At 61.0% G+C, this 56,055-nt stretch carries 53 protein-coding genes and 1 pseudogene (2 of these 54 running past the window's edge); 18 read left to right on the top strand and 36 right to left on the bottom strand.

Annotated elements, in window-relative coordinates; translation table 11 throughout:
• Together QU606_RS06310 and QU606_RS06305 are read right to left on the bottom strand one after the other, a co-directional pair.
• On the bottom strand, window positions 1–847 hold the 5' end (the start) of the coding sequence (locus QU606_RS06310) for a bifunctional diguanylate cyclase/phosphodiesterase (RefSeq protein WP_024074382.1). It extends 923 nt beyond the left edge of the window; 847 of the gene's 1,770 nt are visible here — the first part of the coding sequence; it begins with the start codon at window positions 845–847; its stop codon lies beyond the left edge, outside the window.
• 118 nt (window positions 848–965) lie between these two features.
• Window positions 966–3,047, bottom strand: a complete 2,082-nt coding sequence (locus QU606_RS06305) for a carboxy terminal-processing peptidase (RefSeq protein WP_172831342.1) — start codon at window positions 3,045–3,047, stop codon at window positions 966–968.
• Window positions 3,048–3,185: 138 nt separating this feature from the next.
• On the opposite strand from QU606_RS06305, the gene QU606_RS06300 reads away from it, so the two are divergent.
• The gene (locus QU606_RS06300) at window positions 3,186–4,148 is read left to right on the top strand and encodes a zinc-binding dehydrogenase (RefSeq protein WP_069075612.1); all 963 of its coding nucleotides are present in this window, start codon (window positions 3,186–3,188) and stop codon (window positions 4,146–4,148) included.
• 143 nt (window positions 4,149–4,291) lie between these two features.
• Here the strand turns inward: QU606_RS06300 and QU606_RS06295 are convergent, their stop codons facing one another.
• From QU606_RS06295 to QU606_RS06270, 6 genes are all read right to left on the bottom strand, one after another.
• Window positions 4,292–4,945 (bottom strand): HAD family phosphatase, encoded by a 654-nt coding sequence (locus tag QU606_RS06295; protein ID WP_069075613.1) that lies wholly within the window; start codon window positions 4,943–4,945, stop codon window positions 4,292–4,294.
• A gap of 31 nt (window positions 4,946–4,976) precedes the next feature.
• Window positions 4,977–5,966: an ABC transporter ATP-binding protein gene (locus QU606_RS06290; RefSeq protein ID WP_024074386.1), complete on the bottom strand. Its 990-nt coding sequence runs from the start codon at window positions 5,964–5,966 to the stop codon at window positions 4,977–4,979.
• Entirely contained in the window at window positions 5,963–6,763 is an 801-nt protein-coding gene (locus QU606_RS06285) for an ABC transporter permease (RefSeq protein WP_024074387.1), read from the bottom strand. The genes QU606_RS06290 and QU606_RS06285 overlap by 4 nt, the downstream gene beginning before the upstream one ends.
• Complete coding sequence (locus tag QU606_RS06280) at window positions 6,750–7,595, bottom strand: ABC transporter permease subunit (protein ID WP_024074388.1); 846 nt, start codon at window positions 7,593–7,595, stop codon at window positions 6,750–6,752. The genes QU606_RS06285 and QU606_RS06280 overlap by 14 nt, the downstream gene beginning before the upstream one ends.
• A complete protein-coding gene (locus tag QU606_RS06275; RefSeq protein WP_041160881.1) occupies window positions 7,592–8,398 on the bottom strand; it encodes an alkaline phosphatase family protein in 807 nt (268 codons plus the stop codon). Before QU606_RS06275 ends, QU606_RS06280 begins: the two co-directional genes overlap by 4 nt.
• 189 nt (window positions 8,399–8,587) lie before the next feature.
• On the bottom strand, window positions 8,588–9,664 hold the full coding sequence (locus QU606_RS06270; protein WP_024074390.1) for an ABC transporter substrate-binding protein: 1,077 nt from the start codon (window positions 9,662–9,664) through the stop codon (window positions 8,588–8,590).
• Between the two features lie 352 nt (window positions 9,665–10,016).
• On the opposite strand from QU606_RS06270, the gene QU606_RS06265 reads away from it, so the two are divergent.
• On the top strand, window positions 10,017–10,730 hold the full coding sequence (locus QU606_RS06265) for a UTRA domain-containing protein (RefSeq protein ID WP_041160882.1): 714 nt from the start codon (window positions 10,017–10,019) through the stop codon (window positions 10,728–10,730).
• 107 nt (window positions 10,731–10,837) lie between these two features.
• On the opposite strand, the gene QU606_RS06260 is transcribed toward QU606_RS06265, so the two are convergent.
• From QU606_RS06260 to QU606_RS06225, 8 genes are read right to left on the bottom strand one after another with little or no spacing between them, the layout of a single operon-like run.
• Window positions 10,838–11,761 carry a metal ABC transporter solute-binding protein, Zn/Mn family gene (locus QU606_RS06260; protein ID WP_069075614.1) on the bottom strand — a complete coding sequence of 308 codons (924 nt, stop codon included), beginning with the start codon at window positions 11,759–11,761 and terminating at the stop codon, window positions 10,838–10,840.
• Window positions 11,761–12,660: a metal ABC transporter permease gene (locus QU606_RS06255; protein WP_024074393.1), complete on the bottom strand. Its 900-nt coding sequence runs from the start codon at window positions 12,658–12,660 to the stop codon at window positions 11,761–11,763. The genes QU606_RS06260 and QU606_RS06255 overlap by 1 nt, the downstream gene beginning before the upstream one ends.
• The gene (locus QU606_RS06250) at window positions 12,657–13,403 is read right to left on the bottom strand and encodes a metal ABC transporter ATP-binding protein (protein WP_168233586.1); all 747 of its coding nucleotides are present in this window, start codon (window positions 13,401–13,403) and stop codon (window positions 12,657–12,659) included. Before QU606_RS06250 ends, QU606_RS06255 begins: the two co-directional genes overlap by 4 nt.
• The gene (locus tag QU606_RS06245; protein WP_150056052.1) at window positions 13,400–14,320 is read right to left on the bottom strand and encodes a metal ABC transporter substrate-binding protein; all 921 of its coding nucleotides are present in this window, start codon (window positions 14,318–14,320) and stop codon (window positions 13,400–13,402) included. Before QU606_RS06245 ends, QU606_RS06250 begins: the two co-directional genes overlap by 4 nt.
• A gap of 19 nt (window positions 14,321–14,339) precedes the next feature.
• Window positions 14,340–14,900 (bottom strand): DUF6162 family protein, encoded by a 561-nt coding sequence (locus QU606_RS06240; RefSeq protein WP_024074396.1) that lies wholly within the window; start codon window positions 14,898–14,900, stop codon window positions 14,340–14,342.
• Window positions 14,897–15,226 (bottom strand): hypothetical protein, encoded by a 330-nt coding sequence (locus tag QU606_RS06235; RefSeq protein ID WP_370531090.1) that lies wholly within the window; start codon window positions 15,224–15,226, stop codon window positions 14,897–14,899. Before QU606_RS06235 ends, QU606_RS06240 begins: the two co-directional genes overlap by 4 nt.
• Window positions 15,223–15,762 (bottom strand): hypothetical protein, encoded by a 540-nt coding sequence (locus QU606_RS06230; RefSeq protein WP_024074398.1) that lies wholly within the window; start codon window positions 15,760–15,762, stop codon window positions 15,223–15,225. Before QU606_RS06230 ends, QU606_RS06235 begins: the two co-directional genes overlap by 4 nt.
• Entirely contained in the window at window positions 15,759–16,961 is a 1,203-nt protein-coding gene (locus QU606_RS06225) for a PepSY domain-containing protein (protein WP_024074399.1), read from the bottom strand. The genes QU606_RS06230 and QU606_RS06225 overlap by 4 nt, the downstream gene beginning before the upstream one ends.
• A 210-nt stretch (window positions 16,962–17,171) precedes the next feature.
• On the opposite strand from QU606_RS06225, the pseudogene QU606_RS06220 reads away from it, so the two are divergent.
• Window positions 17,172–17,276 (top strand): annotated as a pseudogene (locus tag QU606_RS06220) (3-isopropylmalate dehydratase small subunit); the annotation flags it as partial.
• Window positions 17,277–17,844: 568 nt separating this feature from the next.
• Here QU606_RS06220 and QU606_RS06215 read toward each other — a convergent pair.
• Window positions 17,845–18,303, bottom strand: a complete 459-nt coding sequence (locus QU606_RS06215) for a VOC family protein (RefSeq protein WP_024074401.1) — start codon at window positions 18,301–18,303, stop codon at window positions 17,845–17,847.
• Window positions 18,304–18,540: 237 nt separating this feature from the next.
• Window positions 18,541–18,990 (bottom strand): redox-sensitive transcriptional activator SoxR, encoded by a 450-nt coding sequence (gene soxR, locus QU606_RS06210; protein ID WP_024074402.1) that lies wholly within the window; start codon window positions 18,988–18,990, stop codon window positions 18,541–18,543.
• Between the two features lie 100 nt (window positions 18,991–19,090).
• On the opposite strand from soxR, the gene QU606_RS06205 reads away from it, so the two are divergent.
• A complete protein-coding gene (locus tag QU606_RS06205) occupies window positions 19,091–19,456 on the top strand; it encodes an antibiotic biosynthesis monooxygenase (RefSeq protein ID WP_041160883.1) in 366 nt (121 codons plus the stop codon).
• Here QU606_RS06205 and QU606_RS06200 read toward each other — a convergent pair.
• The 4 genes from QU606_RS06200 to msuE all read right to left on the bottom strand — a co-directional run bounded on the left by QU606_RS06200 (window position 19,445) and on the right by msuE (window position 23,607).
• Window positions 19,445–20,548, bottom strand: coding sequence for a sigma-54-dependent Fis family transcriptional regulator (locus QU606_RS06200; RefSeq protein WP_024074404.1), 1,104 nt, complete (start codon window positions 20,546–20,548; stop codon window positions 19,445–19,447). The two genes, QU606_RS06205 and QU606_RS06200, sit on opposite strands and share 12 nt — an antisense overlap.
• An 11-nt stretch (window positions 20,549–20,559) precedes the next feature.
• Complete coding sequence (locus tag QU606_RS06195) at window positions 20,560–21,747, bottom strand: acyl-CoA dehydrogenase family protein (RefSeq protein WP_102624995.1); 1,188 nt, start codon at window positions 21,745–21,747, stop codon at window positions 20,560–20,562.
• A 147-nt stretch (window positions 21,748–21,894) separates the two neighbouring features.
• A complete protein-coding gene (ssuD, locus tag QU606_RS06190; protein WP_024074406.1) occupies window positions 21,895–23,034 on the bottom strand; it encodes an FMNH2-dependent alkanesulfonate monooxygenase in 1,140 nt (379 codons plus the stop codon).
• Between the two features lie 9 nt (window positions 23,035–23,043).
• The gene (gene msuE / locus QU606_RS06185; protein ID WP_304998234.1) at window positions 23,044–23,607 is read right to left on the bottom strand and encodes an FMN reductase; all 564 of its coding nucleotides are present in this window, start codon (window positions 23,605–23,607) and stop codon (window positions 23,044–23,046) included.
• 396 nt (window positions 23,608–24,003) lie between these two features.
• Between msuE and QU606_RS06180 the strand changes: the two genes are divergently transcribed.
• The 3 genes from QU606_RS06180 to QU606_RS06170 all read left to right on the top strand — a co-directional run bounded on the left by QU606_RS06180 (window position 24,004) and on the right by QU606_RS06170 (window position 27,525).
• Window positions 24,004–24,273 carry a hypothetical protein gene (locus QU606_RS06180; protein WP_024074408.1) on the top strand — a complete coding sequence of 90 codons (270 nt, stop codon included), beginning with the start codon at window positions 24,004–24,006 and terminating at the stop codon, window positions 24,271–24,273.
• Between the two features lie 233 nt (window positions 24,274–24,506).
• On the top strand, window positions 24,507–25,667 hold the full coding sequence (locus tag QU606_RS06175; RefSeq protein ID WP_024074409.1) for a cysteine desulfurase family protein: 1,161 nt from the start codon (window positions 24,507–24,509) through the stop codon (window positions 25,665–25,667).
• A 49-nt stretch (window positions 25,668–25,716) separates the two neighbouring features.
• Window positions 25,717–27,525: an aminopeptidase P family protein gene (locus QU606_RS06170; RefSeq protein WP_102624998.1), complete on the top strand. Its 1,809-nt coding sequence runs from the start codon at window positions 25,717–25,719 to the stop codon at window positions 27,523–27,525.
• Window positions 27,526–27,633: 108 nt separating this feature from the next.
• On the opposite strand, the gene QU606_RS06165 is transcribed toward QU606_RS06170, so the two are convergent.
• From QU606_RS06165 to rhtA, 4 genes are all read right to left on the bottom strand, one after another.
• Window positions 27,634–28,224: a 2-hydroxychromene-2-carboxylate isomerase gene (locus QU606_RS06165; RefSeq protein WP_102624999.1), complete on the bottom strand. Its 591-nt coding sequence runs from the start codon at window positions 28,222–28,224 to the stop codon at window positions 27,634–27,636.
• Window positions 28,225–28,261: 37 nt separating this feature from the next.
• Complete coding sequence (locus QU606_RS06160) at window positions 28,262–28,993, bottom strand: SDR family oxidoreductase (protein ID WP_024074412.1); 732 nt, start codon at window positions 28,991–28,993, stop codon at window positions 28,262–28,264.
• 106 nt (window positions 28,994–29,099) lie between these two features.
• Window positions 29,100–29,381, bottom strand: a complete 282-nt coding sequence (locus QU606_RS06155; protein WP_024074413.1) for a hypothetical protein — start codon at window positions 29,379–29,381, stop codon at window positions 29,100–29,102.
• Window positions 29,382–29,547: 166 nt separating this feature from the next.
• Window positions 29,548–30,435, bottom strand: a complete 888-nt coding sequence (gene rhtA / locus QU606_RS06150; protein WP_304998233.1) for a threonine/homoserine exporter RhtA — start codon at window positions 30,433–30,435, stop codon at window positions 29,548–29,550.
• A 514-nt stretch (window positions 30,436–30,949) separates the two neighbouring features.
• Here rhtA and QU606_RS06145 point away from each other — a divergent pair.
• On the top strand, window positions 30,950–32,830 hold the full coding sequence (locus QU606_RS06145) for a methyl-accepting chemotaxis protein (RefSeq protein ID WP_024072661.1): 1,881 nt from the start codon (window positions 30,950–30,952) through the stop codon (window positions 32,828–32,830).
• A 39-nt stretch (window positions 32,831–32,869) separates the two neighbouring features.
• Here QU606_RS06145 and QU606_RS06140 read toward each other — a convergent pair whose 3' ends face one another.
• The 5 genes from QU606_RS06140 to QU606_RS06120 all read right to left on the bottom strand — a co-directional run bounded on the left by QU606_RS06140 (window position 32,870) and on the right by QU606_RS06120 (window position 39,482).
• Window positions 32,870–33,328, bottom strand: coding sequence for an SRPBCC family protein (locus QU606_RS06140; protein ID WP_304998232.1), 459 nt, complete (start codon window positions 33,326–33,328; stop codon window positions 32,870–32,872).
• 19 nt (window positions 33,329–33,347) lie between these two features.
• Window positions 33,348–36,719, bottom strand: coding sequence for an amino acid adenylation domain-containing protein (locus QU606_RS06135; RefSeq protein WP_304998231.1), 3,372 nt, complete (start codon window positions 36,717–36,719; stop codon window positions 33,348–33,350).
• The gene (locus QU606_RS06130) at window positions 36,716–37,663 is read right to left on the bottom strand and encodes a diiron oxygenase (protein ID WP_024072664.1); all 948 of its coding nucleotides are present in this window, start codon (window positions 37,661–37,663) and stop codon (window positions 36,716–36,718) included. Before QU606_RS06130 ends, QU606_RS06135 begins: the two co-directional genes overlap by 4 nt.
• Window positions 37,660–38,418: a DUF3050 domain-containing protein gene (locus QU606_RS06125; protein WP_304998230.1), complete on the bottom strand. Its 759-nt coding sequence runs from the start codon at window positions 38,416–38,418 to the stop codon at window positions 37,660–37,662. The genes QU606_RS06130 and QU606_RS06125 overlap by 4 nt, the downstream gene beginning before the upstream one ends.
• Window positions 38,419–38,783: 365 nt before the next feature.
• The gene (locus tag QU606_RS06120) at window positions 38,784–39,482 is read right to left on the bottom strand and encodes a GntR family transcriptional regulator (protein WP_024072666.1); all 699 of its coding nucleotides are present in this window, start codon (window positions 39,480–39,482) and stop codon (window positions 38,784–38,786) included.
• A gap of 321 nt (window positions 39,483–39,803) precedes the next feature.
• On the opposite strand from QU606_RS06120, the gene QU606_RS06115 reads away from it, so the two are divergent.
• The 8 genes from QU606_RS06115 (at window position 39,804) to QU606_RS06080 (ending at window position 48,636) form a co-directional block, all read left to right on the top strand.
• Window positions 39,804–40,697, top strand: a complete 894-nt coding sequence (locus QU606_RS06115) for a TauD/TfdA family dioxygenase (protein ID WP_069074977.1) — start codon at window positions 39,804–39,806, stop codon at window positions 40,695–40,697.
• A 14-nt stretch (window positions 40,698–40,711) separates the two neighbouring features.
• Window positions 40,712–41,737 (top strand): ABC transporter substrate-binding protein, encoded by a 1,026-nt coding sequence (locus tag QU606_RS06110; RefSeq protein ID WP_041160807.1) that lies wholly within the window; start codon window positions 40,712–40,714, stop codon window positions 41,735–41,737.
• Between the two features lies 1 nt (window position 41,738).
• On the top strand, window positions 41,739–42,590 hold the full coding sequence (locus tag QU606_RS06105; RefSeq protein ID WP_304998229.1) for an ABC transporter ATP-binding protein: 852 nt from the start codon (window positions 41,739–41,741) through the stop codon (window positions 42,588–42,590).
• Window positions 42,591–42,602: 12 nt separating this feature from the next.
• A complete protein-coding gene (locus QU606_RS06100; protein WP_304998228.1) occupies window positions 42,603–43,451 on the top strand; it encodes an ABC transporter permease in 849 nt (282 codons plus the stop codon).
• Between the two features lie 59 nt (window positions 43,452–43,510).
• Entirely contained in the window at window positions 43,511–44,431 is a 921-nt protein-coding gene (locus QU606_RS06095) for a LysR family transcriptional regulator (RefSeq protein ID WP_069074975.1), read from the top strand.
• Between the two features lie 153 nt (window positions 44,432–44,584).
• Complete coding sequence (locus QU606_RS06090) at window positions 44,585–46,120, top strand: MFS transporter (protein ID WP_304998227.1); 1,536 nt, start codon at window positions 44,585–44,587, stop codon at window positions 46,118–46,120.
• 15 nt (window positions 46,121–46,135) lie between these two features.
• Complete coding sequence (locus tag QU606_RS06085; RefSeq protein WP_304998226.1) at window positions 46,136–47,194, top strand: HlyD family secretion protein; 1,059 nt, start codon at window positions 46,136–46,138, stop codon at window positions 47,192–47,194.
• Window positions 47,191–48,636 carry an efflux transporter outer membrane subunit gene (locus QU606_RS06080; RefSeq protein ID WP_304998225.1) on the top strand — a complete coding sequence of 482 codons (1,446 nt, stop codon included), beginning with the start codon at window positions 47,191–47,193 and terminating at the stop codon, window positions 48,634–48,636. The genes QU606_RS06085 and QU606_RS06080 overlap by 4 nt, the downstream gene beginning before the upstream one ends.
• Before the next feature lie 185 nt (window positions 48,637–48,821).
• Here the strand turns inward: QU606_RS06080 and QU606_RS06075 are convergent, their stop codons facing one another.
• From QU606_RS06075 to QU606_RS06055, 5 genes are all read right to left on the bottom strand, one after another.
• Complete coding sequence (locus tag QU606_RS06075; protein ID WP_304998224.1) at window positions 48,822–49,493, bottom strand: PP2C family serine/threonine-protein phosphatase; 672 nt, start codon at window positions 49,491–49,493, stop codon at window positions 48,822–48,824.
• On the bottom strand, window positions 49,490–50,176 hold the full coding sequence (locus tag QU606_RS06070) for a hypothetical protein (protein ID WP_069077359.1): 687 nt from the start codon (window positions 50,174–50,176) through the stop codon (window positions 49,490–49,492). Before QU606_RS06070 ends, QU606_RS06075 begins: the two co-directional genes overlap by 4 nt.
• 14 nt (window positions 50,177–50,190) lie before the next feature.
• The gene (locus QU606_RS06065) at window positions 50,191–50,880 is read right to left on the bottom strand and encodes a hypothetical protein (protein ID WP_304998223.1); all 690 of its coding nucleotides are present in this window, start codon (window positions 50,878–50,880) and stop codon (window positions 50,191–50,193) included.
• A gap of 70 nt (window positions 50,881–50,950) precedes the next feature.
• The gene (locus tag QU606_RS06060) at window positions 50,951–51,655 is read right to left on the bottom strand and encodes a DUF3142 domain-containing protein (RefSeq protein ID WP_304998222.1); all 705 of its coding nucleotides are present in this window, start codon (window positions 51,653–51,655) and stop codon (window positions 50,951–50,953) included.
• Complete coding sequence (locus QU606_RS06055; protein ID WP_304998221.1) at window positions 51,652–53,814, bottom strand: outer membrane assembly lipoprotein YfiO; 2,163 nt, start codon at window positions 53,812–53,814, stop codon at window positions 51,652–51,654. Before QU606_RS06055 ends, QU606_RS06060 begins: the two co-directional genes overlap by 4 nt.
• A 199-nt stretch (window positions 53,815–54,013) precedes the next feature.
• On the opposite strand from QU606_RS06055, the gene QU606_RS06050 reads away from it, so the two are divergent.
• Both QU606_RS06050 and QU606_RS06045 read left to right on the top strand, forming a co-directional pair.
• On the top strand, window positions 54,014–54,745 hold the full coding sequence (locus QU606_RS06050; RefSeq protein WP_223817822.1) for an efflux RND transporter periplasmic adaptor subunit: 732 nt from the start codon (window positions 54,014–54,016) through the stop codon (window positions 54,743–54,745).
• A protein-coding gene (locus tag QU606_RS06045; RefSeq protein ID WP_102625067.1) for an efflux RND transporter periplasmic adaptor subunit crosses the window boundary here: on the top strand, window positions 54,742–56,055 show its 5' portion. It continues 6 nt past the right edge of the window; only the first 1,314 of its 1,320 coding nucleotides appear in the window; it begins with the start codon at window positions 54,742–54,744; the stop codon falls past the right edge of the window. The genes QU606_RS06050 and QU606_RS06045 overlap by 4 nt, the downstream gene beginning before the upstream one ends.

The following is a 56,055-nucleotide window of genomic DNA, read 5'->3' as shown; positions in this document are numbered from 1 at the left end:
CGGTGTCCTGATCCACCGCCGGTTGTTCGTTGAGCAGCGCGCTGAGGTCGCTGGCTTCCTCGCTGAGGGCAATATTGGCGTTGTCGGGCTTGGGCAGCATCAGGCGTGCTTCTTGCGGCGGGTGTTCCTGCGGGCGGCAAAGCAGGTACCCCTGGACCAGGTCGACCCCCATCTCGGTCAGCACCGCCAGTTCCTCGGGCAGTTCGATGCCCTCGGCGATCACCTGGGCGCGAGAGGCCCGGGCGATTTGCAGGATGGAGCCGACAAACTCACGTTTGAGCGCGTCCTGATGAATACCATCGATGAAGTGCCGGTCGATTTTCACGTAATCCGGGCGTAACTCCGACCACAGCCGCAGGCTGGAATACCCGGCGCCCAGGTCATCAAGGGCGATGGCGAAGCCCATGTCACGGTAATGATGCAGGGCGGTTTGCAGCACGTCGAAATCGTCGGTGGGTGTCTGCTCGGTGAGTTCGATCACCACCTGGCTCGGTGGAATGCCGAAGTCGCGCAGCAGTTGCAGGGTGCGTCCTGGTTGGTGCGCCGTTTCCATCAGGGATTCCGGCGAGATATTGAGAAACAGCTTGCCCGGCAGCTTCTGGTCGCTGAAGCGGCGGCAGGCGCTCTCGCGGCAGGCCATTTCCAGTTCACTGAGGCGCCCTGCGTGGCTGGCCACGGCGAACAAGGCGACAGGGGAGTGCAGCGGGCTGTTGGACGGGCCACGACTGAGGGCTTCGTAGCCGAGGATGCGCCGTTCTGACAGGCAGATGATCGGTTGGAACAGGCTGTGCAAACTGCCTTGAGCCAGGATAGAGCCCAATGCATTCAGCTGTTCGGTCATGGTCATGGCGATCTCGATCGAAAAAAAAGGACCGCAGGCATTAAGCCTACGGTCCTTCATTTCACGACAGAATGATGTCTATATGATGACACTCTGCTGAGCGATCACATTAAATCGCCATCATTTACTGCTTGGCCACCTGCTTGCTGACTTTCAGGTAGTCCAGCAGGATCCGGCCTGTCTCGGCCAGGTAGGCGTCGTCTTCCGGCTTGGTTTTATCCGCCTCGGTCGGCAGCGCATCTTCATCTTCTTTCTTCAGCTCCTTGAGTGGCTCTTCGCCCTTGGCCTTGCGGCGGACGTTTTCCAGTACCAGTTGCTGATTCTCGATGTCGCTGTGCTGCTTGCGGCGATCCACTTCGTTGAGGCTGACGGTTTTCTCTTCCATCAACTTCTTGGCCAAAGCCAGTTTGTCGCGGATAAACACGAACTCGGCATCCTTGGCGGAGCGGATGTCATGGTCGGCCTTCAACTGCGCCAGGAACGGTTTGAACGGGTCTGACGCGGGCTTGATCGCGGGACGGATGGTGTCCCACGGCATGGCCTCAGGCAGTGCGCTCTCGCCGATTTCCTTGGTGTCGATGATCGATGGGAAGTCGATGTCCGGCAGTACGCCCTGATGCTGGGTGCTCTGCCCGGAAACCCGGTAGAACTTGGCCAGGGTCAGTTTCAGCTCGCCATGGTTGAGCGGCTGGATGGTCTGCACGGTGCCTTTACCGAAGGTCTGGCCGCCGATGATCAACGCGCGGTGATAGTCCTGCATGGCGCCAGCGAAAATCTCCGAAGCCGAGGCCGAGAGGCGGTTGACCAGCAACGCCATCGGGCCTTTGTAGAAGGCGCCCGGGTTCTCGTCTTCGAGCACGTCGACACGGCCGTCAGCATTGCGTACCAACACGGTCGGGCCCTTGTCGATAAACAGGCTGGTCAGCTCGGTGGCTTCCTGCAGGGAACCGCCGCCGTTGTTGCGCAGGTCGATGACCACGCCGTCGACTTTTTCCTTCTGCAGCTCGGTAAGGATTTTCTTCACGTCGCGGGTGGTGGACTTGTAGTCCGGGTCGCCGGCACGGAAGGCCTTAAAGTCCAGGTAGAAGGCCGGGATTTCAATCACGCCCAGCTTGTAGTCCTTGCCATCCTGCTTGAGGTTGAGGACTTTCTTCTGCACGGCCTGGTCTTCGAGCTTCACCGCTTCGCGGGTGATGGACACGATCTTGCTGGTCTGGTCGTTCGGCGCATTGGTGTGTGGAATCACTTCCAGGCGCACCACGCTGCCTTTCGGCCCACGGATCAGCTTGACCACTTCGTCCAGGCGCCAGCCGACCACATCGACCATCTCTTTGTCGGCCTGGGCCACACCGATGATCTTGTCGGCCGGAGCCACTTGCTTGGTCTTGTCTGCCGGACCCGCCGGCACCAGGCGCACGATCTTGACCTGGTCATTGTCGCTTTGCAGGACGGCACCGATGCCTTCCAGCGACAGACTCATATTGATATCGAAGTTTTCCGCGTTATCTGGCGACAGATAATTGGTGTGCGGGTCGTAGGACATCGCAAAGGTATTGATGTAGGCCTGGAAGATATCTTCGGCACGGGTCTGGTCCAGGCGCGCCAACTGGTTCTTGTAGCGCTTGGTCAACAGTTCCTGGATGGCCTTGGGGTCTTTGCCGGCGATCTTCAGGCGCAGCACTTCGTCCTTGACGCGTTTGCGCCACAGGTCGTCGAGCGCGGCAGTACTGGTCAGCCAAGGGGCGTCCTTGCGATCCACCAGAAGGGATTCCTTCTCGGTGAAGTCGAGCTTGTCGACGCCTTTGTTCAGCTCCGCCAAGGCGAAGTCCAGACGCGCTTTGACGCGGTCCAGGTAGCGCTTGTAGATGGTGAAGCCGGGTTGCAGGTCGCCGCTCTTGAGGAAGTCGTCGAACTGGGTCTTCCACTTGTCGAACTCAGCGATATCGCTGGCCAGGAAGTAGCTGCGCGACGGATCCAGCAGCTTGAGGTAGCTGTCATAGATGATCACCGAGCGCGCGTCGTCCAGCGGCGGCTTGCTGTAGTGATGGCGCTTGAGCAACTCGACGACGTTAAGGCTGGCAATCACCTCATCGCGATCAGGCTGAAGATTGTCCCAGCTATTGGCTGCGAACGTATTGGTCGACATCGACGAGAGGCCGAGACCAATGAAAAGAGCGAGGGCGGTGCTGGGGAACAAATGCTTCATGCTGATTCGACGCGGGGGCAATTGATAACGCATATTAGGCCGTCTTTGAAGTCGCCGGTTCCATATGGGCCGGTCGCATAATGCAAAAAGCCCGACGCTACAGCTACGGGCTCAGTCCAGACTCACTATGGAGGCACTGTGAAAGCATTGCAAGGCGTTGAAGGTCATGTGGAGTGGGTTGAGGCGCCAAGTCCTACGTGCGATGTAGGCCAAGTTCGCATTCGCGTGGCGGCTGCGGGGCTCAATCGCGCCGATTTATTGCAGCGGGCGGGGCTCTATCCGCCGCCGCCGGGCGTCAGCCATGTGCTGGGCCTGGAGTGTTCCGGGGTGATCAGCGAAGTCGGGGCCGGCTCGTCCTGGCAAGTGGGCGACCGGGTCTGCGCGCTGCTGGCCGGTGGCGGCATGGCGGAAGAAGTGGTGGTGGATGCTCGCCATGTACTGCCCGTGCCGGAAGGCCTGTCGCTGGCCGAAGCGGCGGCGTTGCCTGAGGTGTACAGCACGGCGTGGCTCAATCTGTTCCAGCTGGCAGGGCTCAAGCCCGGTGAAAAAGTGTTGCTGCACGCGGGCGCCAGCGGCGTGGGTTCGGCGGCGATCCAGCTGTGCAAGGCGTTTGGCAGCCCGTGCTGGGTCAGCGTCGGTTCGGCGCAGCGCCTGGCCTACTGTGAAGACCTCGGGGCCCAGGGCGGTGTGGTGCGCACCGATGGTATCGAAGGGTTGCGCGATTTCGGGCCGTTCGATGTGATCCTCGACCCGGTCGGCGGCAGCTACGCGGCGTTGGACCTCAAGCTGCTGGCCCTGGACGGGCGCTGGGTGTTGATCGGCCTGATGGGGGGCCGCGAGGCGCAGCTGGACCTGGCACAGGTGCTGGGCAAGCGTATTCAGTTGTTGGGCTCGACCCTGCGCAGCCGTGATGATCAGTTCAAGGCTGACCTGTTCAGTGATCTGAGTCAGCAGGTGTGGCCGCTGTTCGCCGAAGGGCGCTTGAGCCCGCAGTTGGCCAAGACGTTTCCGATCAAGGATGCCGAGGCGGCGTTTGCCGAGTTGGCGACCAACCAGATTGCCGGGAAGTTGGTGTTGGTGATTGACGAAAGCCTGACCTGATCCGGGATTGAAATAGGGTCAATGTGGGAGGGCGCTCGCTCCCGATGGCGGTGTGCCAGATGAAGAATTCTTCACTGACCCACCGCCATCGGGAGCAAGTCGAATCGTCGCACCGCCCCTCCCACATTTGGATTTCGGTCGAATCAGACCCAGTGGTGGATCGGCCAGCCGGCCTTCTCGGCGTGCTCGCGCAGCACCGGATCCGGGTTCACCACCTGCGGGTGATCGACTTTCAGCAGCAACGGCAGATCATTGCGCGAATCCGAATAAAAGTACGCCCCTTCCAGGGTTTCTCCTTCCCGTTCCAACCAATCCAGCAAACGCGTGATCTTGCCTTCGCGGTAGGTCAGCACACCGACGGTACGGCCGCTGTACGCGCCATGGCCGACGTCCAGATCGATCCCGAGCACCTCATCGATACCGATACGCGCCGCAATGGGCGTGACCAGGTGGGTGCCCGATGCGGAGATCACCAGGACTCGGTCGCCGTTCGCCCGGTGGCGGGCGATGGTTTTGGTGGCGTCGCTGTAGATCAGCGGCTCGATCACATCTTCGACCCACGGTTCGACCAGATGCTCGATTTCCTCCGGCGTGCGGCCAATCATCGGCTCCAGGCTGAAGTCCATGAAGTCTTCCATGGCCAGCTCGCCCCGGCTGTAGGCGTCCATCAGTTCGTTGTTCTTGCGCATGAACGACTCCGGGTCGACCCAGCCGAGGCGGCCCATCTGCTCGCTCCACAAGGTGGCGCAGTCACCGTGGATCAGCGTGTCGTCCAAATCAAAAATTACCAATGCCATCCGTCATGCTCTCTCAGTCAATCGTTGTTGCTCAGGCTACTTCACACAGCGCACTGGGGTCGATGGAAAGTGCCAGGCGCTGGCCGTCCGGGTGCAGGTCGTCCGCCGAGCGGTTGAGCACGTCCACCACCAGTTCCACGCCACGGGCTTCGATGCGGTAACGGATCACGTTACCCAGCAGGCTGTGGCTGCGCACCAAGGCGTCGAGTTCGCCGCTGCGGCTCAGTTCGATGGCTTCGGGGCGAATCGCGATACGCCCACTGATCGGGCGTTGCAGCAGTTGGCTGGCCTTGTCGGCATCGAGCAGGTTGTAGTTGCCGATAAACCCGGCGGCAAATACGTCCACGGGTGCGGTGTAGAGGGTTTCGGCGTCGCCGCTTTGCACGATCTTGCCCTGGTTCATCAGGAAGATGCGGTCGGACATGGTCAGCGCTTCCTCCTGGTCATGGGTCACGAAAATCGTGGTCAGCCCCAGTTCGCGCTGGATCTGACGGATCTGTTCGCGCAGGTGCTTGCGAATGCGTGCATCCAGTGCCGACAGCGGCTCATCGAGCAGCAGCAGGCGCGGGCGCGTGACCAGCGAGCGGGCCAGGGCTACGCGCTGGCACTGGCCGCCGGACATCTGGTGCGGATAACGTCCGGCCAGGTCCTTGAGTTCCACCAGTTGCAGTACTTCCTGCACGCGCTTGTGGCTGTCGTCGGCATTGACTTTCTGCATGCGCAGGCCGAAGGCGACGTTCTGTTCCACGGTCATGTTGGGGAACAGCGCATAGCTCTGGAACACCATGCCGATCTGCCGCTTCTGCGGGCTCAGCGGTACGATGTCCTGGCCGTCGAGGAGAATCTGGCCGCTGTCTACCGAGGTCAGGCCGGCGATGCAACGCAGCAGGGTGGATTTGCCGCAGCCGGACGGGCCAAGCAGGGTGACGAACTCGCCCTTGGCGATCTCGCAGTTGATGTCGCTGAACACCGGAGTGCCGGCGTAGCCTTTTTGCAGGTGTTGGACGCTCACGAAGCTCATTGGCTTTTGTCCTTGTTCAAGATATTGGCGGCCCAGGTCAGCACCAGCACAAAGAAGAAATAGGAAATCACGACAGCACTGGTGAAGTGGCCGCTGCTGTTGCGCATGTTGTTGAGGTACACCTGCAGGGTCTCGTAGCGTGTCCCCACGAGGATATTGGCGAACACGAACTCACCGAACAGGAACGAGAACGACAGCAGCAGGGCGACCATCAAGCCTTTGCGCAGGTTCGGCAGCACCACCAGGATCGCCGCCTGCCAGGTGCTGGCGCCGAGCAGTTGCGAGGCGTCCATCAGGTCGCGCAGGTTGATGGCTTGCAGGTTGTTGGTGATCGCGCGGTACATGAACGGCAAGGCCACGGTGAAGTAGCAGCCGATCAGAATCCACGGCGTGCCCACCATCGCGAATGGGCCGGAACCATACAGTTGCAGCAGGCCCACCGACGACACCACCGGCGGCACCGCGAAGGGCAGCAGGATCAGGATATTCATCAGCGCATCGAGCCGGGGGAAGTGGTAGTGCACCACAAACAGCAACGGCAAAATCAACACCACCGACAGGATCAGCGCACCCACGCATACCAGCAAGGATTGCCCGAAGGCCATCAGGAAGCGCGGGTCACTCCACAGCTGCACATACCATTTCACCGTGAAGCCGGCGGGCAGGATGGTGGCCGACCAACTGCTGGCGATGGAATAGACGAAGGTGCCGATCAGCGGCAACACCAGGATCGCAAACAACAGGTACACCACTACGCGATGGTAGAGGGCGGCAGGGCCGGCTTCAGCGCGAGACATGGTAGCTCCTCTTGAGCAGCAGTTGATGGACTACCGTGACCACGGTCATCAGTGCCACCAGCACGACGGCCAGGGCACTGGCCAGGTTCGGGTCGAGTGACACGTCGCCGGACACCAGGCCCGCGATGCGGATCGGCAGCACGTTGAAGTTACCGGTGGTCAAGGCATAGACGGTGGCATAGGCACCCAGGGCGTTGGCCAGCAGGATCACGAACGTGCCGAGCAGCGCCGGCGCCAATACCGGCAAGCCGATATGCCGCCAGAACTGCCAGCCATTTGCGCCCAGCAACGCCGCCGATTCACGCCAGTCTTCGCGCAGCGCATCAAACGCCGGGTAGAGCAGCAGCACGCCGAGGGGGATCTGGAAGTAGGTGTAGAGGATGATCAACCCGGTCTTGGAGTACAGGTTGAAGTCCTGGATAAGCCCGGCCTGCTTGAGCATCAAGGTGATGCTGCCGTTGAACCCCAGCAGGATGATGAAGGCAAACGCCAAGGGCACGCCGGCGAAGTTGCTGGTCATGTTGGCGAAGGCGGTGACGAAGTTACGCAGCGGCGAATCGACGCGGCGCAGGGAGTAACTGCCCAGGGTGGCGATGATGATCCCGAAGATGCTGGAGTAGAAGCTGATCTCCAGGCTGAACTGGATCGCTTGCCGGTAGAACTTCGAACTGAAGATGCGCGTGAAGTTGTCCACGCCCCAGCCGGACTCTTCCGTTTGCAGGCTGTTGATCAGCACCCACACCAGTGGGGCAATCTCGAACACGATGAAAAACAGTGCGAATGGCACCAGGCATAGCAACGCCAGCCATTTGCCGCGGGTCATAGCGTTCATTTAAGCAGCTCCCGGCATACCGGTTTGTCGTGGGGGACGCCCAGCAGTTCGCAGACGGTGCCGCACAGCTCGGTCTGTTTCGGTGCGGCGCCGGCGTCCAGGCTGAAGGCGTCGCCGATGACGAACAGCGGCACTTCGCGTTCTTCCGGCAGCAGGCCATTGTGGGAACGGTCGTTGTTCATGCCGTGGTCGGCGGTCACCAGCACCTGGTAACCGGCATCGAGCCAGGCTTGCAGGTAGTCGGCCAGGATGATGTCGGCCGCGCGTGCGCTGTTGCGGTACTGCGGTGTGTCGAGGCCGTGCTTGTGGCCGGCGTCGTCGATGTTCATCGGGTGCACCACCAGGAGGTGCGGCGCGTGCTTGAGCCGCAGGCTCTCGGCGTCGGCAAACAGGTGTGAATCCGGGTAATGGTCATTCCAGTAGAAATGCCCGTGCTGGATCGCCAGCGCCTTGTCGTCGGTATGACGGTCACGGGCGGCGATAAAGGGCGTGCGGTTATACAACTCGCTGACCCAGTGATAGGCCGCTGCCGCCGTGGTGAGACCGGCGTCGGTGGCGTAGTGAAAGATACTGCGCTGGTTGGACAGGCGTGAAACGTTGTTGTGCACGATGCCGCTCTGGATCGGTGGCACGCCGGTGAGGATGCATTCATACAGCGGACGGGACAGGGCAGGCAGTTCACATTCCAGCTTGTAGAGGGCTGCGCGCCCTGCGCCGACATAGGCCTGCAAGTGCCCCATGGCGTGCCTCGCAACCTCAAAGTTGAGGCCGTCGAGCACGACAAGGATGACAGTGTGCTTCATGGGGGAGAACGCTCCGCGGCAATAGACTTGACTCAATTTCCCTGGAGGAACGAGGTCAAAAGTGTGGGAGGGGGCTTGCCCCCGATAGCGGTGTGTCATTCAACGGATTGGTTAGCTGATCCACCGTCATCGGGGGCAAGCCCCCTCCCACATTGGATCTCCACTGGAGCTCCAATGTGGGATAAACCCTTACTTCATTTCTACGATGACCTGCTCATTCCACAACTGCGGCAATTTCTTGGAAGTCGCTTCCCAGGCATCGGCATCCTTGATCGGCTGCGGGTTGGCCTTGGTGTACTGCTCGCCCGGGATCAGGTTCTTGGCGATGTCGGCCGGCAGTTTCAGGTCGGTTTCGGCACGGATCGGACGTGCGTTGCCACGCGCCAGGTTGAGTTGGCCGGCATCGCTGAAGATGTATTCGCGGGTCAGCTTGGCGGCGTTCGGGTGCTTGGCGTATTTGTTGATGATGGTGGTGTAGCCGGATTTCACTGAGCCGTCCGAGGGGATCAGCACCACGTAGTCAGCCGGGTTGGCCATCTTGGCCTTGTAGCTCAGGCCGTTGAAGTCCCAGACCACACCCACTTCGACTTCGCCTTTTTCCATGGTGGCGATGGTCGGGTTGGACAGTGACAGGCGGCCTTGCTGGGCGATCTTGGTGAAGAATTGCAGGCCAGGGGCGATGTTCTTCTCGTCGCCTTTATTGGCGATGGCGGCGGCCAGCACGCCGTTGGCGGCTTGTGCCGCGGTGCTTACGTCACCGATGGAGACCTTGTATTTGCCAGTCTGCAGGTCGGCCCAGCTGGTGGGGATTTCAGACCCGTGCAGCAACTTCTTGTTCACGATAAAGGCGATGGTGCCGGTGTAGGCGAGGGCCCAGTGACCGTCTTTGTCTTTCGCCCAATCCGGCACCTGGGCCCAGGTGGACGGTTTGTACGGCTGGGTGACTTCCTGTTTCACCGCGATCGGGCCGAAGGCCGCGCCCACGTCGCCGATATCGGCGCTGGCGTTGTCTTTTTCGGCCTTGAACTTGGCGATTTCCTGGGCCGAGCTCATATCCGTGTCGATGTGCTTGAGGCCGTAGGTCTTGGCCAGGTCTTCCCAGGTGCCTTTCCAGTTGGCCCAGTCATCGGGCATGCCGACGCTGTTGACGGCGCCTTCCGCTTTCGCGGCGGCTTCAAGGGTTTTTAAATCGGTATCAGCGGCCATGGCAGCGGTGCACATGGCAATGGTCGAGCCTAACAGTGATGCCAGGAAAAGCTGTTTCATCCGAAGCTCCTTTGGGCGTTTTCAACGCGGCGTTTTATACGAACGTTAGCGGTGGTGTTGGTCTAGGTCAGCAATACCTGAGCCAATCTAGGCTCGATGGATGACAGTTTCATGTCGATGTCGTTTTTAAAGCGCTGATGTCGCACAGTGCAGACTTAGCGTAGACCATGCTCAAGTGCCCGCAGACTCTGGACTTGGCCGATGTATTGCAGGGTGGCGCAGGGGGGCACGATGCGGACTGTCATCTGTCGGTCATCTGTAATGCCTAGGCTGGCACGTAACAACAGAAGCCCAAATAACGCGCGGTTTATGCACCTGAACGGTGCTGGTCTAGTCCAGATAGGTAACGTTGATGCGTGATGAGGCAATCAAGGCGGTGACATCCATCGGCCTGGCGCTGCAAGAGCAGATCGACCACGGTTTGTTGCCGCCTGCAAGCAAACTACCCGCCGAGCGCAAACTCAGCGAGTTGTTTGGTACCACTCGAATTACCGTGCGGGAAGCCTTGTTACAACTGGAGGCCCAGGGGCAGATCTATCGCGAGGAGCGTCGTGGCTGGTTTGTCTCGCCACCCCGGCTGGCCTACAACCTGATGCAGCGCAGCCACTTTCACGCCATGGTCAATGACCAGGGACGCGTGGCGTCGACCGAGGTCATCAGCGCGCGGCTGCAACCGGCGTCTGCGGCAGTGTGTGCGTGGTTGCAGCTGCCGGCCTTGTCCAGCGTGATCCAGATTTGCCGGAGCCGACGGATCGATGGGCGGCTGGTGTTGTATGTGGAGCACTACCTGAACCCGCACTATTTCCCGGGGATTCTGGAGTGCGACCTGAATCAGTCGATGACCGAGCTGTATGCGCGCAAGTACGACCTGCACTACGGGCGGGTGCGTTTCGAGATTGTGCCAACCTCATTGCCGGTGGAAGCCGCCGCGGCGTTGCGCGTGTCGGTGGGCAGCCCGGGCCTGCGGATTGCCCGGGTCAACTATGACCAGCACCAGCGCTTGATCGACTGCGACCTGGAGTTCTGGCGGCATGATGCGATTCATGTCGGCGTGGATGTGGTGTGATCGGGAGCTTCCTGTAGGAGCGAGCTCGCTCGCGAAAAACCTGAGGGCGCCGAGGTGGATCAGGCTGTCCGCGTTAGCGTTGACGTCTTTCGCGAGCAATCTCGCTCCTACAGTGAGTGCTTTGTGAGTGCCTTGATCACTTGATCCACATTGGTTTCCAACTCCGATACCGGGTCCGCGCCGTCGACGTTCAACACCAGCAACTTCGAGCCGCCTGCCGTGACGGCGGCGTTCACGGCGTCACTCGGCTGACGATGATGCAGCACCACGGCCACGTCGTTTTCCTTCAGCTCGGCACTGAGTTTTTGTAATGCCTCAGGCGTCCAATCCGCATCGGGCCGGGCATCGGTGCTGAGCAGTTCCAGATTCAAACTGCTGATCAGATACCCAAAGTGATCGCTCAAGCTCACCACGCTCAGGTTGTCCGCCTGGGCCAGTCGCGCTTCGCTGTCGGCAGTGAGCTTGAGCAGGCGTTGCTTGAGGGCGGCGAGGTTGGCGTCGATCTTTGGCTTGGCGGCGGGGGCCAGGCGGCTGAGGTCGGCGGCCATTACGTCGGCCATGCGCCCCATGTTATTGCTCGATTGCCAGGGTTGGCTGTTCAAGCCGTCGGTGACGCCCGGTTGCACGGCGATCCCCGGCAAGCCGCCGTCCACCGGGCGTGCGGCGTCCACTTCGACAATACGGATATTGCTGCGCCGCGCCACGGGGTAGAGCGGATCATCGGCCCACAGCGAGCGCAGGCCGATGGCGGCGTCGGCGTCCTGGGCCAGCGTATTGAGCGCCGGTGCGCCACGGCCGGTGAAGTAGGACACCTGGCGCGAGCCTGGCAGGTTGGCCGGGGCGGCACGTTCCAACTGCACGTCGGTGCCCTTGAGCAGCACCGCTGCCAAGCCATAGGTGATGGGCAGCGAGGCCAGGACCTTGATGGGTTTGGCCGCGTGCATGGCCGGCCTGGCGACGTCGGCGGCTATCAGCGGCGGGGTGATCAAGCAGGCGATGGCCAGGGTCAGGGGGGGGAAGAACGCGCGCATTATCCAAGGTTCCCTTTGAGACTGGGCACGGTGCCGCGCGCAATGGCGGCACAGGCGAAGGCGATACCGGCCACGAGGATGATCGCGGCGCCGGAGGGGATCGGCAGGTCGAAGATGATGGGCAGCAGGATCCCGCAGAGGGTGCTGAGGGTGGCGATCACCACTGAGATCCAGAAGAATCCCTTGAGCGATTGGCTCAACAGGCGGGCCGCCGCGGCCGGGATCACCAGCAGCGCACCGACCAGGATCGCGCCGATGACCTTGACTGCCGCCACGGTGATCAGGGTCACCAGGATCACGAACAGGTAGTCCAGGGTCTTCACCGCCACACCGCGTACCGCGGCCAATTGCGGGTTGAAGCTGGCGAGCATGATGCGGTTGTACAGCGGCAGCGCCAGGGCCATTACCAGCGAACCTACGACTGCCAGTACCAGCAGGTCATTGCCGTTGACCGTCAGTACCGAGCCAAACAGCACGTTCTCCAGGATATGCACGTTGATCTTGCCTGCCAGGATCAGCAGCAGGCTCGCGCCCAACGCCAGGGACACCGACAGGAACACCCCGATCAACGTATCCGGCGCCAGGCCGGTGCGGTTGCGCAGGTAGTTGAGCAGGATGCCGAACAACAGGCAGTAGCCAAACAGGCTGCCGTACGGTCCGGTATAGGGTTCTCCGAGCAGGATACCCACCGCAACGCCGGTCAGCGCCGCATGGCCGACCGCTTCGGAGAAAAACGCAAAGCGCTTGACCACCACCAGCGTGCCCAGGCCGCCCAGCACCGGGCCGATCAGCAGGCCGGCGAGCAACGCGTTGACCACAAAACCATAGGCCAGGGCTTCCGGCAGGTAACCGGAAGAGGCCCAGCCCTGGACCATCAAGCGAAACGCTTCATAACTCATTGCGCCGGGCTCCGAGGGTGGGTAGAGAACAGGGTCAGCAGGCGATCCGGGGTCAGAGCCTCCTTTGGCGTGGCGTCGAACAGCACACGGCGGTTCAACCCGGTGACGCGGTCGGCCAGGCGACCCACGGCCTCCAGGTCGTGCTCGATCCACAGCACGGTGATCCCGGCCAGGCGCCAGTCGCTCAGCAGCCGTTCGAACACTTGGATACCGGCTTCATCGAGGGCCGACATCGGTTCGTCCAGCACCAGCAAGTGCGGGGCCGGAATCAGCCCTTGGGCCAGCAGCACGCGCTGACGCTCACCGCCGGACAGCGCACCCATGCGGCGCTTGCGCTTGTCTTGCATGCCGACCCGTTCCAGCGCCTCGCCGATGGGGCCGGCGTAATGCTTCGACAACCCAAGGAACGCCGGGCGCCGCTGGCACATGGCAGCCATGAAATCATCCACGGTCATCGGCAAGCCCCGGTCGAATTCCAGGGCCTGGGGCACATAACCGATGGTGCCGGGCACCGTTGGCCATTGCAGGCTCAAGTGGCCCTGATGCGGCGTCTGCCCCAGCAGGGTCTTGATCAGCGAGCTTTTACCGCCGCCGTTGGGGCCTACCAGTGCGTGGATGCTGCCCGGCTGCACCTGGAAACTCACGCGATCGAGAATCGCCGTGCGGCCGAGGGTCAGCGTCACCTGGTCGAAGTCGATCGTTGGCCCGACGCTGGTCACTTTCAGGTGTTCCGCCGCCGTCATGCCCCCGACTCCTGGATCGCCCGCACCACGGTGTTGAGGTTGCCGGTCATTTCCACTTCGTACTTCTCAGCGCTGTATTCACCGTAGGAAATATGCGAAAGCGGGTAGAGCTTGACCCCGGATTCGCGTTGGATGGTGTCGACATAGGTGGACGGGAAATCCATTTCCGAGAAGATCACCTTCACGTCCAGCGCCCGCAGTTCGTCGATGGTTTTCTTCAACTGGCTGGGGCTGGGTTCGATCCCGTGGGCCGGTTCGACCACCGCGGTGACTTCCAGGCCGAACTCGCGCAGCAGGTAGTCGTAGGCCGCGTGCACGGTGGCGACACGCAGGTCCGGGTTGGGCGCGCGGGTCAGCTTGGCCAGGGCGTCGGCGCGCATCTGGCGTAGGCGTTTGCCGTAGGCACGGGCGTTCTGGGTGTAGGTCTTGGCGTTGTCCGGGTCGAGCTTGCCCAGCTCGCGGGCGATGTTGTTGACCTGGGCAATCGAGGCACTGATCGACAGGAAGGTGTGCGGGTTGACCACCTTGCCGGCACCGCGCGCCGCATTGCCGGTGGCGGCCAGCAACGGCACGTTGGCGTTGGCCTCGATCACCGGGATAGCCGGGCGCTCGCTGGTGGCAATCATGCGGTCGGCGAAATCGTCATGGCCGACGCCATTGAGCACGATCACATCCAGGGTGCCGATGCGCTTGATGTCTTCGGCGCGTGGCTCGTAGGCATGGGGGTTGAAACCGGCCGGAATCAGCGGCACCACCTCGGCCTTGTCGCCGACGATATTCGCCACGTAGCTGTAGTAAGGGTGCAGGGTGATGCCGATCCGCAGGCGTTTGGCGGCCTCGGCGTTAGCGAGGGGCGCGAGCATCAGGCTGAACAGGCCAACCAGCAACAGGCGTAACAGGGGAGATGAAATAGACATGGGCAATCGATCTTCTCGTTCAGTGACGGTGCTGGCGGGTGACGCCGGCATCGAATTGCGCGACCACCTGCTGCCAGCCGGCTGCGATCAGCGCCTGGTCAGTGAGGTCGGAAGGGGCGGCGAGGTCTGCGCGGCGGTTGAGCCAGATGTCCGGCTCGGCGCCGTGCACGCGCATCAGCAGCGAGCCACTGGTGGTCGGCGCCTGGCTCAGTCCCAGGTAGGCCGTATTCGCCAGCAACTGCCAGCGATGGTCGCCACGACTGACCGAACTGGCGTCGCGGGCAAACGGCGCAAAGCCTTCTTCGGCCAGTTGTTCGGGGCCAGGCAGGGCGCTTTGCTCTTGTTGCAGCACGTGGATTTCATCCAGCGTTACCCGCAGGTCGGCGTAGATGCCTTGTTCGGCGGCGCTCAGGTCACGGCGGGCATCCAGTTGATGGCTGGACACGGCGGCCACCACCTGGGTTTCACCGTGCAGGGCCACCACCGTGCCGGCCACCGCGAGGATGATCAGGCACAGCAGCAGGACGTAGAGGGTTTCATGGCCGGCACCGGCGGGGCGTACAACCTGTGTGGTACTCATTGAGGCTGGATATCCGCTTGGTCGATTTCCACCACGTGGCCGGGGCCCGCATCAAACAGCACATAGAACTCGGCCGCGGGCTTCTTGAAGGTCAGGGTCGAGTCCTGGCCGAGCTTGCCGGGCAGCAGGATGGTCTCGTCGTAGCCGATCACGTCCAGGGTCACGCCGGGGGCGCCACTGCCGTCGGAAAAACCGCCGGTACACTGGATCTGCTCACCGGGGATTTCCTTGCATTCGCACATCGGGTTGTGGGCCAGGGCAACCGTACTGAAGCAGGCGCTCAGCAACAGAACGCCACAGGCGCGGGTCAGGCGCATCAAAGTCATGGTTTAACTCCTTGCTTGTTCAGCCAGGCAATGGTTGCAGGCGAGGCCTGGCTCAAAGGAACGGAACCCTGGTGCATCGTGCCGTCCCAGCCTTCCATGGTGACCCACAGTTCGGCGTCGACCGGCGTGCGCTCAGGGATGGGCAGGGCGGCGCCCATGCGGTAGGGCGTGCCGAAGAAGATCACCCCGGCGGCCCGCAGGCTGCGTGGCTTGCCGATACGCAGGTAGGTGGCCTTGACCTGCTCGGCGCAGGTCGCGCACAGGGCGGCATTGAAGGACTTCATCGGGCCGGCCGGGTCCGGGCGCGGGCCTTCGTTGCGGAATTCGGCGAGCTTCAGGCTCCATGGCCCGACCTGCACGTCACCGACCACCCGTTCGCCAAGGCCGGTGTCGCCACGAAACAGCGCGGCATCGGCAAAGTACTTGGGCATAAAGCCCAGGGGCACCAGTAACAGCAGGACGTTGATGTGGAAACGCCATTTCAGCCAAAAGGCCCGCAGCGGTGAAGGCGGGGTCGCGGCAGCGGGCTTGCTCATGGGTTGGCCTCCGAGGTTTCGGCTGGCATGGCCGGGATAGACGCCGGCGCACGTTGGGTCTTGGCTTCGCGCTTGAGGGCATTGAGGGTGGCCAGGGCGGTGCGCTTGGTCCAGATCAGCAGGCCGCTCAGCACCATCATGCTCATGATCAGGCCGAAGAACGCCCAGATCAGCTTGATCCACAGCCCGCCAAAGTCGCCGGTGTGCAGCGGGCGCATGGATTCGGTGACGAACTCCAGCTTCGAGCGGTCGGACAACAAGTGCGCGGCGGCGATTTCCCCGTCATAGGGGTTGATCTGCGCGGTCTGGTACATCAGCGGGTACCAGCCGCGCCCGCCGATCTGCAGGTGGCTGTAGGCATTGAGAGGCAGGCTGACGAAACTCGCCTCCAGGCCGGGAATACGCTGGGTGGCGATCTTGATCGCCTCGTCCACCGGAATCATGGGGGCCGGTACACCGGGTGCAGACAGCGGCACCTTCTCGCGGGCAATCACCGGGATCACCGGTTCAGTGGAAATCGAAATCTGGTTGTCCCCCAGGATCGCCCGGATCAAGAACCAGATACCGGTGATGGAGATCACCGCAATGAACCAGATCGACCAGATACCGCTCAAGCGATGGAAATCACCCCAGAAGATCCGCGCACCATGGCGGATACGCAGGGTCGGGCGCAGGAAGCCCTTCCAGAACCGCTTGTACACCACCAGCCCGGTGACCAGCGACGCCAGCAGCGGAATACCGAGCGCCGACACCAGGTACCAGCCCCAGCTGTAGCCATTGGTGAACGGCACCAACCACCAGCCGTGCAGGGCGCGGGTAAATTGCTGGAAGTTGAAGGCCGGGCTGATCCCCTGGATGACCCCGGTGTACGGGTTGACGTAGACCTCGACGGAACGCCCGTCGGGGTAGCTGAGGTTGACACTCAGGGCAAAGTGCGACTCATCCGGGCGGCTGATCGACTGCACGATCACCTCGGGCGCGTCACGCTGGATGGCGGCGATCACCTGGTCGTAACTCAGCAGTTCGGCGTCGTCCGACGGCTGGCTGGCGCGGATATCCGGGTTGGCCAGCCAGACGATCTCCTGGCTGACCACCGCCAGGGTGCCGGTGACGCAGACGATCAGTACAAAGAACCAGATGGGCAACGCGAGCCAGCTGTGTACAAGAAACCAGAGTTTTGAGCGTGACTTCTTCGACATGTGAATGAGGGTCTTGATCGGAGGGGGCATTGAAGGCCCGGAAAAGGCCGGTCGTAGCTTTTGCTGACGCGACAGGCTGTATCTAAGTTAAGACGGATGAGAATGAGAAATCCCTAAGCGGGATATGAAAGAAAATGTTTCAGGTTCACATTCAGGGCGCTTTATCGCCTCCATCGAACACGAAACATGTTCCAAGCCATCACCCAGGCGCCATTGCTGCTGGGCCTGGATGCAGTTGGCAGCACCTTGCAGTGCAGCGAAGCGATCAAGGCATTCGAACGCGGCCACCTGCAAGCCAACCCGTGGCTTAACTGACCCACGGCCAAACAAATGTGGGAGGTCCCGCTCAATATCCGACTTAGCGCTGTCGCGCAGCAAACTGGAACCCCTGTGGCGAGCGGGCTTGTTGTGGCGAGCGGGCTTGCCCCGCGTTGGGCTGCGAAGCGGCCCCAATGAAGGACGAATGCGGCATACCAGATATTCCGCAGAGGTTGGTTTTGGGGCCGCTGCGCTGCCCAACGCGGGGCAAGCCCTAATGCCGTTCAGTTAAGGCTTTTTTGTAGGAGCGAGCTTGCTCGCGAAGAACTTACAGGCGCCGCGTTCATTCAGGAAACACGCGTTATCGTTGACGTTTTTCGCGAGCAAGCTCGCTCCTACAGAAGGCGATGTACGCTTAACTGAATGGCATTAGGGCAAGCCCGCTCGCCACAACAAGCCCGCTTGCCACAAAAATTCGGTCGTTTAAGGGAGGATTTTAATTCTTAATAATCAATAAGTTATTTTGTTTTATAAGAGGAGGTTTGCTCCCGATGGCCGTACATCAGTCAATTAAATGTCAACTGATCCACCGTTATCAGGAGCAAGTTGTATCGCCTCATGGACTTCAGCCTTGCTTGAACATGTCCATGGCACGTTCGCGGATCTGTGCTTCGGTCAAATCCTCCTTGCGCGTGGCCAGGAACCACAGGTGACCGAACGGATCCTTCACGCTCGCCGACCGGTCGCCATAAAACTGGTCCTTCGGTTCGGACACTACGGTGGCGCCTGCCGCCACGGCTTGCTTGAATTGCGCGTCCACATCGTTCACATACAGGTGCAAACCGACACTGGTGTGCTCGCCCGGATTACGCAGGGCCATTTCCTCGCAGGGTGAGCCCAGCATGATCGCTGAGTCGCCAATGCGCAGCTCGGCATGGCCGACTTTGCCATCGGGCATATCCAGGCGCATGACCTGTGTGGCGCCAAAGGCTTTTTTGTAGAAATCGATGGCATCACTCGCTTTGTCGATGCCCATATAAGGCGTGACGCTGTGGTAGCCCTCGGGAATAGGCTTAACGCTCATATCGTTCTCCTTGATTGTGGTTGTGGAGGGACGGCCTTTTCACTATAGGCCACGCCGATCGTGGCTTGCAGGCAGCCGACGAGGTGTCGGCCGGACAGCATCGGCGACCTGTGCATGTCGTGGCGGCAAGGCGTTCAATCGCGGTGAACTGCGCCAGTTCATCCTGACGCGTGACGAAAGCGATATCGCACCGGGTTTCTAAAACCCATGGTGATCAAAGGGGGGCGCATTCCCAACTCAGGATTGCGGCGTGGGTTCCAACAGCTGGGCCCCAGGCCCATGTTCACCGAGCTGGTCAGCCTGATTACGCAGCGGGCACGCTTGCAGCGACAAACACCCGCAGCCAATACAGCCACTGAGCTTGTCGCGCAGCAGTATCAACTTGTTGATGCGCTCATCCAGATCCTCTCGCCACAGCGCCGACAAACGTTCCCAATCCTCAGTGGTCGGCGTACGACCATCCGGCAGCGTCTGTAATGCCTGGCCAATCGTCGCCAGGGGAATGCCCAAGCGCTGGGCGATCTTGATCACCACCACGCGCCGCAATACATCCCGTGGGTAACGGCGCTGGTTGCCAGCGTTACGGTTGCTCTTGATCAACCCTTTGGATTCATAGAAGTGCAGCGCCGTGACCGCAACGCCACTGCGCGCGGCCAATTGGCCGACGGTGAGTTCCTTGTTGAGCATGAAAAACTCCAGAGAAGCGCTTGACCTTGACTTAACTAGAGGTTTTACCCTGCGTGGCATCGAATCGCAAGATTCTGCCTACAGAGAAAGGGGAGTGTTCATGCAGGTATCAGAGAAAAATCGCAGCTTCACTCAATTGATCGAGTTTCAGATCGAGCCCCGGCAACAATCTGCCCTGGTGGCAGCCCTGACTATTCAGAGCGAACGTCTGGCCCAGGGCCATGGCGGCTTTATCAATGCGAGTGTGCAGGTCAGCGATGACGGACGACGGGTGCTCAATTACCTGCAATGGCGCTCGCGTGAAGACGGCGAGGCGGCCTTCAAGTGTTTCGAGCATGGAGAGGAAGATTTCTGGACATTGATTCGCGCCCACCAGGCCACGGCCGTGACCTTCGGTTCGTTCCAGGTGCTGCGCAGTTTCGAGCGCAGCCATGACAACGCGTTGCACTGTCGCCTAAATGGATAGGTGCAGCATGCGCTCGCCTTGCACGTTTTCGCCGGGGCGGCGCTTGTTTACCGCCAACTCGCCGATCTTGATCAGGCGCGTGCGTGTGACGTTGCGGCTCAGGCCCAGCAGGTTGGCGGTATGGACCTGGTTGTAATGGCTGAACCGGTAGGCGGCGCGTAGTAACGCGTCTTCGACCTTTTCATGCAGGGCGCCGGCCTGTTCTTCGAACAGTTTTTGAAAGGCCCGTTCGAGCAAGGCTTCGGCACTGTTGTCGGTGTTGTGCTGGCTGTCGTCCTGGCGCTCGATACGCATGTTCGACAGGCGCAGGTCGTCGCGTTCGATCACGCCATTGCGGCAGATCAGCAGAGTGTGGTGGATCACGTTTTCCAGTTCGCGGATGTTGCCCGGCCAACTGTAGCTTTTGAGTTTGTGCTCGGCTTCGCGGCTGATGGTGATCGGGCCATAGCCCAGGCGCTGGCTATAGGCTTCGATAAAATGACGGGTCAGCGGCAGGATATCGCCGGGCCGCTCGCGCAGCGGGCTGAGTTCCAGGCTGACCACATCGAGCCGGTAGTAGAGGTCTTCGCGGAAATGCCCGGCATTGATGGCTTTTTCCAGTTGCACGTTGGTCGCGGCGAGCACACGCACATCAATGGGAATGCTTTTGCGCGAACCGAGGCGCACCACTTCCCGTTCCTGCAATACTCGCAACAATTTGACCTGGATCGCCATCGGCAAATCGCCGATTTCATCGAGGAACAAGGTGCCGCCGTCAGCCTCTTCGAACCAGCCGGCCTTGGCGCTGAGGGCACCGGTAAAGGCGCCTTTTTCATGGCCGAACAATTCGGCCTCCACCAGGGATTCAGAGAAAGCCCCGCAGTTCACCGCCACGAACGGCCGGTTGCGTCGTGCGCTGAGGTTATGAATATGGCGCGCCACCAGCTCTTTACCGGTGCCGGTCTCGCCGATGATCAGCACGCTGGCTTCGCTGGGCGCCACTTGCTGGATATGGTCGAGCAGCGCCTGGGATTTCGGGTCTTCGAAGACCTGGGCTGTGGCGCGGATCGAGGTCGCGAGGGCGGGCGAGGGCGGTAGGGTTAAAAGCTGCATGGGCACCTCTCTTAGGAATAGAACGTGGGAGTCGGCAGGGATTGGTTCAAGGCCCAGTCCCCGAGTTCGTGGAGTTTGTAGTCCACGGGGTCGTGCAGGGTTTGCGTGCGCAGGTTGCGCCAGTGGCGGTCCAGGCGCAGCGAAGCATGGGTGGACCGCGCGCCGGTGACTTCAAACAAGCGGCTGCACAGCTCCAGGCCTTGGCGGGTGGCGGCAACCTTGGCAGTGGCGATCGCGATGGCCAGTTGGCCGCGTTCGTTTTCGCTGAGGCCGGGGCCTTTGGCCCAGGCGTGGTCGAGCAATTCGGCGGCGCGTTCCACCAGCAGGCGCACACCTTCCAGGGCCACCCAGAACTCACCGTAGTGGTGCAGCACGTAAGGGTCCTGGCGCACGTCCTCGGCGCTGGATTTGTGCCACGAACGGGTTTCGGTCAGGGTGTAATGGCGTGCTTCTTCGAAGGCCCCTTCGGCAATCCCGAGGAACATATGGGTAAAGGTCAGTTGGGCGATCAGTGGGCGCAGACAGGCGAAGGGTGTGCTCAGCGGACCGGGGTCGAGCAGCAGTTCCGACTCCTCCACGCGTACCCGTTCGAAGCTGGCACTGCCGCTGTCGGTCTGGCGCTGGCCGATATTGTTCCAGTCGTTGTGCAGGGTGATGCCGCTGCGCCCGCTGGGGATGGCGGCGATCAGCAACTTGCCGCCAGCGCTTTCATCCACGGCCGAGGCGATGAGCATTTCTGAATCGCTGGCGCCGGAGCAGAAGCTCTTCTTGCCGGAAAATTCGCGCCAGCCGCCGAAATCCTTGACTACCGTGCGTGTGTCCAGCGGGTTGAGGGCGTTGCCCCAGAACCAGTTCTGGCGCGCGGTCTGTTCGAACCAGGGTTGCCATTGGTCCTGGCGCGAAAACAGGCGCACGGTGGCGAGCATCAGGTGGTGGAAGCCGAAGACATGGGCGATTGAGCTGTCGACCTTGGCGAACTCGCGCACGATGCCCAGGGTGTCACTCCAACGTGCGCCGAGGCCACCGTATTGGGTGGGAATACTCAGGGCCAGCAGGCCGCTTTGGCGCAGGGCATCCCGTTCGGTTTTCGGCGTGCCACCGCGTTCGTCGCGTTCGACGGCGGTGAGGGCGAAATCGGCGGCCAGCAACTTGGCGGTCTGCAAAGGGGAGGGCAGGACGCTGTGGGGTTTGGCTGTCACGCGGTGTTCCTCAATGTCTATTTGGCAATGAAGGCCAAAGGTGGGAGCGGGCTTGCCCCGATAGCGGTGTGTCAGTTGCCAGTTACGGGGCTGACCCGCCGCAAACGGGGGTAAGCCGCCTCCCACCTAAGGCAGGCTTCATTGATCTCAGGGCTTGGCGGGCAGTACATCGTTGGCGATCATTTCGCCGAACGGCCCCGTCAGGTTGGTGATGCCGCGCCCGGCCAGGCTGGCATAAGGTTCCGGCAATAACGGGAACACCAACTCGGCAAAGCGATACGCCTCTTCCAGGTGCGGGTAGCCGGAGAAGATAAAGCTCTCGATGCCCAGGTCTGCGTATTCCTTGATGCGCTCGGCCACTTGCTGCGGGTTGCCCACCAGCGCGGTGCCGGCACCACCGCGTACCAGGCCGACACCGGCCCACAGGTTGGGGGCGATTTCCAGGTTGTCGCGGCGCCCGTCGTGCAGGGCGGCCATGCGGCGCTGGCCTTCGGAGTCAAAGCGCGAAAACGATTTTTGTGCCGCGGCGATGGTGTCGTCGCTGATGTGCTCGATCAGTTTGTCGGCGGCTTTCCAGGCGTCTTCTTCGGTCTCGCGCACGATCACATGCAGGCGGATGCCGAACTTCACGGTGCGGCCATGACGCGCGGCCCGTTCACGCACATCCGCGAGTTTTTCCGCGACGGCGGCTGGGGGTTCACCCCAGGTCAGGTACACGTCCACCTGTTCGGCGGCGAGGTCATGGGCGGCGTCCGAAGAACCGCCGAAATACAGCGGTGGGTACGGCTTCTGCACGGGCGGGTAAAGCGCCTTGGCATTCTGCACGCGCAGGTGCTTACCCTCAAAGTCCACCGATTCGCCCTGCAACACACGGCGCCAGATCTTGAGGAATTCGTCGCTGACTTCATAGCGCTCGCTGTGATCGAGGAAGCTGCCGTCGCCACGGTTTTCGTCGGGGTCACCGCCAGTCACCACGTTGATCAGCAAGCGGCCATTGGACAGGCGATCGAGGGTCGCCGCCATGCGCGCCGACACCGTGGGCGAGATGATGCCCGGGCGAATCGCCACCAGGTAGCGCAGGCGTTCTGTCAGGGGGACCAACGCCGAGGCGATGACCCAGGAGTCTTCGCACGAGCGGCCGGTTGGAATCAGTACGCCGTAGTAGCCGAGGCTGTCAGCCGCTTGGGCGACCTGTTTCAGATAGTTGAGGGTGACTGGCCGCGCACCTTGGGTTGTGCCCAGGTAATGACCGTCGCCATGTGTTGGCAGGAACCAGAAAACATCCATGACAGATCCTTAAGCGATTTTCAGCAGAGAAGTGGAGTGCGCGGCAAACAAGGGCGCCGCGCGTTCTGCAGCAAGACGAATACGGCCCTTCAAGGGCTCGCTGGTTATTTGGTAGTCGGTGAAGTCGGCTTCGGTGGCATACACGCCAATCGGCAAGGTCAAGGCCTGGAAGAAGCTGAATAACGGCCGCAGTTGGTGATCGAGGACCAGTGCATGGCGATCGCTGCCGCCGGTGGCTGCGAGCAATACCGGCGTGTTGATCAGCGAGTTGAGGCCGACCAGGTCGAACAGGTGCTTGAGCAGGCCGGGATAAGAGCCGCGATAGACCGGTGCGGCGACGATCAGCAGGTCGGCTTGCTCGATGGCCACCAGTTGCGCTTCGATTTCCGCTGGCAGCTCATCGCGCGACAGCGCGCCGCCCAGTGGCCGGGCTATGTCGCCCAGTTCGATGAGGGTGGTCTGGATCGGCAGCAGGCTGGCCAGTTCGGCGAGTACCGCTTGGGTCAGCACCAGGGTACGGGACGGGCGCCAGGTTCCGCCGGAGAGGGCAACGACATTCAGGGGACGGGTCATGAACAGTTCCTTTTCAACAGTGGTTCATTGCGAGTGAAGTACGTGGGCTGAGCAAGAGCTGTACCAATGGGCGCAGGCCTTGCCGGCTGCGGGTTACAGGCTCACTGCTGAAAAGTGTTGCTGTTGTCTGCCTGGTGAATTGTTGAATGACTGTTGCCTGCGCAACAGTTGCCTGGCGAACACTGGGGCCCGGCGTGCAGCTAGTTATAGTGGGTTGTTTTTATTCCGTAAATGAACGTATTTCCATATTAATAGATCGTAAAAGAATATGCTGGCCTGGTTATCGAGGGTGTCGCGGCGGGTGATAGCGACTATCACGGACGATGATTTTTCACTGTGCGGGGGCGGGAGTAGCCTGTGTTCATTGACTTAAACCTCCTTCGCAGAGCCTTCGCCATGAACCAGTCACTCGCTGTTTGCGTATTACTTGTCGCTTCCTTCCTCACCGGCTGTGCGACACATCCCTCACCGGAATCACGTCCTTACACCGCTGAAGAAACCAAGCAATTGGCTCTGGAAGCGCTGAGCCGTCGCGGCTTGTCGTTTGATGAATACCAACAGCAGCGCGCCGCACTGACCGGCCAGCCACAGAAGCCCTTCGGTTTTGATCGCCAGGGTGAAATGAATGCCGAGCGCAGCGTGACCTTGCATGGGCGCCCCAGTTGAGTGGCTGCGCCGTGCTGAAGAACCCGAGGTTTCCCTTAAGGAATCTCGGGTTTTTTGTTTGCCATGGAGCGACTTCAGCCTGTTAAGCTGAATTTCAGGAGCGTTCCTACGCACATTTACATAAAGTCATCCTTTTCTAATGGCATTTGACCAGGTAAACCTGACCACCTCTGTTCCGGTCGATGCCCCTGAGACGCTGCTCTCGGGAACCTGCTCTGCGAGTCTTTAACGTCATGAATAAACGTCCGCTGTATTTCGACTACGCCGCCACCACGCCGGTGGATGAGCGGGTCATCCAGGTGATGGTCGAGTGCCTGGGCTTCAATGCCAACTTTGGCAACCCTGCGTCCAGTTCCCATGCGTTCGGCCAAGCGGCCCGGCAAACGGTTGAACAGGCACGTCGCCAGGTGGCCGAGCTGGTGGGCGCCGAGCCAGGACAGATCGTCTGGACCTCCGGAGCCACTGAATCCAACAACCTTGCGATCAAGGGCGTGGCCCAGGCGCGTGGCGTGGCGGGCGGGCATATCATCACCAGCCAGATCGAGCACAAGGCAACCCTGGATACCGCGCGGCAGTTGCAGGACGCCGGGGTGGCCGTGACCTACCTGGTGCCGGACGCCGATGGCTTGATCAGTGTCGAGGCGGTCAGCGAAGCCTTGCGTGAGGACACCTTCCTGGTGTCGCTGATGCTGGTGAACAACGAACTGGGTACCCTCAATGACATTCCGGCGATTGGCGCGCGAGTGCGGGCGCAGGGTGCGTTGCTGCATGTGGACGCGGCGCAAGGGGCGGGCAAGGTGGCTATCGACCTGACGCAATGGCCGGTGGACCTGATGTCATTTTCTGCCCACAAGCTGTACGGTCCCAAGGGCATCGGCGCGTTGTATGTCGGGCCTCGGGCCCAGCAGAAGGTATCTGCGCAGATTCATGGCGGTGGCCATGAGGGCGGTTTGCGTTCCGGCACCCTGGCGACGCATCAAATCGCGGGCATGGGGGCGGCGTTTGCCTTGGCGGCGGAGTCTTTTGCGGAGGAGAAGGCCCGGATCGTGGCTTTGCGCCAGCGCCTGCTGGATCAGTTGGCACCGGTGGCAGGCGTACGCCTCAATGGCAGCCCGGCGCAGCGTATTCCGCACACCCTCAGCCTGACGTTCGGCGAAGGCGAATTCAATTCTGCCGCCCTGAGTGCCGGTATCGCCTTTTCGGCGACGTCGGCCTGCAACTCGGCCAGCAATGCACCGTCCCACGTCCTTCTGGCCCTGGGCCATGATGCACGCTCCGCCGCTCGAACCATTCGCCTGAGCCTGGGCCGGTTTACCACCGAACAGGATATCGACCAGGCTGTGCAATTGATCAAGGCCGCCCTTGCCAGTGCACCGGCGTTCTGGGCGGTCTGATTATCCATTTGCAGCACATAACAATTATTCGTGGTTAGCAGGAGACACAATGAGTACGCAGCCTTTGACCCATGGAACGGTGCCCCAGCGCCTTGCGCATACCCGTGAACTGATGAGCCGCGAGGGCATTCACGCCCTGCTGGTGCCGTCGGCCGATCCACACTTGTCCGAATACCTGCCCGGCTACTGGCAGGGTCGCCAGTGGTTGTCGGGGTTTCATGGTTCGGTCGGGACACTGATTGTCACCGCGGACTTCGCCGGTGTCTGGGCTGACAGCCGTTACTGGGAACAGGCGAGCAAGGAGCTCAAGGGCAGCGGTATCGAGTTGGTAAAACTGCAACCCGGCCAACCCGGTCCGTTGGAATGGCTGGCCGAACAAACCCCGGAAGGCGGTGTGGTGGCGGTCGACGGTGCGGTCATGGCCGTGGCCTCGGCGCGAACCCTGGGCAGCAAGCTGGCGGAGCGTGGCGCGCGCTTGCGTACCGATATCGACCTGTTGAATGAGGTCTGGCAAGACCGGCCGCCGTTGCCGAATCAACCGATCTACCCGCATCTGCCGCCCCAGGCCACCGTTAGCCGTGGCGAGAAACTTGCCGCACTGCGCAGCAGCTTGAAAGAGCGGGGCGCCGACTGGCACTTCATTGCGACGCTGGACGACATTGCGTGGCTGTTCAATCTGCGCGGCGGCGATGTGTCGTTCAATCCGGTGTTTGTGTCCTTTGCCCTGATCAATCAGCAGCAGGCCACCTTGTTCGTGGCGCTGGGCAAGGTCGATGCCGAGTTGCGTGCCACGTTGGCGCGGGATGGGGTGACGCTACGCGATTACAGCGAAGTGGCTGATGCATTGCGTGCCGTGCCGCCGGGTGCCAGTTTGCAGGTTGATCCAGCACGTGTGACTGCCGGTTTGCTCGAGCATCTCGATGCGGGGGTCAAGTTGGTCGAAGGATTGAACCCGACCACGCTGGCCAAGTCTCGCAAGAGCTTGGCCGATGCCGAACATATCCGCCAGGCCATGGAACAGGATGGCGCGGCGTTGTGCGAATTCTTCGCCTGGCTCGACAGCGCCCTGGGGCGTGAACGCATTACCGAGCTGACCATCGACGAACATTTAACGGCGGCACGCGCCCGTCGCCCGGGTTATGTGTCACTGAGTTTCAACACTATTGCGGCCTTCAACGCCAATGGCGCTATGCCGCATTACCATGCCACTGAAGAAGAGCACGCGCTGATCGAAGGTGATGGCCTGCTGTTGATCGACTCGGGCGGCCAGTACCTGGGCGGCACGACGGATATCACGCGGATGGTGCCCATCGGTACGCCGAGCGAGGAGCAGAAGCGCGACTGTACCCGGGTACTCAAAGGTGTGATCGCCCTGTCCCGTGCGCATTTCCCCAAGGGTATCCTCTCGCCGCTGTTGGATTCGATCGCGCGGGCGCCGATCTGGGCTGAGGGCGTGGACTACGGCCACGGTACCGGTCACGGCGTAGGCTATTTCCTCAATGTGCATGAGGGCCCACAGGTGATCGCCTATCAGGCCGCGACCGCACCGCAAACCGCGATGCAGCCTGGCATGATCACCTCGATTGAGCCCGGTACATATCGCCCGGGTCGTTGGGGCGTGCGCATCGAGAACCTGGTATTGAACCGTGAAGCAGGCAAGACCGAGTTTGGTGAGTTCCTCTCGTTCGAAACCCTGACCTTGTGCCCCATCGATACACGTTGCCTGGAGCCGTCGTTGTTGACGGCTGATGAGCGCCAGTGGTTCAACGCCTACCACGCCGAGGTGCGGGAGCGTTTGAGCCCGTTGCTAAGCGGTGCCGCGCTGGAGTGGTTGCAGGTCCGCACTGCCGCTATTTGATCGGTTGCGCTTCAGGGGGGCGACAGCGCAATGCCGAGCCCCCATTCAATCGTTGCCGCCTAAGACGGGTTCGCAAGGGGACGTTCAAGGGCGGTCGACGATCGAAATTCAGCCAAGGGCTTCCCGTACAAACTCCAGACGGTCCTGGCCGAAAAACAACTGATCTCCTACAAACAGGCTGGGCGCACCAAACACCCCGCGTTGAACGGCTCGTTCGGTGTTGTCCTTGAGGGCGGCTTTTACGACTTCATCGTTGGACAGGGCCAATACTTGTTCCGGATCGAAACCCTGCTCAGTGAGGACTGTGGCCACGACGGCGGGGTCTCCCAAATGACGGCCTTCTACCCAGAGGGCGTGGAACAGGCAGTCGATGAAGGCCTGGAAGCGTTCAGGTTGGTGCATTTGCATGCCGGTAACTGCCCTCATCAATACCAGCGTATTGATAGGGAAGTGCGGGCTGAACTTGAGCACAACCTTGTAGCGTCGGGCATATCGCGCCAGGTCATCCAACAGGTAGCGACCTTTGGCGGGGACGGTGATCGGGGAAGCGTTGCCGGTCGCCTTGAATACGCCCCCTAATAGTATTGGCCGATACACCAGCAGTGCGCCGGTTTCGGCGCACAGGGCAGGGAGCTGGGTATACGCCAGGTAAGTGGCGGGACTGCCGAGGTCGAAGAAGAACTCCAGGGTCTTATCCATGGTTGCTGCTCGCTGCTTATTGTTATGAAGGGCGTGACTACCAGGGCTCGTTCCAGGGGCGCAGGTCCAGTTCGAAAGTCCAGGCGTCCCGTGGCTGGCTATGTAGGAACCAATAGTTATCGGCGATATGGTCGGGGTTGAGAATGCCGTCCTGATCCTTGAGGGCATATTTCTGCGGAAAATTGTCGCGAATGAACGCGGTATCGATAGCGCCGTCCACCACCACGTGGGCGACGTGGATACCTCGGGGGCCTAATTCCCTCGCCATACTTTGGGCGAGGGCGCGAATTCCGTGCTTGGCGCCGGCGAACGCGGCAAACCCTGCAGCTCCACGCAGACCTGCCGTGGCGCCGGTGAACAGGATGGTGCCGCGGTTGCGCGTAACCATGCGTTTGGCGACTTCGCGGGCATTCAGGAAACCGGAGAAACACGCCATCTCCCAGATCTTGAAGTATTTGCGCGCCGTTTCTTCCAGGATGCTGCAGGGGACGTTGGCGCCGATATTGAAGACGAGGACTTCGATAGGGCCCAGTTCGCTTTCGATCTGTTCGATCAGTGCGATAACGCCTTCTTCTTTGCGCGCATCGCAAGCAAAACCATGGGCTTGGCCGCCCGCCAGCTGGATGCTGTCCACCAGCGGCTGCAGTTTGTCGGCGCTGCGACGGGTGACGCAGGCCACATACCCCTCGCGGGCAAAGCGTTTGGCAATGGCGCTGCCGGTTGCATCGCCCGCACCCACTACCAAAACGATTTTCTTGTTGTGCGTCATGGGAACTCCTTTGGCTCGGTGATCAAGCAGGAGTGTAGCCACAGCATCGCAAAGGGCAGGTTTGTGTCAGGAATTTGATCGGAGCAGTCGGGGACTGCTCGGGTGACTACTTACAGATGACGATCATGCTGCGGCTGGTGTAGCCAGCAGGGTTGAGGCCGAAGGGGTAGTCCCCAGGCTCCTCGGAATTGTCACCGGATTTGGCGATAACCCGGTAGCCCTTGGCTCCGCAAGAATTGGTGGCACTGGTGTAGCACTGGTCCCAGGAGGACGACAGGCCCGAACAGTTGATATGCAGCCCTTTTTTGCCCCGCTTCACTTCTGTCTTGGTGGTCGCGGCACAGCCAGCAATGGCCACGACCATGAACAGTATCAAAATTCGCTTCATTCCTATCCTTAATAGCCGCTCCGCAAAAAAGCCTGGAGCTGGCCTTACTCGCTCTCGATTGTAGCGTTCGGGCTGTCCTTGTCGAAATTCTCCATGAATGACATTGGTTTACCGACTAAACATGGCCTAAATGAGCGGCAAATACCAGAGCTACCTCGAAAGATGATTAGTCGGCGGGCACCAGTGGTTTGGATTCATTGCGCATGGTCAATGTGGCGCCTACGGAGGCCAGGATGATGCAGGTGATGGCCAGCCATTGGGCGAGGGATAAGTGCTCATGCAGGAAAAACAGGCCGGAAAGCGCGCCGAACGCGGGCTCGATGCTCATCAACGTACCGAAGGTGCGGGCGGGTAGTCGGGTCAGGGCGACCATTTCAAGGGTATAGGGCAAGGCGGTGGACAGAATGGCGACGCCAATGGCGATAGGGATCAGGGCGGGTGTCAGCAATGCAGTACCGGCATGGACGATACCAATCGGTGCGACGAAGAGGGCGGCAATCATGACGCCCAGCGCGGCGGTTTGTACGCCGTTGTCGTTGCCGGCTTTTTGGCCAAACAGGATATACAGCGCCCAGCAGACGCCCGCACCCAATGCGTAGCCCGCGCCGATCAAGTCAATGCCACTGCTGGCTTCCCCCATCGGGATCAGCAGTAGCAGGCCAATGATCGCGAGGGCAATCCACAGGAAGTCCACCGCTCGCCGTGATGCATAGATAGCCACGGCGAGGGGGCCCGTGAATTCGAGTGCTACTGCAATGCCCAGGGGGACGGTGCGCAAGGACATATAGAAGAGGAAGTTCATGCCGCCCAGCGCCATTCCGTAGACGATTACGGTGCGCAGGGACTTGGCCGTCAGCTTTGCGCGCCAGGGGCGCAATAGAAGCAGCATGATCACGCTGGCGAAAATCAGGCGCAGGGTCGTGGTGCCTTGTGCGCCGATGATAGGGAACATGCTCTTGGCCAGCGAAGCGCCGGACTGTATGGAGGCCATGGCGATTAACAGCAGGCCTACTGGAAACAATGCCGAGGCCAGGCTGCGGGGTGGGGTGGTCATTGAGGTGTGTCGTCCAAGGTCATAGTAGAGAAGCAGAGGTCGCTATGATGCTGAACTGTTGAGTAATGAGCAATATATTGCCCAACTATCGCTGCCAAACGTCCTATATAGAAGGAATGTCAGGTGTTTTCGGTGGTTTGATAGAAATTCCGAATTCCGAAACCCCTGTTTGCTTGCGCAGACAGGGGTTTTGTCGTTTATGGGGAAAATAATAGGCCCGTCCCGAGCGCATCCCCTGCATCCGCGGCCAAGCTCATTCGTTGTAGTGGTGAGCTTCGCGCAAGCGTTCATATTGCGAATGGGGTTCGCAACAACGGGCTAGCTGGCTACCACTGGTCGGTTTCACACTCAAAAAGAGGAAGTTTCGCACAAAGGCTTAAGATTTCACTCCATTTGGCCGAAAGCCTGACGAGCCATGCGTGCACCGAAATAGAGCGAACCGAGAGTCCGCCTATACCGTACATGGAATGTTCCACTCGGCACGCCCACCCTTTTGGCAAAAGAAGTCGATGAAATGAATCTTAAGTTCAGTCATAAAATTCTGTTGGCCGCGTCAGGCGTCGTGGTTCTGGCCTTCGCGTTATTCACGCTCTACAACGACTACCTGCAGCGCAGCACCATCAAGCAAAACCTGGAATCGTCCATCCAGCAATCCGGTGAACTTACCGCCAGCAGTGTGCAGAACTGGCTGAGTGGGCGAATACTCGTACTCGAAAACCTGGCGCAAAACATTGCCCATCAAGGCAGTGGTGCGGACCTCCCGGGTTTGGTCGACCAACCTGCGCTCACTGCAAACTTCCAGTTCACTTATGTCGGTCAGACCAACGGCGTGTTCACACAGCGCCCGGACGCGAAAATGCCCGATGGTTACGACCCGCGCCAGCGGCCTTGGTACAAACAAGCCGTGGCTGCCGATAAGACCATGCTGACCCCTCCCTACATGGCGGCGGTGGGTGGGCAGATCGTGACCATCGCCATGCCGGTGAAAAAGAACGGTGAACTGCTGGGCGTGGTCGGCGGTGACTTGAGCCTGCAAACCCTGGTCAAGATTATCAACTCGGTGGACTTTGGCGGCATCGGCCATGCGTTCCTGGTCAGCGGCGACGGCCAGGTCATCGTCAGTCCCGACCAGGACCAAGTGATGAAGAACCTCAAGGACATCTACCCTGGCACCGGCGTACGTATCGAAAAGACCAGTCAGGACGTGGTACTCAATGGGCAGGATCGCATTTTGGCGTTCACCCCTATCGGCGGCTTGCCAGGCGCAGACTGGTACATTGGCCTGTCGATCGATAAGGACAAGGCCTACGCCCCGTTGGGTAAATTCCGTACATCAGCGTTGATTGCCATGCTGATTGCGGTGGTGGCGATCGCGGTGCTCTTGAGCCTGCTGATCCAAGTCTTGCTGCGGCCCCTGACTACCATGGGTGTTGCCATGCAGGATATCGCCCAGGGCGAAGGCGACCTGACCCGTCGGCTGGACGTCACCAGCAAGGACGAGTTTGGCGAGGTAGGCAGTGCATTCAACCAATTCGTCGAGCGTATCCATGCGTCCATCTCCGAAGTGTCTTCGGCGACGCGCCAGGTGCATGACCTGTCCCAGCGTGTGATGGCGTCCTCCAACGCCTCGATCATCGGCTCCGACGAGCAGAGTGCGCGGACCAACAGCGTCGCGGCCGCCATTAACGAGCTGGGGGCCGCCACCCAGGAAATCGCACGTAACGCCGCCGATGCTTCGCAGCACGCCAGCGGTGCCAGCGAGCAGGCTGACGATGGGCGCAAAGTAGTGGAGCAAACCATCCTGGCGATGTCGGAACTGTCGCAAAAAATTAGCCAGTCCTGCACCCAGATCGAAACCCTGAACGCGAGCACCGACAACATCGGCCACATTCTCGATGTGATCAAAGGCATCTCCCAACAGACCAATCTGCTCGCGCTCAACGCTGCGATCGAAGCGGCGCGTGCCGGGGAAGCCGGTCGAGGATTTGCCGTGGTTGCCGATGAGGTGCGCAACCTGGCCCACCGCACCCAGGAGTCCGCGGAGGAGATCCACAAAATGATCACTTCGTTGCAAGTGGGCTCGCGTGAGGCGGTGACCACCATGAACGCCAGCCAGACCTCCAGCGAAGAGAGTGTCGAAGTGGCTAACCAGGCGGGTGAGCGCCTGATCAGCGTGACGCAGCGCATCGTTGAAATCGACGGCATGAACCAATCGGTCGCCGCCGCCACCGAAGAGCAGACCGCTGTTGTGGAAACCCTCAACGTCGACATCAATCAGATCAATCTGCTGAACCAACAAGGCGTGGCCAATCTCAACGAAACGTTGAAGGATTGCGATGCACTGTCCCAGCAGGCCAGCCGTTTGAAGCAATTGGTCGACAGCTTCAAGATCTGACCTTGATGGCATCGGAGCGAGGCTTCTCGCTCCTATTGCTTAGCCGAGCATCCGGCGCACGTTCTCCAGTGCGTTGTCGGCGAACCCTTGGATAAACCCTTCAAACTCAGCCTGCGGCATCTCGATGGGTTCGCCAATCAGGGTCCAGGTCGCCCGTGCGCTTCCGGCGCCAAGGGCCTCCACGCTCATCGCTGCCCACAAATGGGCCACGCCGAGGGTGTTGTAGATCGTGGTCCAGGTCATGCACATGGCCTTATCGTCATGGCTATTGAGTTGCTCTACGACGCAGTGGCCATCGTGAAAATACTTCGTGCGCAAAGCACCCACGCCAACACCGGTCATCTCGATGTGCGACAGGGTAGGAATGAAGGCATCAAAGCCTGCAAAGTGACCCACCACGTCCCACAGGCGAGCCGCCTCGCGGTTGACGATGACAGACGCCACCACGGGTGTGCCTTGGGGGTTGCGGATCAATGTATCGGGTTGCAGCGGTTTCATGAGGGGGTCCTGAAGCAGTTCAGAGAAAGCCGATGGCCTTGAGGTAGTCACAGCCCTTGCGCAGCAGCGCCGAGTTCTTGTCGGGATACTGCGTGCCCATTTTCTCTATGCCCGCACGGGCATTGTCATGACGGATCATTGAGGTATCTCCGATGTCTTCATCCAGCCCCTCCAGGTAAAAGCCCAGCACGCCAAATAACGCATTTTCAGGGCCCACCGTTCGCAGCGCGCGCTGCCAGTGCGCAACGCTGACACGCTCAAACCGGTAGCCCATCTGGCTGAACGCATCGAGGTAATGATCCCAGCTCAATGGCTGTGGGTTGTGCAGGTTGAATACGTTAAGCCCGGCATCAAAACGGCCGCAGTGGAATGCGAGAAATTGGGCGAAAAAGTCCACGGGCATCAGGTCGAAGTTCACCTCCAGGCGTGGGACCAGCCCCAGTTGCAACGACCCCTTGAGCATCAGCATCAAGCGATTTTTCTGTGGCTGGCAAACACCGTTGCGGCTGTTGAAACTGATATTTCCCGGACGATGAATGTTGACCCAGGCACCTTGTGTCGTCGCGTGCGCCAATAGCCGCTCGGCGACCCATTTGGACAAGTTATAGCCATTCTTGAGGTAGATCGGCGGGGTCGCCGCGGCTGGCGTTTCGAGCACATGCCCACGGGCGTCGATACTGCTGCATGCCGACAGTGTCGAGATGAAATTGAGGACCTTCTTGCAGCGGGTCTCACACAGGCGCAGGCACTCCAGCACTGGCTCGACGTTGTGTTTTGCCAGCGAGGCATAATCCATCACGTGATTGACCTGCGCCGCGTTGTGCACCAGGGCGCCATAGTCCTGGGCAAGAGACTCATACACCTCACCCGTCAGGCCCAGGCGAGGCTGACTGATGTCTGCGGCGTACACCTGTACTCGGCTCAGGTCCAAATGTTCCAGGCGATACTCACTCAACGCCTGGGCGAACCGCGTCGCTGCCGGTTGACCTGGCAGTTCACGCACCAGGCAGGCGACCTCTGTTGCACCGCCAGCCAGCAGGGCCTCGACGATATGCACGCCGATAAAGCTGTTGGCGCCTGTAACGATCACTTTGCGCGGATCACCCATGCGTTCATCGGACAGCACCTCGATCATCGGGTCTCGCAACGCATCCCGGACCGCCTGGCCGCACGGGGCATCCGGTAACACAGCGTCTTCCATCAGCAGTGCGAGGGTGCGAATCGTCGGCATTTCAAAGAAGCGATTCAAGGGCAGGCTGCGGCCGAGTTGCTCACGCATCCGCAGCAGCAGCGTCGATAACAGGATGGAATGGCCACCCAGGTTGAAGAAGCTGTCATCCATCGAGAACGCCTCCACGGGTAACCGCAACAGTTCACTCCATAGTTCCGCCAGCTGCATTTGCAAGGGCGTCTGCGCTGCCTGGCCCTTGGTATTCGACGCAGGTTGAACGGGCAACGCCAGCAACGCCTGGCGATCGATTTTGCCGTTGCTGGAGTACGGCAGGTTGGGCAACTCGGTCCACACGTCGGGTTGCAGGTAATCCGGCAACCACTGTTGTGCATGCTGCTTCAGGTCGGCCATCGTGGCGCCCGGCTCCGGCTGAGCGACAATGCTGCGGATCCTGCGCTCACCATCAATCACCACCGCCACTTGGCGGAACAGTCGGCTGTTACGCAGGCACTCCTCGATTTCCTGGGGCTCGACCCGCACCCCGCGGATCTTCACCTGTGCATCTCGTCGCCCGCCCAGCTCGATACCGTCGGCGGTCCACTTCGCAAGATCGCCACTTCGGTAAGCCCGCAGGGTTTCCCCACTCGGCAACGCCAGCTCGACGAAAGGATCGTCATGCGTCTGCGTTGCGTCCAGGTACCCCAGGCCGACCCCGGGGCCGACGATGTACAGTTCGCCCATCACCTGCTCGTCCACGGGTTGCAGGTGCTCGTCGAGGATCAGCACTTGGCTGTTGGCGATCGGGCGGCCCAGGTTGCGGTTGCCATCGGCGGGTTGCAAAGTTCGATGGGTGACCAGCACAGTGGCTTCGGTCGGTCCGTAGAGGTTATGCAACTGGCACTGCCCGGCCAATCGTTCGATCACATACGGCTCGCAGGCATCACCGCCAGTGAGCAGGTGCGAAAGGCCCAACGGTCGCGCCAATGGCAGAATGCTGAGCAGTGCCGGCGGCAGGAACGCATGACTGATCCGCTCTTGGCGGATCAGCTCCACCAGTTGTTGTGGATCGCGCCGCTGTGCCTCGCTGGGAACGAACAACTGCGCACCGGCGATCAGGCCGGGGAAAATGTCCATCAGCGACGCATCGAAATTCAACGAGGCAAATTGCAGTACGCGACTTTGTTCGCTCAACTCCATGCAGCTGCCAAACCAGGCGGTGAAGTGGGCGAGGTTACCTTGGCTGAGCAGTACACCCTTGGGCCGGCCGGTGGTGCCCGAGGTGAAGAGCACCATGCACGGGGCATGGATGTCGGGATGCCGGACACCCAAGGGGTGGGAGGTATCTGGCTGGCTGACGGTGCTCACGTCCAGTGCCACGAAGCGCTCCCGCAGCGGATGCTGGCCGTCGTCCAGTAATACCTGGGCGCCAGCACTTTCCAGCATGGCTTGCTGGCGTTGCGGTGGATGGTCCGATGTGAGCGGCAGGTACACCGCGCCACAGCCCAGCACGGCAAGAATACTGGCATACAGCGCGGTGGATTTTTCCAGGCAAACGCCAACTACCGCTGGCGCCGCACGGCTCTCCAGCAGTGGGCCAAGCTGTTGCTGGATGGCTGACGCTCGAACCTGTAACTGCCGGTAAGTCACCACGTTGCCCGCAATGTTCAGGGCGGGCCGCTCGGCAAAGGCGAGAAGGCTGGCCCGCAACCGCTCGATCATCGGCACTTGGGCGGCCTGCAACAGGGCTGGCGCCGCTGTGCGATTAAACCGATGCAGGTACGCCAGCGTCTCCAGCGCTTGCAAGCCTTGCTCGGGCCACGTGTTGGCGCAGGCTTCGCTCGCAAGATGCCCAGGGTCGCGCGCGAGGCTGCTGACGTGCAAGGCCACCCATTCCAACAGCGCGTTCGTGGCCTGCCTGCGCAATCGTTGACCGTTTCCGCTGGGTTCTTCAGCAAGATCAATCGCAGCGATCAGGCGCCGGTTGTTCTCATAGCCGCGTAACTGCAGCGCGGGCAAACCGTTGTCGCCCACAGGGCCTATGCCCAGGCGCAAGCTGATGCGTGGGGGTTCGTGCAAATGGAGAGGCAAGGGCTGGCTGCCGTCTTCGATCACCAGGTCAGTCATTTCATCGCCAGACCGATGTCCGTATTGCTCCAGCACCTGCCTCACCGTACCCAATGCGGTACTGACACCGCCCCAGCCAATCGTCAGGCGCCTCATGCCGCTCTCCCGGCCAGCAACAGATAATCGTCCAGCGCCTGGGCGATGCTCGGTGTCTGCAGCAGCCCACTGTGGTGCAGGAACCCCATGATGTTGGCGATCAGCGGATGTTGGCGGGTGATGGGAAAGTCCAGTGCTTCTATCTCGGCCCTCAATGCACCGCGAGTGCTGGCGCTGACGTCCAGATGGTCAATCAGTTGAAGGTCGAAGGCTTTCTGCAGGTCATGGGTCAGGTAGTGCGCCAGGAACGTCGGCAGGGCTCGGGCAATACCGTCGCGATCATCCACGCTGGCCGCCTCCCAATAGAGGCGCACCAAGCGTGTCCAGAACTGTGCATGGCGCCCTTCGTCAAACAGGTGGTCGGCCATCAGTCCGCGGACAGATGACTTGACGCTCTCGTCGTTGGAAAACGCGGCGACGTCCTGGGTGACGGTATTTTCGGCGATGGCCACGCCGATCAGTTCCACGGCGTCGTGCAGGTGCGCCGGGGCCTGTGCCAGCGCCGCTGGCAAGGCACGGCTCAGCTCGATTTCCCGTGGCAGATCGAGCGGTTGTATGCCGGTCATCGCCACGGTCTGTTGGAGGAAATCCAATGCCACCAGGGCGTGGTAATCCTCATCGACCACGACAGTCATCGCGTCGTAGCGGCACACGAGGGGGAAGGGCAGGGCGAAGCGGTTCTTGGCAATGCGGCGAGCGGTCTTGTCGACGATCTCGGTTTCGAAAATCACCACATCGTTGATGAATTTGTAGAAGCTTTGCACCAGCACAAAGTCGCGCCATTGCGGGCAATGTTCGAGAAAGGTCGCACAGAGCGCCAATGGCTGGCGGCACAGCGGATAGATCAGCTTGTCGTCGTTTTCCATTTGGCGGCGAGGGCGTGTGCGAATGGTTGCTCGACGCTCCCAGTCTTCGGCGATGGAGCGGTAGTTGGCGATGTTCATGGGCGCACCGTTTGCAACGAGGCCAGCACGTCGTCCCAGAGGATCATGCGGTTTTCCACGGCCCGGAGCGCGGTTTCAGCGGCCTGCGCCTGGCGGCGTGGGTCTGCGCCGACCAGGCGTTGAAGCAACTGTTGCGCCCCTGGCTCATGGCCTTGGGTATCCAGCTCAATGTGACGGTGGAGGTAATAGCCCAGGGTGGGCGCTCGGCGATGGATGACCTCGCTACCCCGCAGCAGGCGTTCGAACATGAACGGGATGACGCTTTCGCGGCCATGCAGGAAGGCGGCTGCCACACAATGGGTCGGTGCGTTCAAGGCAATGTGCAGCGTACTCTCGACGAAACGGGCTACGCCAGGTAGCACGTCGATGTGTTGCAACGCGGTATTGGTCTTCATGCCCTGGCGTTGCAGCGTAATGAAGGTGTCAATGGCGGCGGTGCTGGCGTCCACTTCGACCATGGCGTCGCGGTATAACTCGAAGTGGCTGCAATGACCTTGTCCCAGGCGCTCGTCCGATTCCTCGCCCAGCACAATCTCATTGATCAGGCGGGCGGCTTGCGGGTCGACGGGGGGAAGCCAGGGCAACTGCGTACAGGTCAAGTCTTGTTGAAGGCGTTTGGTGAGCGTCATGAAGTCCCATACCGCAAACACATGGCTTTTCATAAAAAGTTGTAACTTGTTGAGTGAAGTTATTTCTTCAAATAACGGATGGCTGCATAACTGCAGTTTTTTTTGCTCAAGTAACGTGTGATGCATGGTTGATGCCTATAAGTTGTTGCGACTGCTCTGAACACAGGGGGGCGTTTACGGCTTGGAAGTAGATAGGTAGCGTTTGGCCAAGCCCCGCCTGCAGGCGCGGAGTTACGTGGCCGGATGAAGTGGTTTTTTATTGGCGAAAGACAATAAGCCGATTGAGTGCCTGGATAAGCTTATAAGTGTATTAGTTGCTTATCTGGGGGCGGCATTTATTGTGGGTAAGTTGTTTTATCAAGGGTGGGAAGTTTCATGTCCCAGCGTTAATAGGCGCGTGTTGTTCCGGCTAAGAAGTGCCGACGCGGGACGCTCCCCGATGGGAAGCAAGCCCCGCAGTGCATAGGGGGCAGGCGAGGTGCTGGAAAACCTTACGAGTGGGGCGCTTCAAGGCCCTTGAGGTAGGTGGCGATTACCTCCATCCCGCGCATCAAGTGATTACGCAGTGTCAGGATGCTTTCGTCGATCTTCTTCTGTGCCACCAGCTTCAGCAGTTCGCGGTGATCTTCCTGGGAGGTCTCGCCCAGCCCCATCGCCTCGAGGTTGAAGCGCAGGAAGCGTTCCTCTTCATTCAAGCCATGCTCGACCAACTTGAGCAGCCGTTGATTCGGTGCCTTGCCGTACAGGGCCATGTGGAACAGGCGGTTGAGGCGCCCAATCTTGGTGTAGTCCTTCTCACGCTCCAAGGCATTGATGCAGGCCTCGGCCTCGGCAATGTCGGCGTCGGTGAGCAGGGGGATCGACAAGCGCAGCGCCTCGGATTCCAGCAGCATGCGCAGGGCGTAGGTTTCAGCTGAATTGTCTTCGATCAACGGCGCCACCACCGCGCCTTTGTGCGTCACCACATGCAACAGCGACTGTGCCTCCAACTGACGCAATGCCTCGCGCACGGGCATGCGGCTGACCCCGAACAGGCTGGCCAGCTCTTGCTGGCGCATGGCGGTACCGCATGGCAATCGACCATCAAGGATGGCATTGCGCAAGGTTTCTTCAATGACTGAACGAGCAAGATGAGCGGGAATAGGCCCGCTGACCTTAATGCTGCTCAAAGGGTTCGGCTTCTGCGTCACGGCTACGCTTTGCTCCTTCTTAGAAGAGGGATGGCTAATTGGATCCAATGCACACTAGAGCCTGCCTACAGGCTTGTCAAACGGGCAAGGTTTTCGGCTTGTAAGCGGCTAAACACGCTGATCACGGCACTCACAGTGTATTTTTGCGGCATCTTACAGAGGGCGCGGACGGGATGCTGCGTTGCTCTGGTCTATTCGTTGGCCTTCGCTGCCGGCGGGTTTTCGACGGTACATTCCTGTCTATCGATATTCACTAATGGTATTTAAAATGTCGTTCTTATATCTATAAAGTCACTCTCCTGTCCGACCGGGAGTGAACTCATGTCCGCCGCCTCTACTGTTCCAACAGTGACCCCTACTACCCAGCATTTCGAGGTCCGCCCATTACCCGGCAGCGTAGGCGCCGAGATCGTCGGCCTGGACCTGTCGCGTCCGGTCAACGACCAGGACTTCGCCCGCATCCACCGCGCGCACCTGGAGCACCATGTCGTCGTGTTCCGCGACCAACGTATCACCCCGCAACAGCAGATCGACTTCAGTCGCCGCTTCGGCGTGTTGCAGATTCACGTGCTCAAACAGTTCCTGCTGGCCAACCATCCGGAAATCCTGATCGTCTCTAACATCATCGAAAACGGCCAATCCATCGGCCTGGGCGACGCGGGTAAATTCTGGCATTCGGACCTGTCCTATAAGGAGCTGCCCAGCCTCGGCTCGATGCTGCACGCCCAGGAGCTGCCTGCCGAAGGCGGTGACACCCTGTTTGCCGACATGCACAAAGCCTGGGACCAACTGCCTGGGCACCTGCGTGCAGCTGTCGAAGGCCGCAGTGCTGCGCATTCCTACACCGCGCGCTACAGCGAGACCAAGTTCGAAGGTAACTGGCGGCCGACGCTGACACCTGAGCAGCTCGCCCAGGTCGCGCAAGTGGTGCACCCGATCGTACGCACCCACCCGGAAAACGGCCGCAAGGCCCTGTTCGTCAGTGAAGGCTTCACCACGCACATCGTCGGTTTGCCGGAGGACGAAAGCCGCGATTTGCTGGCCCAGCTCTACGCCCATAGCGTGCTGCCGGAAAATATCTACCGCCACCAATGGCAGCCCCACGACCTGGTGTTCTGGGACAACCGTTCGTTGATCCACCTGGCCGCCGGCTGCCCCAGCCATCTACGCCGCAAGCTGTACCGCACCACCATCCAGGGCGACGCGCCTTTCTGATTCGGAGCATGACCATGTCCAGGAACATTCCATTTGCACGGCTGGCGGCGACCGTCGGCCTTGGTGTCAGTCTGTTGGCGGGCAGCCTGGTTGCTCCGACGGCTGCCCAGGCCGAAGGCGAGATCCGCATTGCCGAACAGTTCGGTATCGTCTACCTGCTGCTTAACGTGGTGCGCGACCAGAACCTGATCGAAAAATACGGCAAGCAGGAAGGCCTCGACATCAAGGTCGATTGGACCCAGCTGTCCGGCGGCGCGGCGGTCAACGACGCGCTGCTCTCTGGCTCTATCGATATCGCCGGTGCTGGCGTTGGCCCACTGCTGACCATCTGGGACCGTACCCACGGCAAACAGAACGTCAAGGCCGTGGCGTCCCTGGGCAACTTCCCGTACTACCTGGTGAGCAACAACCCCAAGGTCAAGACTATCGCCGACTTCACCGACAAAGACCGCATCGCCGTGCCGGCCGTGGGTGTTTCGGTACAGTCGCGTTTCCTGCAATACGCCGCCGCCAAGCAGTGGGGCGACAAGGAATTCAATCGCCTCGACAAGTACACCGTTGCCGTCCCGCACCCTGACGCCACCGCTGCGTTGATTGCCGGCGGTACCGAGTTGACCGGGCACTTCTCTAACCCGCCGTTCCAGGACCAGGCGCTGGCCAACCCCAACGTGCATGTGGTGTTGAACACCTATGACCTGCTGGGGCCGAATTCGCCGACCGTGCTGTTCGCCACCGAAAAATTCCGCAACGACAACCCCAAGACCTACAAGGCGTTTGTCGAGGCGTTGACCGAAGCCGCGCAGTTTGCCCAGAACGACAAAGGTGCCGCTGCCGACACCTACATCCGCGTGACCAAGGCCAAGATCGACCGTACCGAACTGCTGAAAATCATCGACAACCCGCAGTTCGAGTTCAGCGTTACACCGAAAAATACCTACCCGCTGGCGGAATTCCTCTACCGCGTCGGCGCCATCAAGAACAAGCCGGAATCGTGGAAGGACTACTTCTTCCAGGACGCCAAGCCCCTGCAAGGAAGTTGAGATGAACGCGCTCTTGCAAGGCCACACGGCCAGCAACCTGCATACCACCGCTCCGTTGCTCGCGGTGGACAACGTCAGCCTGGAATACCGTACTCCCGAGCGCGTGGTGCGGGCCACGCACCAGGTCAGTTTCGAGATCGACCCGGCCGACCGCTACGTGTTGCTCGGCCCGTCGGGCTGCGGCAAATCCACCTTGCTCAAGTCCATCGCGGGGTTTATCAAACCCTGCGAAGGTGAAATTCGCCTGCTGGGGCAAAAGGTCGAACAGCCGGGCCCTGACCGCATCGTGGTGTTCCAGGAGTTCGACCAGTTGCCGCCGTGGAAAACCGTCAAGCAGAACGTGATGTTTCCGCTGCTGGCGTCGAAAACGCTACCGCGTCGCGAAGCCGAAGAGCGGGCGTTGCACTACCTCAACAAAGTCGGCCTCAGCGCCTTTGCCGACGCTTACCCGCACACGCTTTCCGGCGGTATGAAAGCCCGCGTGGCCATCGCTCGCGCCCTGGCCATGCAGCCGAAGATCCTGCTGATGGACGAACCCTTCGCCGCCCTCGATGCCCTGACCCGGCGCAAGATGCAGGAAGAATTGTTGCTGCTGTGGGAGGAGGTGCGTTTCACCCTGCTGTTCGTCACCCACTCCATCGAAGAAGCCCTGGTGGTGGGCAATCGCATCCTATTGCTGTCCCCCCATCCCGGGCGCGTGCGCGCGGAAATCCACAGCCATCAATACAACCTGCACAGCCTCGGCGGCGTGGAGTTCCAGGCGTCGGCGCGGCGCATTCATCGCCTGCTGTTCGATGAAGCGCCCGAGGCCGAACGTGAGTTGGGTTTCGCCGACATCCGCATCGCTTACTAAGAGGGCAGCCCAATGCGCCAGGAATACGAAATTACCCTTGAGCCGCTGCTCAGCGTCCCCGTGGAACGCGAACTGCCCCTGCGCCAACGCCTGTGGCAACAAGGCTGGCTGCGCAAGGGCCTGATCCTGATCGTGCTCGCGATCCTGTGGGAAGCCGTCGCGCGCTACCAGAACAACGACCTGCTGCTGCCGAGTTTCCTGCAGACCTTTCACGCGCTCTATGACGGCCTGCTCAGTGGCGAACTGCTGAGCAAGGTGAGCATCTCGCTGGTGGTACTGATCAAGGGCTACCTGATCGGCATCGTGCTGGCGTTTGCCCTGACCACCCTCGCGGTGTCGACGCAATTGGGGCGCGACCTGCTGAGCACCCTGACCTCAATGTTCAACCCCTTGCCGGCCATTGCCCTGTTGCCGCTGGCGCTGCTGTGGTTCGGCCTGGGCCAGAACAGCCTGATCTTCGTGCTGGTGCATTCGGTGTTGTGGGCTCTGGCGCTCAACACCTATTCGGGGTTCCTCGGCGTTTCCGAAACCCTGCGCATGGCCGGCCGCAACTATGGCCTCAAGGGCATGCGCTTTGTGCTGTTCATCCTGATCCCGGCAGCGCTGCCGTCGATTCTCGCCGGCCTCAAGACCGGCTGGGCATTCGCCTGGCGCACGCTGATCGCTGCCGAGTTGGTGTTTGGTGCAACAAGCGGCAAGGGGGGGCTGGGCTGGTACATCTTCCAGAACCGCAATGAGCTGTACACCGACAAGGTATTTGCCGGGTTGGCGGTGGTGATCCTGATCGGGTTGTTAGTGGAAAACCTGGTGTTCGACACCTTCGAGCGGCTCACCGTGAAACGCTGGGGCATGCAGCGCTGATACGCCCATGCTGCTACGATTGCGGCCAGTTCACTCCCGACTGATCACGAGTGCTTGGCATGCAACTACCAGACATGAACCTGCTGGTCGCCCTCGACGCTTTGCTCGACGAGGGCAGCGTGGTGGGCGCCGCTCGGCGGATGAACCTCAGCCCGGCGGCCATGAGTCGCACGCTCACGCGCATTCGCGAGGCAGTGGGTGATCCGATCCTGGTGCGTGCCGGGCGCGGCCTGGTGCCGACGCCCAAGGCGCTGGAACTGCAAGGCCAAGTGCGCAATGTGGTGGAGCAGGCGGCGCTGTTGTTTCGTTCGGCGGATCAAGTGGACTTGAGCACCCTGCGCCGCCGTTTCAGCGTGCGTGCCAATGACTTCTTCATCGGCGTATACGGCGGACGCCTGTTCGACACCATGGAGCGCATGGCGCCCCTGTGCGAGCTGTGCTTCGTACCGGAAGGCGACACCGACGACGAGGCGCTGCGCGAAGGGCGTCTGGACCTGCGGGTGAGCAATACCATGCCCTCCAGTCCCGAGGTCAAGGTGCAGAACCTGTTCTCCACCACCTTCGTCGGCCTGGCGCGGGAAGACCACCCGTTGTTCGATGAAGACATCACCGCTGCGCGTTTCGCCAGTTATTCCCATATCAGCATTTCCCGGCGCGGCATCGCTCGCGGGCCGATCGACACCGCCCTGAATGCCCAGGGCCTGGAGCGCCGCGTGGCGATGATCGCCCCAGGCTTTCATGGTGCGATGTTCATGCTGCCCGACTCCGACCTGATCCTGCCGGTGCCCAAGGAAGCGCTCTACAGCGCCAATCGCTTGAAATTGCCGCTGCGTGCATTCGCCTTGCCGATTTCGTTGCCGACCCTGGTCCTGGCTCAATCCTGGCATCCGCGCTTCGACAAAGACCCGGCCCATAAATGGCTGCGCGAGACGATGCGCGAAAGTTGCCACGCCACCTGGCTGGAAGCGCAGCCGACCTGATTTGTACGTCATGTACAGTCAAATGTGGGAGGGGGCTCTGTGGTGAATTCAGGATTGCGCCTGGCGCACTTATACCCTGCCAACATGTAACTTTTTGTCATGGATGTGCCTGATTAAACTGCTCGGGTATTTCTAATCCCGAGTTACCTGTACATGACTTCCCTCGCTGCCCCCTCCCCTGCGGCCGCAGCCAAACCCACGGCCATCACCCCGCCTGTATTTGGCCCGCGCATCATCATCGGCCTGGTCGGCGTGTTGCTGGCGGTGCTGGTGTCCGGTCTCAACGAGATGGTCACCAAGGTGGCCCTCGCGGATATTCGCGGTGCGCTGTACATCGGTTTTGATGAAGGTACCTGGCTGGTCGCCGCCTACACCGCCACTTCCGTGTCGGCCATGGCCTTCGCGCCTTGGTGTTCGGTGACGTTTTCCCTGCGCCGTTTCACCCTGTGCGCGATCGCTCTGTTCACTGTGCTGGGCATCCTGTGCCCCTTCGCGCCGAACTACCAAAGCCTGCTGCTGCTGCGCACCGTCCAGGGCCTGGCGGGTGGGGCGTTGCCGCCGATGCTGATGACCGTGGCGCTGCGCTTCCTGCCGGCCAACGTCAAGCTGTATGGCTTGGCCGGTTACGCGCTCACCGCCACGTTCGGCCCGAGCCTGGGCACGCCGTTGGCGGCGCTGTGGACCGAGTATGTTGGCTGGCGGTGGGCGTTCTGGCAGATCGTCGGGCCGTGCCTGCTGGCGATGGCCGCCGTGGCCTACGGCCTGCCACAAGACCCGCTGCGCCTGGAGCGCCTCAAGCAGTTCAACTGGCGCGGCCTGCTGCTGGGGTTCCCGGCGATCTGCATGCTGGTGATCGGCCTGTTGCAGGGCAATCGCCTGGACTGGTTCGAGTCGGGCCTGATCACCTTCCTGCTGTGTGGCGGCACGGTGTTGCTGGTGCTGTTCCTGCTCAATGAATGGTCGCAGCCAATACCGTTCTTCAAATTGCAGATGCTTGGCCTGCGCAACCTGTCGTTTGCCCTGATCGTGCTGGCCGGGGTGTTGATGGTGCTGACCTCGGTGATCATCATCCCGTCGAGTTTCCTCGCCCAGGTCCAGGGTTATCGGCCCCTGCAAACCGCGCCGCTGATGCTGCTGATGGCGCTGCCGCAATTGATTGCGCTGCCGCTGGTGGCGGCGTTGTGCAACCTGCGTTGGGTCGATTGCCGCTGGGTGCTGGGCATCGGGCTGGGCATGTTGGTGCTGTCCTGCCTGGGCAGCACGCACTTGACCTCGGCGTGGATTCGCGACGACTTCTACGGCCTGTACCTGCTGCAAATCTTCGGGCAGCCCATGGCGGTGTTGCCGTTGCTGATGCTCTCCACCGGCAGCATCCAACCGGCGGATGGGCCGTTTGCCTCGGCCTGGTTCAACACCGTCAAAGGCCTGGCCGCCGTGATTGCCACCGGCGTGCTGGATGCACTGACCACCCAGCGCCTGCACTTTCACTCGACCATGCTGGTGGACCGCCTGGGCAACTCGCCCCTGGCCGATGGCGACGCGTCGGGGCTTGCCCACCGCCTGCACGAGCAGGCCGTAGTGCTCACGTCTTCGGATCTCTATTACGTCATGGCCGCTGTTGCGGCGGCGTTGATCCTGCTGATTTTCTGGATGCCCACGCGGATTTTTCCGCCTCGCGCACCGACCTAGCCACAAGGACTTCTCATGAAACGCAAAGACAAAATAGCCGTCTCTGTCATCGCCGTATTCGCCGTCGGCGTGTTGGTGTACCTGGTCGCGCCGGGGCTACTGGGCAACAAGCGCCAGGCCACCAACGACGCCTTCGTTGCCGCCGACTTCACCCTGGTGGCGCCGCGCGTGGCCGGCTTTATCAAGGAGGTGCTGGTGGAAGACAACCAGCGCGTCAAGGCCGGCCAGTTGCTGGCGCTGATCGACGACCGTGATTTTCGCGCCGCCGCCCAGGCCGCCGATGCCGACACTTTGGTCGCCCAGGCCCAGCTGAAAAACGCCAGCGCGACCCTGGAACGTCAAAGCTCGGTGATCGCCCAGGCCCAGGCCACCGTGGCGGCAGACCGTGCCGAAGTGGCCTTCGCCGAACACGAACTGAACCGTTACAACCACCTCGCCGGTGTGGGCGCGGGTACTGTGCAGAACGCCCAGCAAGCCAAGACCCGTATTGACCAGGCCAACGCACGCCTGGCCAGTGCCACGGCGGTGCTGGCGGCCGAACGCAAGCAGGTGGAAATCCTCACGGCCCAGCGCGACGCCGCCGAGGGGGGGCTCAAGCGCGCCCAGGCCGCGTTGGAAATGGCCAGCTATCAGCTGTCCTACACGCGCATCGTCGCGCCGGTGGATGGCATGGTCGGCGAGCGCGCGGTGCGGGTGGGCGCCTATGTGACGCCGGGCAGCAAGATCCTCGCGGTGGTGCCGTTGGCCGAGGCCTACGTGGTGGCCAACTTCCAGGAAACCCAGCTTTACCATATGCACGCTGGCCAAGCCGTGCAGGTACGTGTCGACAGCCTCGACGGCGAGTTGCTCAACGGCCACCTGGAAAGCCTGGCGCCTGCGACCGGGGTGACGTTCGCCTCGGTCAAACCGGATAACGCCACCGGTAACTTCACCAAGGTGGTGCAGCGCATCCCGGTGAAGATCGTCCTCGAACCGAATCAGCCGCTGACCGAGCGCCTGCGGGTCGGCATGTCGGTGGAAGCCAGCGTCGACACCCAGCCGGTCACGCAGCCGCGTGAGGTGGTCCAGCAATGAGATCGTTTGCCTGGCTCACCTTAAGCCTGCTCAGCCTGGGCGCCTGCACCGTCGGCCCGGATTTCCAACGGCCCCAGGGCCCTCATGTCACGCAATGGAATGAGCCCCAAGGCCGTCAGGCCGCCAGCCGCGCGGTCACTGGCCCGCTGGAGGAGCGCTGGTGGGACGTGTTCCACGACGAGCAACTCTCGGCCCTGACGCGTCGTGCCCTCACCGATAACCTCGACCTGAAACTGGCCAGCAGTCGCTTGCAACAAAGTCGCGCCGTGCGCCAGGTGACGACCGCCGAGCGCTACCCCCGTGTCGATGCAACAGGGGCTTACCAGCGCAAACGCAATAGCGGCGAAGGTTTGAACGACCCCTCCGGCGAGAACGGCCGTTCGGCGTTCAACCAATGGGACGCAGGCTTCTCCGCCTCCTGGGAGCTGGATTTCTGGGGGCGGATCAAACGTGAAACCGAAGCCGCCGACGCCACCCTGCAAGTCGCCGAAAACGACCGTCGCGCCGTCTTGCTGTCGGTGCTGGCCGAGACCGCCCAGGACTACATCCAACTGCGCGGCGTGCAAAATACCCGTGCTGTCACCGAGCAAAACCTCGACGTCGCTCGCCACAGCCTCAAGCTCTCGCAACTGCGCCTGGCCGACGGCGTGGCCACCGACCTGGACGTGGCCGAAGCCGCCGCCCAGGTCGCGGCCATCGAAGCGCGCCTGCCGGATTTGCAACAGCGCCAGGACCAGTTGATCAACGCCCTCAGCCTGTTGATGGGTGAGCCGCCGCAAGCCCTGCATGCGCAATTGTCCAAGGATGCTGCGGTGCCGCAGACCCAACGCCAGGTCGCCATCGGCCTGCCCTCGGAACTCGCCGAGCGCCGCCCGGACATCCGCCAGGCCGAGGCCCGCCTGCACGCCGCGACCGCCAGCATCGGAGTGGCCAAGGGCGACTTTTACCCGCGCATCACCTTGTCCGGCAGCCTCGGCTCCCAGGCCATGCAACTGTCGGATTTCGGCTCCTGGGGCTCCCGTGCGTTTGCCTTCGGCCCGCAATTGAGCCTGCCGCTGTTCAACGGCGGGCGCCTGCAAGGCATGTTGAACCTGCGCGAAGCCCAGCAACAGGAAGCGGCGCTGGCCTATCAGCAAACCGTGCTGCGTGCCTGGCATGAGATCGACGATCAACTGACTCGCTACAACGCCAGCCAATTACGCCGCGACAGCCTGGCCGAAGCCGTGCGCCAGAACCAGATCGCCCTGACCACCGCGCAGCATCAGTACGTCGAGGGCGTGGTGGATTTCGTCAACGTACTCACGGTGCAAAGTGCACTGCTGGCCACGCAGGAGCAGTGGGTGGAGAGTTCTACCGGGGTGTCGTTGGCGATGGTGGGGTTGTATAAAGCGCTGGGTGGGGGCTGGGAGTCGGTGTATCCGCTGGTGCAGGCTCAGCGCTGAAAATTGGACTATCCGATGTAGGACTGTTCTTGATTTTTGCTGCAATCATCTTTGGTAAGCCATGATCGTTAAGCTTTCAGGCCGATTATTTCCTGTGAGCTTTTCTGATGTCGGTATCGAAAATCCGCGAAGCCTAGCCCCAGGGCTGATCCTCTGCGCCTTCTTGCCTTGCGTACCTGTTTCTTCTAAGACTGCAAAAGCATGAAAGTGACATCATCTTCTGTTGAGCAACCGTCCAGGGTTTGCCCTGCAATGGCTTTGAGCTGGTCTGCGGCTGACAGTTCGGCCCAAAATCCATCTGTTGCCAGAATCCAAGTCGTCCCCCTAACCGTTTCCACGGAGTTAACCGCTGGCTCATGGGGCCTGCGATAACTCATGCAGTTGAGCAGTGTTTTGCGGGAGGAGCTTTCGGCGATGACTGCGTGGCTCAGGTCTCCTTTCCAGTTGGGGCCGCAATGGGGTGAAGTTAGCCAAATCATGCTCTGATCTTTTCCCAGATAGCCAAGGCAACAGTCACCAGCGTGGATCGAAATGGCCGTTTGACCCATCACCAGCAACACAAGGTAGCTGGTGGAGGCCAATGGAAAACCTGGGCAAAGGTTTGAGTGCGCCTCTCCCAGTGCGTGGAGTACCCATTCAGTTGCTTTGTCTGGGCATGATGTAACTGTCGGTTCTGCGCGAGAAAACGACTCAAGCAGATAATGAGTCAAGGCTCGCGCCAATTCGCCACTGGCTGGCTTGGAAGTGCCATCAGCGATCACGTGGAGATACGCTCCTGTGCTTTGAGCCGAACCGATGACATCGCGGTTTTCGGTTCTTTCAGTTCCTTGCTGACTGAGGCTCAACTGTAGGATCAAGCGGTCACTCCCAATCCCACGAGCGTCTTCAGGCGCTCGTAAATCAACGTTTCCCGATCAGCGTCCTGAGCGCTGCTTTGGATGACGTCCTGAAACGCTGACAGTCTTATCAATGCGGTGAATTGATTGCTCACGAAATGTCGGAGCTCAAAAGGCGCTCGCTTCACTTCTTCGATAAGTTCTTCCCTGCCGTCCAGCAAAGCGATGATGTCTTCGATGTCATTGGACATCAGTACGTCGTCATGACCTCGGCCCTGATACGCCTGAAGTTTTGCGGCGAGAAACCATGGTGCCGCAAATATCTTGATACGTGTTCCTTTGGGGAGTGTGTAGTCGATGGAGTTTTCTAGCCCGCCGACAAACCACGTATTGGAAAACCCCAATACTTTTGCATCGGTCGGCATGAAATCCACTTTCAAACCGCCGAGTCGTAAACGACAGGTGACGGAGTCCTGGCCGGTATTTTTGAAGCCTCTGGGTTTCAGGTTTTCTTCCAACCGATACCAGTCAGGCGTGCCTGTCAGATGAATGACCAGGTCCACGTCATCCGTGCCGCGAATTGATTCAAGGGTGTATTCGTCGGTGATGAGTAAAACAGTGGTGCATCCGCCGACAAAAGCGACTTGTTCACGCAGCTCATCACCCAACGCCTCAGCGACCTCTTCAAGCATTTGCAGCATCATGGTTCTGTTGGACGTCACAAGATCCACTCCCGCAGCATGGCATCGGCCACCTTGGCTTCGCGCGGCCCGCCAATGCGGATGGCATCGACGAGTGCCAGGAAATGATAAAGCAGCTCATCTTTTTTCACTGCGCCGGGGACGGTTTTATACAAAGGCGTTATTTCTTGGCCTTTGCTCTTTCCATATGCGTCCGGCCAGACGGGAATGAGGTCGCCGCCGCTCATTACTTTTCCCGCCAGGACTGGCGCGGCGAAGGCTGTCGGAATACCGCGAACGATAGGGCCTGGTTTAACCGGGAAAATATAGCGAATGCTGTACGTGACTAAATCAAGCAGTGCCTTGCTTCTTACCAGAGGAATTCCGTCGGTGTGGCTCGTATAGATCAAGCCAATTTCCCTGCAACGATTCAGGGATGAGGAAACCTCTGTTTTGCTTAGGCCCAACGCTGAGGACAGCGATCTCACAGAATAGGTTTGTGAGCTGAGTCCTTCAAAGTCTTCGTCTATTCCATCCCAGCCCCGCCAGTCATCAATTGACGAAAGTTGAACAGTTTCGAAGTTTTGAATGTAATCCGGAAGATTTTGAAACCCGAGGCTCGCGCTCTCTTTTTCCACAGAGAACACTCGTTTTTTTACGCGCTCCCCTTTGGCCTGTAGTTCCAGGCTGATCAGTTTGAACAGGATGACGATGTCTTGACTTTTCATGGGGCTCCAAAAGCGAATGTCCTCTGTCCGCGGACAGAGGACACTTTCTTGCATATAATTGACACCCCTGTCAACGGTTTTGCAAAAACACCACATACCCCCGAAACCACTCACTCTCCTGCAAATACCTAGGCGCCTCCCACTCCCCACCCTGTATCAAGCCGATCTTGAACGGCAGCCCCATCCGGTTCATCCGTGGCAAATACGCCGCGTAATCCGGGATGCTCTGGCGTCCCTGGTACGTCTGCACCACCACTTCGTCCACCACGCCCTTGAGCTGGGCGATGGCGGCGGGGTCGGCGTTGCTGCTCCAGTCCATCAGGCCGGTGATGCTCAGGCGCAGCTCAAAGGGCAGGCGTTGGCGCAGGTCGCGCAGGAAGTCGGCGTATTCGTGCAGGTATTGGGTGCGGGCGTCGAAGTCGATCTGGATGCCGACCACGGGGTTGCCTGCGTCGCGCCAACGTTGTACCTGGCCGAGCAGCTGGGTGTAGATCTGTTCGGGCCAGTGCAGGGTGTGGGCGCGGTAGACCACCCAGACTTCGCCGCGGGTGAGGCGCGGTACGCTGATGCCTTGGGCGATCAGTTGCACACCGCGCTGGGGCGCGCGGCGGGTGGAGTTGATCTGGCCCTGGAGGATGTACAGGGTCTTGGCCTGCTTGAGTACCGGCTGTGGCGTGACGCCGCTCCACAGCCAGAAGGCGTCATAGTCACGGGCATCGACGGCGCCGAATGCCGGGCTTGCCAGCAACAGCAGGCCCAGCCACAGGCGTTTCACCAGTAGTACTGCAGCGATTTGCCCCACTGGGTGTCGGCGAAACCACTTTTCAGCTGGCGGAACCAGGCTTTGCGCACGGCGGGTTCGACGTCCTGGCCGCCGCAACTGTTGTAGCCGGCCGGCGCGTAGCAGTTGATGGCGCGGAACAGCGCGTAGGCCTTGTCGTTTTTGGGCGCCTTGGCGTTGCCGATGACCTGCTTGTAACCGTCGAGCCGCGAGAAGGTTTCACCCTTGAAGTCTGAGGCGGTGCTGCCCAGGCTGCCGGCCGCGCGGGCCTGCTCCAGAGGCATGCCGTCCAGGCCGTTGCGCAGGATGAATTCGCCGAAGCAGTTCAGGGCCTGGGGGTTCTTCGCGTCGGTCTGCAAGGTCGCTGCGGTTTGCGCGATGCTCGGGCAGGCGTAGCCGGATTCGGCCTTGTCGCCGTTCCACTGGAACAGCTTAAGCGTCTGGCTGGCGCTGTAGACATAACCCAGGCTGGTGCCCAGCTTGTCCTCGGGGGCCTGGGCCGGCAGCTGCTTGAGGTCCTCGGCGAACGTGGCGAACTGGCCGTGCAGCAGGTCTTTGTAGAGCAGCACGAATTGCGCGGTCTGGCGTTCCAACGGATCGCTGGCCTGGGCGATCTGCTGGCGCAGCAGTTCAGGCCCGGCGACGTTGCGCAGCAGGATGTAGCGCACCTGCCTGGCACTGATCGGCGAATCGCTGGCGAACACCTTGGCCAACTGGCCGCTGCGCTCGTAGTTCATGGCCAGTGCCAACTCCAGCTGGTCGCGTTGCAGCGGCAGTTTTGCCAGTGGCAACAGTTGCAGCCACAAGGTCTCGGCGCCTTTCCAGTCTTGCTTGGCTTCCAGGGCCAGGCCGCGCAGGGTCTGCTGGCTGAAGGCGAAGTAGTTCAGGTTCGACGGCACGCTCTGCGGCAACTGCTTCAAGGCGGCGTCCGGTTGATGCTCGATGTACAGCGCGCACACTGCCAGCAAGTACTCATAGAGCGCTGGCTCGCTGGCGAACGCGGCCTTTTGCTTCTCGAGGTCTGCGCGGCTGAGGGCCGGCTGGTTGCCGCCGCGCATCACCATCAGGTCGCTGACGAGCTGGATCATCGGGGTCTTGACGGTATCGCTGTTGACCATCAACAGCTTGAGGTCGGCTTCTTCTACCAGCTCATCCTCAGACACATTGCGCTGCTCGTCGGTGGCCGTCAGTGCCCAGGCGAACGCGTCGGCGAGCTTGGTGTTGTCGTCGGCCAGCCAGTACACCCGGCGCAGCAGCCCGTGGGCCGAGGCCGCGTATTCGCCCTGTGGATAAGTCTTCAGGTAGGCGTTGAAGCCCTGCTCGGCCGTGGCCAGTGCGGGCTTATCCACACGGTCCAGGTGCGGCACGCCGTCTTCGTCATAGGTGTCGGCCTGGGCCTGGTTGAGCGCTGTGCGGGCGGTCATGTACAGCGCGGCTTCCTTCAACCACGGCGATTGGGCATTGCCGACGCCAGCAAAGCCTTGCGCGGCCTCGGCGAAGCGGCCGCTGTAGAAATCAGCGGCGGCTTGCAGGTAGGTGCGAAACAGTTGGCCGTCGGCGGACTGGATCTGCTGCGGCTCGGCGATCACCGGGCCATCCCAGGTGCAGGTGGTGAGCAGTTGCAGTCGCGCTTTGGCCAGCAGCGCGCGCTCGGTCGCCGGTATGTCGGCCTTGACCACTTGGCGGATGAACGCCGTGGCGCTGTCATCGTCGTTGCTGCGGCAGCGGCTGCCCTCGCCACTGAGGAACGCTTCGCCGGCGGTTTTGTACTCCTCGCGCTTGACCCCCAGGGAAGTCAGCAGGGTGTCGAGCTCGGCGGTAGGCGAATCGTCCGAGTCGGGCTCAGTCTCTGCGCTGGAGGCAGCGGCCAGGCGATACACCGGAAACGGCACCGGGCCGAAACCCTGGGACAGGTCATCTTCGCTCAGCGCCTTGGGCGCCAACGGCGCGGCCTTTTTGTCAGCCAGCAGCAGGCGCAGGTTGGCCCGGCTGTCATTGCCTGGGCTGAGGAACGGCAGGTTGTTGCACGGGTCCAGGCTGTCACGCGAGACCCGCCAGTCGGGGTAGCACGAATCGTCGGAGCTGGCCTGGGCCTGTAGGGAAATACCGGCCAGCAGAGCCAGTGCCAGGGGTGACAGAAAACCGATGCGCATGACGTGTCCTTGATCCTGAATCCTTGGGGGTGGCAATCATAGCGTGATCCGACAAAAGCATCGGTGAAGCCCTACACAAATTACTGACTTATCCGATTGGGGCGGTGGCAATTTAACCGTGCTGACATAGACTGCAATCATGGTCAGGGAGGATCGTATGGAGCGGTTACGAAGAGGGACGTTGAGTTTTATCTGCCTGATGGGCGTTGCGCCGATGGTCATGGCGGACGATCCGTTGTTGGACCACCCGCTTGCGGCGTCGACCAGCGCCTCCAGTGACGCCCGGGGTGTGCTGCGCGCTCGCGACCAGGCGGTGCTGGCCAGCGAATTGTCGGGGCGCATTGTTGAACTGCCTTTCAGCGAAGGCGAGTCGTTCAAGAAGGGCGACACCCTGGCGCGTTTCGATTGCTCGGCCTACCAGGCCCAATTGAACGCCGCCCAGGCTGCCAGCCGGGGTGCCAGTGAAGAACTGGCCCACAACAAACAACTGGCGGCGCTCAACTCCGTCGGGCGTTTTGAAGTGGCCCGCGCCGAAGCCAAGCTCACTGAAACCCAGGCCCAATCCCAGGTTTACCAAGTGCAGGTCAAGCGCTGCAGCGTGCTGGCGCCGTATGACGGCCAAGTGGTGCAGCGCAAGGTCCAACGCTATGAAAGCGTCTCGGCAGGGGCGCCGTTGCTGGAAATCGTCGACAACCACAGCCTGGAAATTCACCTGCTGGTGCCGTCGCGCTGGATGGGCAAACTCAAGCCGGGCCAGACGTTCAATTTCACCCCCGATGAAACCGGCCAGGCGTTCACCGCCACGGTCAAACGCCTCGGCGCGCGCATCGATGAGGGGAGCCAGACGCTGCTGCTGGTCGCCACCTTACCCAATGCCAGCGGGCTGCTGGCGGGCATGAGTGGCACGGCCCATTTTGCGCAATTGCAATGAACGCACCGATGCCGGGCCACGCTGAGCGCGTATTTGCGCAGTTTCTCGACCTTGAACGCCAGACCCGTGCCGCGCGTACTATCGAGCAACTGGCCTACAGCCTGGTCAACGACAGCCAGCCCCTGTTCGGCTATCGCCACACCGCGCTGTTGATCGCCGGCAAAGTGAGGGCGGTGACGGCGGTGAGCAGCGTCGATTCGAATGCGCCGTTCGTGGCGTTTGTCGAGCAGGCGGTGGCGCAGTTGCACAAACTGGCGTTGAGCCAGACTGCGCGGGTGGTCCTGGCTGAGCAATTAAGTGGCGCGGTGCAAGCCGATTGGCAGAGCCTGTCCGCCGGGCACGTGTTCTGGCTGCCGTTGATGGATCCCCAGGGCCGGGTGTTCGGCGGCCTGTGGCTGGCGCGGGATACCCCGTGGAGCCCGGCCGAACAAGTGCTGCTGGCGCATTTTGGCGACACCTGCAGCCATGCCTGGCACGCGTTGCAGCCACGCCAGCCGTGGCGCCTGCGCCTGACCCGTAAACGCGGAATAGCGGTGCTGGTGGCGTTGTTGCTGATGCTGTTGATCCCGGTGCGCCAATCGGTGCTGGCGCCCGCCGAAGTGGTGCCGCAGGCCGGGCAAGTGGTGGCGGCGCCGCTGGATGGCGTCATCGCCGAGTTTTTGGTCAAGCCCAATCAGTCGGTAAAAACCGGCGACCTGTTGCTGCGCTTCGAAAGCACCACGCTGACGGCGCAGGCCGATGTGGCGGCGCGTGCTCTGGGTGTCGCTGAAGCGGAGCTCAAGGCCAATTCCCAGCGCGCCTTTGCCGATGCCGAATCCAGTTCGAAGATCGACCTGCTGGCGGCCCGCGTCGAGCAAAAACGCGCCGAACGCGACTATGCGCGTGAACTGCTCAAACGCAGCGAAGTGCGTGCCGAGCGCGACGGCATCGCTGTATTCGCTGATGCTGACCGCTGGACCGGCAAACCGGTGCAGACCGGCGAGCGCTTGCTACAGATTGCCAACCCTGCCCAGGCGGAATTGCGCATTGAGCTGGCGGTGGGCGATGCCATTGCCTTGGCGCCCAATGCCCAGGTAGCGCTGTTCCTCGACAGTGACCCACTGCAACGCCATCTCGCCACCCTGCAACGTGCCGCCTATGAAGCGCAGCCCACGCCGGGCGGGCAATTGGCCTATCGCCTCGATGCACAATTCGATGGCGCGCCACCGCGTATCGGCCTGCGCGGTACGGCGAAGCTGTATGGCGGCCGCGCGCCGCTGGCCCTGTACCTGCTGCGTCGGCCGTTGGCGGGCCTGCGCCAGAGCGTCGGC

The sequence above is a fragment of the Pseudomonas sp. OVF7 genome, assembly GCF_030644265.1.
GTDB lineage: Bacteria > Pseudomonadota > Gammaproteobacteria > Pseudomonadales > Pseudomonadaceae > Aquipseudomonas > Aquipseudomonas gorinensis.
Note: the sequence above shows the minus strand (reverse complement) of the source record. Positions and strands in the feature narration are given on the sequence as shown.

Bases quoted from the DNA above. Each gene is read 5' to 3' on its own strand.
- QU606_RS06155 (WP_024074413.1), bottom strand. From the start codon at position 29,381: ATGAAGCGAATTTTGATACTGTTCATGGTCGTGGCCATTGCTGGCTGT.
- QU606_RS06275 (WP_041160881.1), bottom strand. From the start codon at position 8,398: ATGAAGCACACTGTCATCCTTGTCGTGCTCGACGGCCTCAACTTTGAG.
- QU606_RS06110 (WP_041160807.1), top strand. From the start codon at position 40,712: ATGTCCAGGAACATTCCATTTGCACGGCTGGCGGCGACCGTCGGCCTT.
- QU606_RS06065 (WP_304998223.1), bottom strand. From the start codon at position 50,880: ATGAAAAGTCAAGACATCGTCATCCTGTTCAAACTGATCAGCCTGGAA.
- msuE (WP_304998234.1), bottom strand. From the start codon at position 23,607: ATGACCCGTCCCCTGAATGTCGTTGCCCTCTCCGGCGGAACCTGGCGC.
- QU606_RS06255 (WP_024074393.1), bottom strand. From the start codon at position 12,660: ATGAGTTATGAAGCGTTTCGCTTGATGGTCCAGGGCTGGGCCTCTTCC.
- QU606_RS06235 (WP_370531090.1), bottom strand. From the start codon at position 15,226: ATGACTTTGATGCGCCTGACCCGCGCCTGTGGCGTTCTGTTGCTGAGC.
- QU606_RS06280 (WP_024074388.1), bottom strand. From the start codon at position 7,595: ATGAACGCTATGACCCGCGGCAAATGGCTGGCGTTGCTATGCCTGGTG.
- QU606_RS06245 (WP_150056052.1), bottom strand. From the start codon at position 14,320: ATGTCTATTTCATCTCCCCTGTTACGCCTGTTGCTGGTTGGCCTGTTC.
- QU606_RS06170 (WP_102624998.1), top strand. From the start codon at position 25,717: ATGAGTACGCAGCCTTTGACCCATGGAACGGTGCCCCAGCGCCTTGCG.
- QU606_RS06215 (WP_024074401.1), bottom strand. From the start codon at position 18,303: ATGAGCGTTAAGCCTATTCCCGAGGGCTACCACAGCGTCACGCCTTAT.
- QU606_RS06240 (WP_024074396.1), bottom strand. From the start codon at position 14,900: ATGAGTACCACACAGGTTGTACGCCCCGCCGGTGCCGGCCATGAAACC.
- soxR (WP_024074402.1), bottom strand. From the start codon at position 18,990: ATGCTCAACAAGGAACTCACCGTCGGCCAATTGGCCGCGCGCAGTGGC.
- QU606_RS06250 (WP_168233586.1), bottom strand. From the start codon at position 13,403: ATGACGGCGGCGGAACACCTGAAAGTGACCAGCGTCGGGCCAACGATC.
- QU606_RS06095 (WP_069074975.1), top strand. From the start codon at position 43,511: ATGCAACTACCAGACATGAACCTGCTGGTCGCCCTCGACGCTTTGCTC.
- QU606_RS06050 (WP_223817822.1), top strand. From the start codon at position 54,014: ATGGGCGTTGCGCCGATGGTCATGGCGGACGATCCGTTGTTGGACCAC.
- QU606_RS06225 (WP_024074399.1), bottom strand. From the start codon at position 16,961: ATGTCGAAGAAGTCACGCTCAAAACTCTGGTTTCTTGTACACAGCTGG.
- QU606_RS06290 (WP_024074386.1), bottom strand. From the start codon at position 5,966: ATGAGCTTCGTGAGCGTCCAACACCTGCAAAAAGGCTACGCCGGCACT.
- QU606_RS06160 (WP_024074412.1), bottom strand. From the start codon at position 28,993: ATGACGCACAACAAGAAAATCGTTTTGGTAGTGGGTGCGGGCGATGCA.
- QU606_RS06070 (WP_069077359.1), bottom strand. From the start codon at position 50,176: ATGATGCTGCAAATGCTTGAAGAGGTCGCTGAGGCGTTGGGTGATGAG.
- QU606_RS06115 (WP_069074977.1), top strand. From the start codon at position 39,804: ATGTCCGCCGCCTCTACTGTTCCAACAGTGACCCCTACTACCCAGCAT.
- QU606_RS06100 (WP_304998228.1), top strand. From the start codon at position 42,603: ATGCGCCAGGAATACGAAATTACCCTTGAGCCGCTGCTCAGCGTCCCC.
- QU606_RS06145 (WP_024072661.1), top strand. From the start codon at position 30,950: ATGAATCTTAAGTTCAGTCATAAAATTCTGTTGGCCGCGTCAGGCGTC.
- QU606_RS06180 (WP_024074408.1), top strand. From the start codon at position 24,004: ATGAACCAGTCACTCGCTGTTTGCGTATTACTTGTCGCTTCCTTCCTC.
- QU606_RS06175 (WP_024074409.1), top strand. From the start codon at position 24,507: ATGAATAAACGTCCGCTGTATTTCGACTACGCCGCCACCACGCCGGTG.
- QU606_RS06200 (WP_024074404.1), bottom strand. From the start codon at position 20,548: ATGCAGCTTTTAACCCTACCGCCCTCGCCCGCCCTCGCGACCTCGATC.
- QU606_RS06285 (WP_024074387.1), bottom strand. From the start codon at position 6,763: ATGTCTCGCGCTGAAGCCGGCCCTGCCGCCCTCTACCATCGCGTAGTG.
- QU606_RS06090 (WP_304998227.1), top strand. From the start codon at position 44,585: ATGACTTCCCTCGCTGCCCCCTCCCCTGCGGCCGCAGCCAAACCCACG.
- QU606_RS06055 (WP_304998221.1), bottom strand. From the start codon at position 53,814: ATGCGCATCGGTTTTCTGTCACCCCTGGCACTGGCTCTGCTGGCCGGT.
- QU606_RS06270 (WP_024074390.1), bottom strand. From the start codon at position 9,664: ATGAAACAGCTTTTCCTGGCATCACTGTTAGGCTCGACCATTGCCATG.
- QU606_RS06085 (WP_304998226.1), top strand. From the start codon at position 46,136: ATGAAACGCAAAGACAAAATAGCCGTCTCTGTCATCGCCGTATTCGCC.
- QU606_RS06125 (WP_304998230.1), bottom strand. From the start codon at position 38,418: ATGCATCACACGTTACTTGAGCAAAAAAAACTGCAGTTATGCAGCCAT.
- QU606_RS06135 (WP_304998231.1), bottom strand. From the start codon at position 36,719: ATGAGGCGCCTGACGATTGGCTGGGGCGGTGTCAGTACCGCATTGGGT.
- QU606_RS06260 (WP_069075614.1), bottom strand. From the start codon at position 11,761: ATGCGCGCGTTCTTCCCCCCCCTGACCCTGGCCATCGCCTGCTTGATC.
- QU606_RS06295 (WP_069075613.1), bottom strand. From the start codon at position 4,945: ATGGCATTGGTAATTTTTGATTTGGACGACACGCTGATCCACGGTGAC.
- QU606_RS06105 (WP_304998229.1), top strand. From the start codon at position 41,739: ATGAACGCGCTCTTGCAAGGCCACACGGCCAGCAACCTGCATACCACC.
- rhtA (WP_304998233.1), bottom strand. From the start codon at position 30,435: ATGACCACCCCACCCCGCAGCCTGGCCTCGGCATTGTTTCCAGTAGGC.
- QU606_RS06205 (WP_041160883.1), top strand. From the start codon at position 19,091: ATGCAGGTATCAGAGAAAAATCGCAGCTTCACTCAATTGATCGAGTTT.
- QU606_RS06265 (WP_041160882.1), top strand. From the start codon at position 10,017: ATGCGTGATGAGGCAATCAAGGCGGTGACATCCATCGGCCTGGCGCTG.
- QU606_RS06165 (WP_102624999.1), bottom strand. From the start codon at position 28,224: ATGGATAAGACCCTGGAGTTCTTCTTCGACCTCGGCAGTCCCGCCACT.
- QU606_RS06305 (WP_172831342.1), bottom strand. From the start codon at position 3,047: ATGAAGCATTTGTTCCCCAGCACCGCCCTCGCTCTTTTCATTGGTCTC.
- QU606_RS06230 (WP_024074398.1), bottom strand. From the start codon at position 15,762: ATGAGCAAGCCCGCTGCCGCGACCCCGCCTTCACCGCTGCGGGCCTTT.
- QU606_RS06140 (WP_304998232.1), bottom strand. From the start codon at position 33,328: ATGAAACCGCTGCAACCCGATACATTGATCCGCAACCCCCAAGGCACA.
- QU606_RS06130 (WP_024072664.1), bottom strand. From the start codon at position 37,663: ATGAACATCGCCAACTACCGCTCCATCGCCGAAGACTGGGAGCGTCGA.
- ssuD (WP_024074406.1), bottom strand. From the start codon at position 23,034: ATGGATGTTTTCTGGTTCCTGCCAACACATGGCGACGGTCATTACCTG.
- QU606_RS06080 (WP_304998225.1), top strand. From the start codon at position 47,191: ATGAGATCGTTTGCCTGGCTCACCTTAAGCCTGCTCAGCCTGGGCGCC.